The 57671-nt window shown below is 32.5% G+C and carries 54 protein-coding genes, 1 pseudogene and 1 riboswitch (1 of these 56 running past the window's edge); of the genes and pseudogenes, 30 read left to right on the plus strand and 25 right to left on the minus strand.

Going from position 1 to position 57671, the window contains the following annotated elements; translation table 11 throughout:
• Positions 1-23: 23 nt before the first annotated feature.
• Positions 24-944, minus strand: coding sequence for an AraC family transcriptional regulator (locus KA900_RS02180; RefSeq protein ID WP_115342159.1), 921 nt, complete (start codon positions 942-944; stop codon positions 24-26).
• 124 nt (positions 945-1068) lie between these two features.
• Here KA900_RS02180 and KA900_RS02185 point away from each other — a divergent pair, with 124 nt between their 5' ends.
• From KA900_RS02185 to KA900_RS02200, 4 genes are all read left to right on the plus strand, one after another.
• Positions 1069-1935 carry a sugar phosphate isomerase/epimerase family protein gene (locus KA900_RS02185; RefSeq protein WP_115342160.1) on the plus strand — a complete coding sequence of 289 codons (867 nt, stop codon included), beginning with the start codon at positions 1069-1071 and terminating at the stop codon, positions 1933-1935.
• Between the two features lie 85 nt (positions 1936-2020).
• Entirely contained in the window at positions 2021-2911 is an 891-nt protein-coding gene (locus KA900_RS02190; protein WP_115342161.1) for a sugar phosphate isomerase/epimerase family protein, read from the plus strand.
• Positions 2911-4065, plus strand: a complete 1155-nt coding sequence (locus KA900_RS02195; protein ID WP_115342162.1) for a Gfo/Idh/MocA family protein — start codon at positions 2911-2913, stop codon at positions 4063-4065. The genes KA900_RS02190 and KA900_RS02195 overlap by 1 nt, the downstream gene beginning before the upstream one ends.
• 18 nt (positions 4066-4083) lie before the next feature.
• Complete coding sequence (locus KA900_RS02200; RefSeq protein WP_096809749.1) at positions 4084-5091, plus strand: Gfo/Idh/MocA family protein; 1008 nt, start codon at positions 4084-4086, stop codon at positions 5089-5091.
• Between the two features lie 220 nt (positions 5092-5311).
• Here KA900_RS02200 and KA900_RS02205 read toward each other — a convergent pair whose 3' ends face one another.
• Complete coding sequence (locus tag KA900_RS02205; protein WP_096809751.1) at positions 5312-5512, minus strand: Mid2-like cell wall stress sensor domain protein; 201 nt, start codon at positions 5510-5512, stop codon at positions 5312-5314.
• 216 nt (positions 5513-5728) lie between these two features.
• Between KA900_RS02205 and KA900_RS02210 the strand changes: the two genes are divergently transcribed.
• The 5 genes from KA900_RS02210 (at position 5729) to brnQ3 (ending at position 11082) form a co-directional block, all read left to right on the plus strand.
• Entirely contained in the window at positions 5729-6538 is an 810-nt protein-coding gene (locus tag KA900_RS02210) for a VOC family protein (RefSeq protein ID WP_096809753.1), read from the plus strand.
• A 22-nt stretch (positions 6539-6560) separates the two neighbouring features.
• Positions 6561-6764, plus strand: a complete 204-nt coding sequence (locus tag KA900_RS02215) for a DUF6501 family protein (RefSeq protein WP_096809755.1) — start codon at positions 6561-6563, stop codon at positions 6762-6764.
• A gap of 159 nt (positions 6765-6923) precedes the next feature.
• Complete coding sequence (locus tag KA900_RS02220; RefSeq protein WP_096809759.1) at positions 6924-7715, plus strand: ATP-binding protein; 792 nt, start codon at positions 6924-6926, stop codon at positions 7713-7715.
• 12 nt (positions 7716-7727) lie between these two features.
• Positions 7728-9617 carry a vWA domain-containing protein gene (locus KA900_RS02225; protein ID WP_210139276.1) on the plus strand — a complete coding sequence of 630 codons (1890 nt, stop codon included), beginning with the start codon at positions 7728-7730 and terminating at the stop codon, positions 9615-9617.
• 121 nt (positions 9618-9738) lie between these two features.
• Entirely contained in the window at positions 9739-11082 is a 1344-nt protein-coding gene (gene brnQ3 / locus KA900_RS02230; protein ID WP_210139277.1) for a branched-chain amino acid-like transporter carrier protein BrnQ3, read from the plus strand.
• A gap of 207 nt (positions 11083-11289) precedes the next feature.
• Here the strand turns inward: brnQ3 and KA900_RS02235 are convergent, their stop codons facing one another.
• Genes KA900_RS02235 through KA900_RS02245 form a run of 3 tightly spaced genes read right to left on the minus strand, consistent with a single transcriptional unit; the run spans position 11290 to position 13364 of the window.
• Positions 11290-12423 (minus strand): toxic anion resistance protein, encoded by a 1134-nt coding sequence (locus KA900_RS02235; protein WP_210139278.1) that lies wholly within the window; start codon positions 12421-12423, stop codon positions 11290-11292.
• Positions 12424-12451: 28 nt separating this feature from the next.
• Positions 12452-13072 carry a 5-bromo-4-chloroindolyl phosphate hydrolysis family protein gene (locus KA900_RS02240; RefSeq protein ID WP_115342165.1) on the minus strand — a complete coding sequence of 207 codons (621 nt, stop codon included), beginning with the start codon at positions 13070-13072 and terminating at the stop codon, positions 12452-12454.
• Between the two features lie 22 nt (positions 13073-13094).
• A complete protein-coding gene (locus KA900_RS02245; protein WP_096809768.1) occupies positions 13095-13364 on the minus strand; it encodes an acylphosphatase in 270 nt (89 codons plus the stop codon).
• Between the two features lie 330 nt (positions 13365-13694).
• On the opposite strand from KA900_RS02245, the gene msaA reads away from it, so the two are divergent.
• The gene (gene msaA / locus KA900_RS02250) at positions 13695-14000 is read left to right on the plus strand and encodes a regulatory protein MsaA (RefSeq protein WP_096809771.1); all 306 of its coding nucleotides are present in this window, start codon (positions 13695-13697) and stop codon (positions 13998-14000) included.
• A gap of 184 nt (positions 14001-14184) precedes the next feature.
• On the plus strand, positions 14185-14385 hold the full coding sequence (gene cspA / locus KA900_RS02255) for a cold shock protein CspA (RefSeq protein ID WP_001831260.1): 201 nt from the start codon (positions 14185-14187) through the stop codon (positions 14383-14385).
• A gap of 228 nt (positions 14386-14613) precedes the next feature.
• Here cspA and lysA read toward each other — a convergent pair whose 3' ends face one another.
• The 10 genes from lysA to KA900_RS02305 all read right to left on the minus strand — a co-directional run bounded on the left by lysA (position 14614) and on the right by KA900_RS02305 (position 26244).
• Positions 14614-15879: a diaminopimelate decarboxylase gene (gene lysA / locus KA900_RS02260; RefSeq protein WP_096809772.1), complete on the minus strand. Its 1266-nt coding sequence runs from the start codon at positions 15877-15879 to the stop codon at positions 14614-14616.
• A gap of 3 nt (positions 15880-15882) precedes the next feature.
• The gene (locus tag KA900_RS02265) at positions 15883-16956 is read right to left on the minus strand and encodes an alanine racemase (RefSeq protein ID WP_096809774.1); all 1074 of its coding nucleotides are present in this window, start codon (positions 16954-16956) and stop codon (positions 15883-15885) included.
• Positions 16956-18110, minus strand: coding sequence for an amidohydrolase (locus KA900_RS02270; RefSeq protein ID WP_115342166.1), 1155 nt, complete (start codon positions 18108-18110; stop codon positions 16956-16958). The genes KA900_RS02265 and KA900_RS02270 overlap by 1 nt, the downstream gene beginning before the upstream one ends.
• Positions 18111-18325: 215 nt before the next feature.
• A complete protein-coding gene (gene dapD, locus KA900_RS02275) occupies positions 18326-19045 on the minus strand; it encodes a 2,3,4,5-tetrahydropyridine-2,6-dicarboxylate N-acetyltransferase (protein ID WP_103373469.1) in 720 nt (239 codons plus the stop codon).
• 22 nt (positions 19046-19067) lie between these two features.
• A complete protein-coding gene (dapB, locus tag KA900_RS02280) occupies positions 19068-19790 on the minus strand; it encodes a 4-hydroxy-tetrahydrodipicolinate reductase (RefSeq protein WP_115342167.1) in 723 nt (240 codons plus the stop codon).
• Positions 19787-20674 (minus strand): 4-hydroxy-tetrahydrodipicolinate synthase, encoded by an 888-nt coding sequence (gene dapA / locus KA900_RS02285; RefSeq protein WP_096809784.1) that lies wholly within the window; start codon positions 20672-20674, stop codon positions 19787-19789. The genes dapB and dapA overlap by 4 nt, the downstream gene beginning before the upstream one ends.
• A gap of 1 nt (position 20675) precedes the next feature.
• A complete protein-coding gene (locus tag KA900_RS02290; protein WP_096809786.1) occupies positions 20676-21665 on the minus strand; it encodes an aspartate-semialdehyde dehydrogenase in 990 nt (329 codons plus the stop codon).
• A gap of 54 nt (positions 21666-21719) precedes the next feature.
• On the minus strand, positions 21720-22922 hold the full coding sequence (locus KA900_RS02295; RefSeq protein ID WP_096809788.1) for an aspartate kinase: 1203 nt from the start codon (positions 22920-22922) through the stop codon (positions 21720-21722).
• 87 nt (positions 22923-23009) lie between these two features.
• A riboswitch (Lysine riboswitch) is annotated at positions 23010-23188 on the minus strand.
• A gap of 187 nt (positions 23189-23375) precedes the next feature.
• The gene (locus KA900_RS02300) at positions 23376-24206 is read right to left on the minus strand and encodes an aldo/keto reductase (protein ID WP_096809790.1); all 831 of its coding nucleotides are present in this window, start codon (positions 24204-24206) and stop codon (positions 23376-23378) included.
• Between the two features lie 433 nt (positions 24207-24639).
• Positions 24640-26244 carry an ABC-F family ATP-binding cassette domain-containing protein gene (locus KA900_RS02305; RefSeq protein WP_107643904.1) on the minus strand — a complete coding sequence of 535 codons (1605 nt, stop codon included), beginning with the start codon at positions 26242-26244 and terminating at the stop codon, positions 24640-24642.
• A 144-nt stretch (positions 26245-26388) separates the two neighbouring features.
• Here KA900_RS02305 and KA900_RS02310 point away from each other — a divergent pair, with 144 nt between their 5' ends.
• The 6 genes from KA900_RS02310 to phoU all read left to right on the plus strand — a co-directional run bounded on the left by KA900_RS02310 (position 26389) and on the right by phoU (position 32210).
• Positions 26389-27300, plus strand: a complete 912-nt coding sequence (locus KA900_RS02310) for a CvfB family protein (protein ID WP_103373434.1) — start codon at positions 26389-26391, stop codon at positions 27298-27300.
• Positions 27301-27602: 302 nt separating this feature from the next.
• Positions 27603-28547, plus strand: coding sequence for a PstS family phosphate ABC transporter substrate-binding protein (locus tag KA900_RS02315; protein WP_115342168.1), 945 nt, complete (start codon positions 27603-27605; stop codon positions 28545-28547).
• A gap of 196 nt (positions 28548-28743) precedes the next feature.
• Positions 28744-29673: a phosphate ABC transporter permease subunit PstC gene (gene pstC / locus KA900_RS02320; protein ID WP_096823805.1), complete on the plus strand. Its 930-nt coding sequence runs from the start codon at positions 28744-28746 to the stop codon at positions 29671-29673.
• Position 29674: 1 nt separating this feature from the next.
• Complete coding sequence (gene pstA / locus KA900_RS02325; RefSeq protein ID WP_103373433.1) at positions 29675-30586, plus strand: phosphate ABC transporter permease PstA; 912 nt, start codon at positions 29675-29677, stop codon at positions 30584-30586.
• 96 nt (positions 30587-30682) lie between these two features.
• Positions 30683-31558 carry a phosphate ABC transporter ATP-binding protein PstB gene (pstB, locus tag KA900_RS02330; protein ID WP_096809796.1) on the plus strand — a complete coding sequence of 292 codons (876 nt, stop codon included), beginning with the start codon at positions 30683-30685 and terminating at the stop codon, positions 31556-31558.
• Between the two features lie 7 nt (positions 31559-31565).
• The gene (gene phoU / locus KA900_RS02335; RefSeq protein WP_115342170.1) at positions 31566-32210 is read left to right on the plus strand and encodes a phosphate signaling complex protein PhoU; all 645 of its coding nucleotides are present in this window, start codon (positions 31566-31568) and stop codon (positions 32208-32210) included.
• A 118-nt stretch (positions 32211-32328) separates the two neighbouring features.
• Here phoU and pepF read toward each other — a convergent pair whose 3' ends face one another.
• Positions 32329-34137, minus strand: a complete 1809-nt coding sequence (pepF, locus tag KA900_RS02340) for an oligoendopeptidase F (protein ID WP_107643907.1) — start codon at positions 34135-34137, stop codon at positions 32329-32331.
• Positions 34138-34400: 263 nt separating this feature from the next.
• Here pepF and KA900_RS02345 point away from each other — a divergent pair, with 263 nt between their 5' ends.
• From KA900_RS02345 to KA900_RS02355, 3 genes are all read left to right on the plus strand, one after another.
• On the plus strand, positions 34401-34748 hold the full coding sequence (locus KA900_RS02345; RefSeq protein WP_103373431.1) for a hypothetical protein: 348 nt from the start codon (positions 34401-34403) through the stop codon (positions 34746-34748).
• 272 nt (positions 34749-35020) lie between these two features.
• Positions 35021-35770 (plus strand): MerR family transcriptional regulator, encoded by a 750-nt coding sequence (locus tag KA900_RS02350; protein ID WP_107643908.1) that lies wholly within the window; start codon positions 35021-35023, stop codon positions 35768-35770.
• 367 nt (positions 35771-36137) lie between these two features.
• The gene (locus tag KA900_RS02355; RefSeq protein ID WP_096809801.1) at positions 36138-37865 is read left to right on the plus strand and encodes a solute:sodium symporter family transporter; all 1728 of its coding nucleotides are present in this window, start codon (positions 36138-36140) and stop codon (positions 37863-37865) included.
• A gap of 244 nt (positions 37866-38109) precedes the next feature.
• Here KA900_RS02355 and KA900_RS02360 read toward each other — a convergent pair whose 3' ends face one another.
• Positions 38110-38817, minus strand: a complete 708-nt coding sequence (locus tag KA900_RS02360) for a peroxiredoxin (protein ID WP_096809803.1) — start codon at positions 38815-38817, stop codon at positions 38110-38112.
• A gap of 307 nt (positions 38818-39124) precedes the next feature.
• Between KA900_RS02360 and KA900_RS02365 the strand changes: the two genes are divergently transcribed.
• From KA900_RS02365 to KA900_RS02395, 7 genes and pseudogenes are all read left to right on the plus strand, one after another.
• Complete coding sequence (locus tag KA900_RS02365) at positions 39125-39562, plus strand: cytochrome P450 family protein (RefSeq protein WP_115342171.1); 438 nt, start codon at positions 39125-39127, stop codon at positions 39560-39562.
• Entirely contained in the window at positions 39525-39869 is a 345-nt protein-coding gene (locus tag KA900_RS02370; protein ID WP_115342172.1) for a cytochrome P450 family protein, read from the plus strand. Before KA900_RS02365 ends, KA900_RS02370 begins: the two co-directional genes overlap by 38 nt.
• A 21-nt stretch (positions 39870-39890) precedes the next feature.
• A complete protein-coding gene (locus KA900_RS02375) occupies positions 39891-40370 on the plus strand; it encodes a cytochrome P450 (RefSeq protein WP_115342173.1) in 480 nt (159 codons plus the stop codon).
• Between the two features lie 90 nt (positions 40371-40460).
• A complete protein-coding gene (locus KA900_RS02380) occupies positions 40461-41780 on the plus strand; it encodes an MFS transporter (RefSeq protein WP_096809809.1) in 1320 nt (439 codons plus the stop codon).
• 174 nt (positions 41781-41954) lie between these two features.
• A complete protein-coding gene (locus KA900_RS02385) occupies positions 41955-43382 on the plus strand; it encodes an aldehyde dehydrogenase family protein (protein WP_096809811.1) in 1428 nt (475 codons plus the stop codon).
• Positions 43383-43638: 256 nt separating this feature from the next.
• Positions 43639-44718, plus strand: a complete 1080-nt coding sequence (locus KA900_RS02390) for an aldo/keto reductase (RefSeq protein ID WP_115342174.1) — start codon at positions 43639-43641, stop codon at positions 44716-44718.
• Between the two features lie 182 nt (positions 44719-44900).
• Positions 44901-45337 (plus strand): annotated as a pseudogene (locus tag KA900_RS02395) (BCCT family transporter); the annotation flags it as partial.
• Between the two features lie 250 nt (positions 45338-45587).
• Here the strand turns inward: KA900_RS02395 and KA900_RS02400 are convergent.
• A complete protein-coding gene (locus KA900_RS02400; protein ID WP_107644507.1) occupies positions 45588-46688 on the minus strand; it encodes a 5,10-methylene-tetrahydrofolate dehydrogenase in 1101 nt (366 codons plus the stop codon).
• 20 nt (positions 46689-46708) lie between these two features.
• The gene (locus KA900_RS02405; protein WP_115342176.1) at positions 46709-47809 is read right to left on the minus strand and encodes a hypothetical protein; all 1101 of its coding nucleotides are present in this window, start codon (positions 47807-47809) and stop codon (positions 46709-46711) included.
• Positions 47810-47961: 152 nt separating this feature from the next.
• Here KA900_RS02405 and KA900_RS02410 point away from each other — a divergent pair, with 152 nt between their 5' ends.
• Both KA900_RS02410 and KA900_RS02415 read left to right on the plus strand, forming a co-directional pair.
• A complete protein-coding gene (locus tag KA900_RS02410) occupies positions 47962-48588 on the plus strand; it encodes a flavodoxin family protein (protein ID WP_182478050.1) in 627 nt (208 codons plus the stop codon).
• 305 nt (positions 48589-48893) lie between these two features.
• Positions 48894-50042, plus strand: coding sequence for an alcohol dehydrogenase catalytic domain-containing protein (locus tag KA900_RS02415; protein ID WP_115342178.1), 1149 nt, complete (start codon positions 48894-48896; stop codon positions 50040-50042).
• Positions 50043-50790: 748 nt separating this feature from the next.
• Here KA900_RS02415 and KA900_RS02420 read toward each other — a convergent pair.
• Both KA900_RS02420 and KA900_RS02425 read right to left on the minus strand, forming a co-directional pair.
• The gene (locus tag KA900_RS02420) at positions 50791-50970 is read right to left on the minus strand and encodes a hypothetical protein (protein ID WP_096809826.1); all 180 of its coding nucleotides are present in this window, start codon (positions 50968-50970) and stop codon (positions 50791-50793) included.
• A gap of 280 nt (positions 50971-51250) precedes the next feature.
• The gene (locus tag KA900_RS02425) at positions 51251-52447 is read right to left on the minus strand and encodes an SAM-dependent methyltransferase (protein ID WP_281064030.1); all 1197 of its coding nucleotides are present in this window, start codon (positions 52445-52447) and stop codon (positions 51251-51253) included.
• A 185-nt stretch (positions 52448-52632) separates the two neighbouring features.
• Here KA900_RS02425 and KA900_RS02430 point away from each other — a divergent pair, with 185 nt between their 5' ends.
• Entirely contained in the window at positions 52633-53154 is a 522-nt protein-coding gene (locus KA900_RS02430) for a DUF308 domain-containing protein (RefSeq protein ID WP_115342179.1), read from the plus strand.
• Positions 53155-53492: 338 nt separating this feature from the next.
• Here the strand turns inward: KA900_RS02430 and KA900_RS02435 are convergent, their stop codons facing one another.
• From KA900_RS02435 to trpA, 4 genes are all read right to left on the minus strand, one after another.
• On the minus strand, positions 53493-54752 hold the full coding sequence (locus tag KA900_RS02435) for an aminoacyltransferase (protein ID WP_096809830.1): 1260 nt from the start codon (positions 54750-54752) through the stop codon (positions 53493-53495).
• Positions 54753-54782: 30 nt separating this feature from the next.
• Entirely contained in the window at positions 54783-56045 is a 1263-nt protein-coding gene (locus KA900_RS02440) for an aminoacyltransferase (protein ID WP_096809831.1), read from the minus strand.
• Between the two features lie 419 nt (positions 56046-56464).
• Positions 56465-57124, minus strand: coding sequence for a type 1 glutamine amidotransferase domain-containing protein (locus tag KA900_RS02445; protein ID WP_096811215.1), 660 nt, complete (start codon positions 57122-57124; stop codon positions 56465-56467).
• Between the two features lie 127 nt (positions 57125-57251).
• Positions 57252-57671 carry the 3' portion of a tryptophan synthase subunit alpha gene (gene trpA / locus KA900_RS02450; protein ID WP_096809833.1) on the minus strand. It continues 309 nt past the right edge of the window, so only the last 420 of its 729 coding nucleotides appear in the window; the start codon falls outside the window, past its right edge; the stop codon is at positions 57252-57254.

Consider the following 57671-nt stretch of genomic DNA (forward strand, 5'->3'; position numbering starts at 1 on the left):
CACAATTATACGGACTTTATCCTTTACTTGCTCGTTTTATATATGTTTAATTGATTTTTCATTTTTTCACTATAACTATACTGCTGCAGATAGTCCCTTGGGCTGCAACCATAAGAATGTTTAAATCTTCTGTAAAAGTTAGAATAGTCTGTAAATCCACAGCATATTGCTACCTGTTGTGGATTCCCCCCATCTTTTAACATTCGTTGTGCGTTCTGTAAACGCAAATTCAATAAATACCGATAAGGTGGATAACCAACTAATTTAGTAAACTGTTGTGTGATTTTATGACGACTTACAAAAAATTTATTTTCAAGATGTTCCAGTGAAATTTCTTTATTATAATTCAATTCCATATAATCTAACACTTGTCTCACTAAATGAGTAGAAGGGTCATCAACATTATCAGATGTATGCTCATTTTCTATAGCAACTCTATTGAGGATAATTAAAAACTGTGTTAGCAACGATTTACCTGCTAAATTTTTGCCAAAAGCATCATTATCTTGCTCGTTGATTAAGCCCTGTAATAAATAATATAATTCTCTTTTCTGCGATTCAGATAATTGTAATAAATTTTTGAATTTCGAAGATCGTTTATTAAAACAAATACTTAAATCACAGTTCTCAACAGAAAGTTCATTTAATATATTTGCATCAAACCTTAATCCAATACGTTCAGCGTGGCCATCCATTTGTTCATCTAAACGATGAAATTCAAACGGTGGAATAATCAGCATCGACCCAACATCTAAATTAAATGATTCTCCTTCTATGGTATAGCGCATATTTCCAGATAATGAAAAAAATATTTCATAATGATCGTGATAATGTAATTCATTCCCAAAATGACCGTCACTAATTTTATGCCATGCAGCATATTCGCCATCAAATGGTAAAGATACCGTATCAAATTGATGCTCAAAATTCCCTCTATTTTTCATTTGAAATTCCTCCTACTCAAAAAACATACTTTTTTCCCTTATTTACAATGTTGTTAATTTTCACTCAAATTATAATTATATTATAGCATTTAAACATTAATATTTTTAAGAAGGAAGGATAAAAATGACAACAAATCAAATTGGCGTTCAAATGATGATGCTCAAACAAAAAGTACAAGAAGAAGGATTATACAATGTGTTAAAGAAAGTTAGCAATTTAGGCTATAATGCTGTAGAAATATCTCAAATTGAAATGAATACTCAGAATATTGAAGAAATGAGACAAGCTATAAATGATTTTGGCATGAATATAGCCGCAATGTCATGTGGCGTAGAGGATATCTCAGAAGATCAAAAATATCCTGGAGATACGTTGAAAAATGACTTTGATAAAATTGTAGCAGATTGTAAAGCTGTAGATTGTTCTATATTAAGAATTGGTATGCTTCCAATCAATTATATGGGGACAAAAGAAAGTACACTTGAATTCGCAGAAATATGTGATTCTTATGCGAAAAGATTAAAAGAAGAGGGCATTGATCTATATTATCATGCACATAATTTGGAATTTGTTCAATATGACGGCCAATTTATGCTTGATTTAATGCGAGACCATACACACTATTTAGGGTTTGAATTAGACGTGCATTGGATTTGGCGTGCAGGGTTAAACCCTATTGAAGTTATACCTAATTATGCAAACCGGATTCGTGCAATACATCTTAAAGATTACCGTATTGGTGAAATAGATATGTCTCAATATCCAGGAGAAGGAAATGAAAAGGTATATTATATGCTACATATGATTACTCAATTCGCTGAATTAGGACAAGGTACATTACCGCTTAAAGAGATTATTGAAGTCGGCCGTGAAAGTGGAAGCGAATATTTCTTTGTAGAGCAAGATGAACTATATGGCGCAGATCCATACGATTGTTTAACTATAAGTCGTGACCACTTAAATGACTTAGGTTATCAATCTTGGTTTTAAAACTTTCAACACAATTTAAAGTTAATTCGTACTTAACACTAACATTAATGTAAGCGCTAACAAACAAAAACAAGGAGTTGATTCCATGCTTGAAAATATAGCAATTTCAGGGTTTTCAGATGAGATATCATCAGATTTGAATACACAATTAAAAACGGTAAACAAGTTAGGGATGCATTATATATCATTAAGAGGTATAGATGATAAAAATATCAGTAAATATTCAGTAGATATGATAAAAAACGACGTATTACCACGCTTAAGTAAATGGGATATAGGTGTATCATCAATCGGTTCTCCTATTGGTAAAATTTATGTGGATGATGAGACAGAGTTTCAAGAGCAATTAGCACAACTGAAAACATTGTGTGAAATAAGCCAATTGCTCAATTGTCGATATATTAGAATCTTTAGCTTTTATATACCGAGAAATGAAGATTTCGATAAATACAAAGATAGTGTTATCGAAAAGTTAAAACAATTTGCGGAAATTGCAGAACAATACAACGTTATCCTGTTACATGAAAATGAAAAAGATATTTTCGGTGATATTGCGCGTCGATGCAAGCTTATTTTTGACGAAGTTGGCTCGACTCATTTCAAAGCCATATTTGATTTTGCAAATTTTGTACAATGTGGAGAAAATACACAAGCATGCTACGAATTACTGTCAGATTATATTGAATACATCCATATAAAAGATGCAGTATACAAAGATAATGTGAATGTATTATGTGGCACAGGAGATGGGCAAATAGAAAGTATTTTAACTCAAATATTTAAAGCTGGTTACAAAGGATTCTTAACGCTTGAACCTCATCTCGTTGTTTTTGATTCAATTAAAGATTTAGAATTAGAACATTCAACTGAAACAATTCAAAATTCTGTCGCAAAAGATGGGGCGGAAGGATATAAAATGCAATACGAAGCTTTATTACAAATATTAGCAAATATTAATAAAAAGGGGAATGTATAATGGAAAAAGTTCGTTTAGGTATCATTGGTTTTGGAGCACAAGGAAGTACTTACGCAGGATTTATAAACGAAGGTAAAATTCCACAATTAGAAATAGGGGCGATTTGTGATATTGATTCTGAAAAGCAAAATATAGTAGAAGAAAACTACCCAAATGTGCCTTTTTATGAAAATTATATTGATATGTTAGAAAGTGGAAGCATTGACGCTGTTGTTACTACTGTCCCTCACTATTTACACACAGAGATAGGTACAGAAGCTTTAGAAAGAGATATCCATGCACTTTTAGAAAAACCAGCTGATATATATGCTGAAAAAGTAAAAGAGGTTAGCGAATTAGCATCCTCAAAACCGCATTTAACATTTGGTATATTTTTTAATCAACGAACAAATCCGCTATATCAAAAAGTGAAAACACTGATTGATACTGGTGAAATAGGTAATATCCGACGTACTAATTGGATCATAACGACTTGGTGGCGCCCGCAAGCTTATTATGATCAAAGTTCATGGAGAGCTACATGGTCAGAAGAAGGTGGCGGTGTATTAGTAAACCAAGCTCCCCACCAAATAGACTTACTCCAATGGTTATGTGGTATGCCAAAATCTGTATTTTCAAATATTAAATATGGTTACCAACGCGAATTGAGTGTAGATGATGATGTTACTACCATTTTAGACTATGGTAATGGGGCAACCGGCGTATTTATTACATGCACCCATGATGTTATTGGTACAGACCGTTTAGAAATTACTGGCGATAAAGGAAAAATTTTAGTAGAAGATAGTAAAAAGATTACTTTAACGCGTTTAAAAGAATCCGAAACAGAAATGAATCAAAATATGACATGGCAAGAAGCATCTAAAATATTCCAAGGCAGTGGATTCGAAAATATTTACGACCAAGAAATATTTGAATTTGATAGTGTATGGGGTGAACAACATATAAATGTATTAGAAAATTTCGCTGCAAACATTAAGGATAATACACCATTGATTGCGCCAGGTAGCGATGGTATCAACGGCGTCAATTTAGTAAATGCCATTTATTTATCTAGTTGGACAGGTCAAGAAGTAGCCGTCCCCGTAGATCCTGAAGCGTTTAAAAATGCGTTACACGCTCAAATTCAAAACGAACAATCAGAACAAAGATAAACATATGGAGCTGGTATTATGTTAAAAATTGGAATAATAGGCTTAGGTGATATTTCAACTGTACACTTAAATGTGATTGAAGCTAATCCTCATGTCGAACTAACTGCTGCATGTGATATAGATACAACTTTACAAGTTAAAGTTCCAAATGCGCATTTCTACACAGATTTATATCAAATGTTAGAGCAAGAAAATTTAGATTGTGTACATATTTGTTTACCTCATTATTTGCATTTGCCTGTGACAACAGCTTGTGTAGAAAAAGGGATACATGTATTGCAAGAAAAGCCATTATCCCTCAACGCAAAAGAAGGTTTAGAATTAATACAATTAGAACAAAAAAATCCTGATACGAAAATATGTGTATGTTTTCAAAATCGATATAACGAGACTTTCCAAACTTTACAGAGAATTGTTCAAAGCAAAACGTATGGTGAGATAATCGGCATTAAAGGGTTAGTTACATGGTTTCGTCCTGAGTCTTATTATACTGACAAACCATGGCGAGGTAGTATGAAAACTGCTGGCGGGGGCGTATTGATTAATCAGGCGATACACACGTTGGATTTAATGCAATTACTCTGTGGCAAAGTTAAATCAATTAAAGGCAGCACATCACAATTATTGGATTATAATATAGAAGTGGAAGATACTGCTTCTGCTCACATTAAGTTTGAAAACAACGCAAACGGCATGTTTTTTGCTACCAATGCTAATGTCGGTAACTCAAGCATTGAACTCCAAGTTATTTTTGAAAATGAAAAATGCACTATTAAAGATAATATACTAACACGTGTAAATGAAGCAGGTTATAAAACTCAAATCATTGAAGATAAAAAAGCATCGGGTACAAAATCCTATTACGGACCAAGTCATGACACTTTAATTAATCAATTCTATGATTGTATTTTCGAGAATACGCAAAATTATATAAACGTTAAAGATGCATTACCGTCTATTGCAATCATCGATGCGATACAAAAATCTTCTCAAACAAATGAAACAATACAATTCGAAAGTGTATAAACGTTATATAAATAAAGATAAGCAAAAAGTGAGATAGAAGTTCTAATGAATTCTATCTCACTTTTTGTACAAAATTTAAACGACTAATGCGATTCAGTTAATACATCATAAAAACAAAAATAGAAATAAGCACTATAAATTTGTTCATTACTTCTATTTTTGTTAAATATACCGTATATAATAATTTAAAATGATGCACCGCTACTTCTATTAAATCTAACTATGCAATAAATACAAATAATTCAATGATTGCTAGAACTAAAAATACTAGGAAAACGACACCGTAAATATTATTTTTCTTAATACTTTCTTTACTTGCTTTTTGCTGTTTTGCTTTATTATTTATATTTGAAAAGAAAGTAATTCCAGAATACACTGCAATGAGCACTGTGATACCAAATAAAATCCATGTACCAACCATATTAAAACCTCCTTATTTGTAAAATAATATTATATTATTTGCGAATAAAAATAATAATTCCTAATATATATCCATATTAATACATTTCTTCTATTCCTCCAATGTCTAAAAATTACAATTTTGTAAATAGTTATGCAATCAAATACTTCATCATACAAATAAATCGCAAAATAAGTTATAATATATTGAAAAGATATGAATAAAGGGGTTAATATAATGAATGGTCTTAGAAGTGTTACTACAGGGACAAATGATTTAGTAAAAACCAAAGCATTATTTTCAGGTATACTTGGACTAAACGTGGCAAATAAAGGACAAGCCTTGCGTTTTGGTGATGCCGAATTAAATTCCGGTACACGTATACATTTTGTAGAAGTGCCGAACTATATTAACAGTAATAATCATATTGAAAACATTGGTTTAAGAGTACCCAGCGATGAAGGAATTGAAGAATATCAATCTATTTTAGAAAAAAACCAAATTACTCATGGGGAAACTACAGACTTAAATGGTCACAAGTGTTTCAATTTCCAAGACCAAAATAGTCAAACATTTAATATTTATTCCAATGAACATAATACAGGAACGCCATTAGGTATGCCTGCTTTTGAAAGTAATGTAAATCCGTTGCATCAAATACAAGGTCTAGGGCCAGTTATGATAAAAGTTAATGATTTCGCATTGACACAATCCATTCTGACAAAAGTCTTTGGTTTAGAACATTTTGCTGAATACGTATCTAGTGATAATGCTGAGTTCAATATGCAAGTATTTCGTATAGGAGATGGCGGTCTAGGTGGCGAGTTACATATCCATGCTTCACCAGATGAAATAAAAATGCCTGAACATGGTATATTAGAACAAATTGAATTTGGTACTGAATCTAAGTCTCAATTTCAACACACTATAGAACAACTTGAATCTATAGGGATTCCTTACCAAACGTTAGACCAAGATGGAGAAAGATCGGTACGTATTACTGAAAAAAGTGGTATCACCTTCATCTTAACGTTAGAAATTTCATAATAGTAAAGAGAGGATTTTATATATGTTACACGAAACTTGGAAAGATAATACACCAATCAAAAAAATAGAAGTTATTCATACAGACGCACAAAAATTCACTGTAGCTGATATGCTAACAGTAGGAAAACAATATGATGTAATAAACGAAACTGAAGAATACTATCAAATTGTCGATAATTCTGGTCTTGTTGGCGGCTATTTTAAAACTTATTTTAAAGAAGTTTAATTTAATGTGTTTCACATGTACTAAATATAGAACGAAACTTTAAATATGGATGATTTGAATAGGACTAGGGCGAAAATATAAACCGTTATTTAAGCCCCAGTCTATTTTTAATGATATAAATTTTGATGAATTATTTATTTTTAAAAGGAGTATTAAACCATGACAAATTCACAATATATAAACAGAGACGAAACTGTTTTTAATGATGCAAAATCATTAATGAGATTGAATAAAAACATTCTTTTGAAGGGACCAACAGGTTCAGGTAAGACAAAACTTGCCGAAACTTTAGGAGAAACGCTCAATCGTCCTATGCACCAAGTCAATTGTTCAGTAGATTTAGATGCAGAAAGTTTATTAGGATTTAAAACAATCCAAACAAATGAAAACGGCACACAGGAAATCGTATTTATTGATGGCCCAGTCATTAAAGCTATGAAAGAAGGACATATTCTATATATAGATGAAATAAATATGGCGAAACCAGAGACATTACCCATTTTAAACGGTGTGCTAGACTACCGTAGAAAATTAACAAACCCATTCACTGGAGAAGTCGTAAATGCAGCACCAGGATTTAATGTAATTGCTGCTATCAATGAAGGATATATCGGGACGTTACCAATGAATGAAGCACTCAAAAACCGTTTCGTAGTCATTCAAGTTGATTATATTGACGGTGATATTTTAAGTGATGTAATCAAAAATCAAAGTCAATTATCAGACGATGCTACTATACAAAATATTATTAAATTTAATGCAGATTTACGCACGATGACAAAGCAAGGACAGATTTCTGAGGAAGCGGCTAGTATTCGTGCTTTAATTGATTTAAGTGATTTAGCAACTGTGATGCCTATTGAACGTGCTATTAAACGAACAATTATTGATAAATTAGAAGATGAACGTGAACAACAAGCTATTTTAAACGCAGTTGAATTAAATTTTTAGTGAGGGATATTTATGAGCGATCGTTTTATATTATTTAATGATGAACAGCTAGATGCTAAACAAGTCATGATGCTTCAAGATTTAGCTCGATTATTGTTAAAAAATGAACAGACACAAGTTAAAATTCAAAAATTCCCATATTACGATCCAATCAATAATATGTTAATTACAAGTTCTTTTTGGTCCCATAGAAGTAAAGACATTGAAACTAACGGCCTTAAAACAGATGTAATGCTTGCTGCTTATGGTTACCAAATGATGGATGAATCTATTGTCAACGAAGTAATTCATAATCACACATTTAACCATCCTAAATTTTACCAACAGCTATTTAAATTATTAGAAGATAAACGTGTGTTAAATCAAATAGTTAAACTTCGTCCATCTACTCAATCTGCTATACAATTACGTAACCAAATCAGACTAAACTACACGCACACTCAAATTAATGTCTATAAGACAAAAGCAACATTTACAGATTTACTATTCTTATATTTGGAAACATCATTTTTAACAGAAAATTTTTACGACATACCTCAAATCAGCCCAGAAATAGATGACATTTTAACAAACATGTACCAATATCTACCCAATTTTTTCTATAACAATTCATCAGAAGATAATATGTATTTAGCTGAACGTATAATGTTCCAAATCGATGATATATTAAAAGAAGACATGTTAAACGAATATTATCATTTACCTAAAAAGGTATACGAATCTATCCATAATCTTAATTTTGAAGATTTAAAACGAACTGACGCGAGTAATACGGATAAAGCTTCTAATGAAAACCCCGAGGATGACGTCGTAAGTGAAGAAATTGAATCAAATTATCAAGATAGTTCGTCGCAAGGCGGTGCTTATTTAGAAATGGAACTACATGAAGGGGAAAATAGTGACGTCCTAGGAGATAATGATACAGCTCGAGAAGGTGATACGAGTGATGATATGACGGATATGCAAACTAAAAAAGGTAAAGGTTCGTCTAATCATATCGAAAGTGATGAAGGTGGTTCCGTAGGGAATAATTCTGCCTTTGTTTTAAAAGGCATTAATGAAAATGTAGAAATTAAATGGAATGTCCCAGATATTTTACCAGAATATAAAGATTTGTATAATAATGTTGAAAAAGAAGTCCAATTTGAGACAAAAGATTTAACACAAATCATAAAAAAAACAATAGATAGAGAATGCCAAGATGAACGTCGCAATTTAACTAAAGGGTGGCTCCAAAAAAACTTATTAAATTGGTTTATCGACGATCAATATAAACTTTTCTATAAAAAACAAGATTTAAGTCAAACCTTTGACGCCACGTTCACATTATTAGTTGACGCTTCAGCAAGTATGCAAGATAAAATGTCAGAAACAATTAAAGGCGTTGTATTATTTCACGAAACTTTGAAATCGTTAAATGTGAAACATGAAATTCTAGCTTTTAATGAAGATGCTTTTGACGCCGACGATTCAAAACAACCTAATATTATTGATGAAATTATTTCATATGACCATTCTATAATGACACAAGATGGTCCACGGATTATGGCATTAGAACCTCAAGATGACAATAGAGATGGTGTGGCTATTAGAATTGGGAGCGAAAGATTAATGCGTAGATCTCATAACCAACGCTTCTTAATTGTATTCTCAGATGGTGAACCATCTGCTTATAACTATAGTCAAGACGGGATACTCGACACTTATGAAGCTGTGGAAACCGCTCGTAAAATGGGTATTGAGGTGTTTAATGTATTTTTAAGCCAAGATCCTATTACTGAAGATATTGAAGAAACAATTCATAATATTTATGGAAACTATGCAATTTTCGTAGAAGGTGTAGAAAACCTACCGAGTCATCTTGCACCATTGCTTAAAAAATTATTATTAAAATCATTTTAAAACGTACTTTTTTTATTATATCGAACATAAATTTAAATATTCTGAATTTTATATAGACTACTTCTCATAAATCGTGATAGAATAGTAAATATTATTTTATAGGCAAGAAGGAGAACAATTTATGAATAAAAATACATGGATTATAGGGTTTACTTTGTTTGCTATGTTCTTTGGTGCTGGTAACCTTATATTCCCACCGAATTTAGGTTTAGATAGCGGTCAATATTTTTGGCCTGCAATTTTAGCATTTGCTTTAACGGGAATTGGTTTACCTCTATTAGGAGTAGTAGTTGGTGCTTTAGACAAACAAGGATATATCGGTTCTTTAAATAAAATTTCACCCAAATTTTCAGTAATATTTTTAATCATTATTTATTTGACGATAGGGCCACTTTTTGCGATACCTCGTACCGCATCAACGTCGTTTGAAATGACTATTACGCCGATTACTCATACAAATAGTGCATTAGCTCTATTGATATTTACAGTTATTTACTTTTTAATCGTATTATATTTATGTATTAATCCAAATAAAATGATTAACCGTATCGGTTCATTACTTACACCATTATTACTGATTACCATATTAGCAATGATTATTAAAGGATTTGTCGATTACGGTAGTAATGCACATAGTCAATCTGCTGAAGCTTTCACATCTAATTTTTCTGGGTTTTCTCAAGGATTTACAAATGGTTACTTAACTATGGATGCCATTGCAGCAATTGCCTTTTCTATGATTGTAGTTAATGCAGTCAAATCAACTGGTATCTCGCATGCTAACCAAATTTTCAAACAAACACTTTTAGCAGGTATTATCGCTGCAATTGCACTTATGTTTATTTATATTTCCTTAGGCTTTATAGGTAACCACATGGCAGTACCGCAAGAGAAAATAGCTAGTTTAACTGCGAATGATCAAAATATTGGTACTTATTTATTAACGACAATGGCTAGTACGGGATTTGGAACTTTTGGTAAATACTTATTAGGTATTATCGTCGCACTTGCATGTTTAACAACTGCCTGTGGGTTGATTGTATCTGTTTCAGAGTATTTCAATAGAATATTCCCAAAAATTTCATATAAACTTTATGTAATCATCTTTACGTTAATTAGTTTTATTTTAGCTAACCAAGGATTGAATTCAGTTATTACAATGTCTGTTCCTGTGTTAAGCATTGTATATCCAATTGCAATTACATCCGTGTTATTAATATTGATTGCACGTTTTGTACCAACAAAACCAATTGCGCAACAAATCCCTGTGGCAGTGGTGGCAATCGTTTCAATCTTAAGCGTTATTCACACACAAGGTTGGATTAACATAAATATTATTGATAGTTTACCATTAAAAGATTATTCATTAGAATGGTTCCCAATAGCTGTTATCACAACAATCATTGGCTATCTCGTATCTTTAATGCTTAAAAACCAACAAACAATAGTTTATGAAAAAGAATAGTTAAATCAAATAGGAGGCCGAGACAAAATAATGTCTTGGCCTCCTTTATAATACAAGCAGTAGAGGGGTTATTTAAAAATATTCTTATGCCAAGTTTTTGATAGAAATACTTTTTCTGAGGTATGTCTTAGAAAAAAGATAATCTCAATCTCGTTTTATTTGTAAGTTGTCTACATATTTATATCACGTTCATTTTTTACGTAATATTTATTTGTTGTTTTTCATATCAAGTAATTGGTTTTTCATTTCTGTTTCTAACTCATTTAACTCAGTTTCAGCTTGTTTGCGTTTGTTACGACCTTGTTCTTGAATTTGTAATGTTTGCTCAATCGTGTCAATAATATCTTGTTGTGTCGTTTTTAATGTTTCAATATCTACGACACCGCGCTCATTTTCTGTAGCTGTAGCAACAGCGTTTTGTTTTAATAACTCTGAATTTTTGAGTAATAAATCATTTGTTGTATCAGTAACTGCTTTTTGTGCTGAAACTGCATTACGTTGTCTCATAAGTGTTAAAGCAATCGACATCTGATTTTTCCATAATGGGATGCTTGTTAAAATTGAACTTTGAATCTTTTCAGCTAGTGCGTGGTTCACGTTTTGTATCATTCGAATTTGTGGTGCAGTTTGAATAGCAATTTGTCTTGATAATTGTAAATCATAAATACGTTTATCTAATCTATCAACGAACTGTTCCATATCTGATACTGCTTGAACATCCATTTGATTATTAGTTGATTCAGCTTGTGACCTTAGTTTAGGTACTCCTTCTTGTTGTAATAAATGTTGTTTTCTTTTAGCTGCTTCAATATATAGGGTTAATTCATCAAAGTAATCTTTATTTAAATTATATAATTCATCGAGCATCTCTATGTCTTTATTTAAATTATTTTTATGCTTATCTAATTCGATAGAGATACGATCAATTTGTGAACCTACTGATTGCATTTTAGAGAATATTTCATTAACCGAAGCTTTAGTGCGTCTAAAAATACGTTTTAACTTAGACTGATTTTCCGGATTTAATTCATCAGGATTAACAGATTTAAGCTTACTCATCAATCCATTTAATGATTCACCTACAGGCCCTACATCCGTTGTCTTCACTTCGTTTAAAATACGATGTGAAAATTGAGACATATTGGATTGTGCAGCTGTACCATAGTTTAATAAAGTATCATTATCCATTGGTTTTATTTGTTCACTCAATTTGTCAATTTTCTGCTGATCTTCTTGAGAGTATTGTTTTGTGCTGTTGATAATCTCTGATTCATTTGTTGTCTGTTCATCAATATATTTATCCAATGGATGCGAATTTAAAAAGTCTTGTTCTCTAACCATTTAATTCCTCTCCATTTCATCGTGTATATTATTTATGTCTTTTTTGTTCAATTTTGTTCAATTCCAGTTCTATATCTAATTGACTATAATCTTCTTCGTTGATTCTTTTTAAGTCTGCTACTAAAGTACGTTTAACTTCATCTAGAGTAATACGCGTTTGTGCTAACTTTTGTTTTTCTTCTTCAGACTTTTTTGGTGACTTTGATAATCTCGTATAGGCTTCAATTAAATTCAATGCATTATCGATATGAGAGTAAAAGAAACTCTCTACTTTGAAAAACGTTCGTGGCTGTTGTTTAACTGCATAATATATAGCTCGTGTGATCCGATATATTTCATTGACTTGCTTAAAATCTTTAATTGATCTTACATTAACAAAAGATTTTAAAATTCTTCTTATTTTATCTTGAGCGTTATTTAACTGACTATTGATAAAATGATAATCTCTACGTGATAAGCCAATTTCTTTTAAATATTTTCTAGAAGTTAAACGTTGAGTAGGGAAGTAGAACGCTACAAACGCTACCGCAGAAATAAGAAAATCAAAAATAAAATATACGTCTAATGCAAATACACTAGCAATCCATGCGATAACAGCTATTGGAAAAGCAATAATGGCCCCGTAAATACGCGAAATATTGTATCTCAAACTTCATCTTCCTTTATAATGTTTATAATGTTCTAAAATTTTTCCATGATGGGTTAGTTTCAATTTCTTCAATCTCATAATCTTCTATATGAGAAGCAGGTGAAGCACCCTCAATTACAGCATTGGTAAACGATGTTAACGAATTTTTATCGCCTTGGGCGTAAATGTCTACATAATCAGATACGTTTTGTACAGTACCTACAATATTATATTTTCTAGCTATCTTTTCAGTATAATAGCGAAAACCGACACCTTGCACTATACCAAATACTTTAATATGTTTGCATTGCATATAATCACCTCTTATTATCATTATACGAAATTTTAACTTACAAAACTAATATTTTTGTTTGGATAGTAATTGTCTATCGGCCAAAAGTATGAAACAGATAACTTGATTTTGTTCATGATACATTTAAAATATTATACATAGCTATTAATCAAATATAATAAGCATAACGACAATAAGACTTATTTTTTATATACAATACATATATGTAATGCGTGTGAACAAGTGAGTTCTAATAAAATAAATTTAATCATTCTAAAATAATGATGATACTATAAGTACCGTATACAATACTGGTATTTTTTAAGTTAAAGATGAAAGGGTGTAATTTACATGTGGACAGTTGCAAAGATTCGAGCTGATTATGAAGGCTGGTGGTTATTTAGTGACTGGACTGATCATATCGTCGAACAATATCATTTTGATAATTATGAAGAAATGTTAAGTTACTACCAATCAATAATAGGAAATAGTAAGCAGTTTTACGATAATTATTTAGTTGGCAAATACAATATTCATGCATTTTATAATAATTGTGAATTAGGTTTTTGTGAAGATTGTGATGAAGATTTACAGATTTTTTATAGTTATATTGTTTTAAATAATAATGAAGTTTATTATAAATTACCTATTATTTAAGAAATAGTTTTTTCACAATTGCATTGCATTTTTAGTTAAAATAGCTTATAATATGAGTCAAGCAATTGTTTTATTCCATATTGCAAAGAATATTGTAAAACAGATTTAGACTGTGAAATTGTATTTTTTGTAATATGCGAATAATGCATATTGAATGAATATTAGTCTTGGAGGTTTCACATTTATGAAACAAGGTACAGTAAAATGGTTTAACGCTGAAAAAGGATTCGGTTTTATCGAAGTTGAAGGAGAAAACGACGTATTCGTACACTTCTCAGCTATTAACCAAGAGGGTTACAAATCATTAGAAGAAGGTCAATCAGTTGAATTTGAAGTAGTTGAAGGCGACCGCGGTCCTCAAGCTGCAAACGTTGTAAAACTATAATATAGATTGCAATATTGACTTATCAAAGAACCTTGTTAAAGGTTCTTTTTTTTATAGCCTTCTTGCGATGAGCTAGGGGGCTTAATGTATGTCCTCTTCTATGAATAGCCGTTATATTTAATTACGGTGGCTTATTGTATACATAATACATATTATTTCATATCAGTATAAACTAAATGAAAAGTGGTTCCATCAACCTAAAGTAGGGGATAGAACCACTTTTTTAATTTATTTAGTATCATTTATAATTAATTGTCTTAAAGATTGACGTTTAATGACTTCTCTTGCTTTACTATCTTTCAAGAAGAATACTGAGGGCTTTTGCATTTGGTTATAATTTGAAGCCATTGAGTAGTGGTATGCACCTGTAGATAAGATAGCTAAATAATCCCCACGTTTTACTGTGCTAGGTAATTGGGCATCTTTAATAATAATATCTCCAGATTCACAAAGTTTACCTGCAATGGTTACAGTCTCATCTTTCGGGTCATTTCTATTAATTAACAAAGCTTCATACTGAGCATCGTATAACGCTGTACGAATATGGTCGCTCATACCACCATCTACAGACACATATTTATTAACATCGGGGATGTTTTTAATTGTACCTACTTCATATAGCGTTATACCTGCTTCACCAACAATAGATCTTCCTGGTTCGATTCCAATTTCTGGGAGTGGGTAGTCAAACTGCGTAGAAAATTGTTTAATAGCATCAGTAATCTCAGTTATACCGGTTTCAATAGGGAAACTTACATCTCCTTCAACATACTTAATGCTAAACCCTCCACCTAAGTTAATCAGTTCAACTTTTATATCATTTTCTTTCAACCATTGAATTACAATTTTAGCAGTTTCAATCATAGCTTCTGTACCTTCAATTTGTGAACCTACATGGAAATGGACACCTTTTAACTTCAAGTGTTTTGAGTTTATTACTTTTTCAACGCCTTGAATCGCTAAACCATGTTTGATTGATAAACCAAATTTACTATCTTCTTGCCCAGTTTGAATAAATTCATGTGTATGTGCTTCAACACCTGGGTTTAACCGTAATACTACATTTACTGTTTCACTTGCATATTTATCAATCAGTTCAATTTCTTCTAAAGCGTCAATCACAATATATCCTACTTTACTTTCTAACGCGTATTGAATTTCATGCTTTGTCTTATTATTACCATGAAAATGAATATGCTGGGGATCGAAACCAGCCTCTAAAGCTGTATATAACTCTCCCTCAGAAACTACATCAAGTTCAAGGCCTTCTTCTTGGACTAATTTCACCATTTGTAAACAAGTAAACGCTTTAGAAGCATATGAAATACTGTATTTTAAATTACTTTTTTGAAAGGCTTGATGAAATCGTTGCATTTGTGCCCTAATTTGATTTTCATCATAAACGATAGTGGGGGTGCCAAAACTCTGTGCTATTGTTTTAAGACTAGTGCCTCCCATTGTAAGCTCGCCATAACTATTATATTCTACTGCCATAATTTATCTATACTCCTTTATTAGTGAGTCATGATTCATTGCGCTTAACTGTTCAGAATTCGCGCCAACACCTTTAAACGTAAATTCATCAATGCGAATATCATTATTATATAATAATACTTCATCCTGTGCATGAACATGATGATCTACTTCAACAAACATATGACTCATCATCAGTGCACGAATGGGATAACGTTTGCCATTGATAAGCGCCTCATGTTTGGCCCTCGATTTAAGGATACCATCTCCATAGCCAATATCAACTACTGCTAATTGTGTATGATTGTGCGTAGCTTCAAATGCAAAGCTGTAACCACAATAATCACCTTCATTTACTTCACGTACTTGAATGACATTGCCTTTTACAGTCAAAGCTTGTTCAATGGATTTTTCATCAATTGTAGCATAAGGTCTTGAACCGTATAATGCTATACCCACACGAGCGTGTGTATGATTTTCAAAAACACCATGTTCTCTATAATAACTTGCACTATTTTGCGCATGTATCATATCAAATTGATAACCTTCATCTAACAAGTTTTTAACAACTGTTAACCACGCTTTACGTTCTATATCATATTCAGGCACGTCAAATTCATCTGCATAACCAAAATGCGTCCATAAACCTGTAATGTGCACTTTCTCATTACTTTTATCATTACGATGGTGAATGAGTACTTCTCTTATTTCATCAATGGTTTTCAAACCAGAGCGATGTAATAAATTTTCATATTCTAAATGAACTTCAATACCTTTTAAATCTTCTAAATGCTGATAATAAAATGCTAAAGATGGCAATGTCATTTGAATTTGGTTATCACGTACTTTATCAAATTCATATACAGCATTCATTAAAAATATAGTTGCGTTTGGCGCTAATTGTCGTATACGTATAGCTTCTCTTAAAGAAGTTGTACTAAACGTGTTGATGCCTGCTTCTAAAAATTGATTAACTGCAAATTCCAATCCATAATGATAAGCATTGTTTTTTACAACTGCCATAAGTTGATTATTTTGAATTACTTTTAGCGCATTATTATAAAATCTTTCAGTGTCTACAGACCAAATTGCTGTCATTATGCTTCCACCTCGCCATAAGATTTTAAAATAGCTTCATAATAATCTGCAATCTTAATCAACATATGTTCATTAAAGTTTAAATGAGCGGTATGCAACCCAGTTACATATCCTTTCGACACGTCTCGCACACCAACAAATACAAAATAACTTGGAGCAAGTTGACTATAAAAACTAAAATCTTCACCAAATAAATACGGTGTCGGTTTATCAATAATTGTAAAACCAGCATTTTCTAAGCCATGTTCAACATGCTTGCGTAGTTTTGGCGCATTATATGTAGGTGGATAGCCTTCTTCAAACTTCACTTCACAATCTACATTAAACAATAATTTGACACTTTCAGCAATCGTCTTCATTTGTTGTTTAACTGATTCTAAATCATTGATGTCATAAGTTCTTATCGTACCTTCTAAATATCCGTTACTTGGCACTGTATTGATCGCTTCTCCAGCTACAAAGTGTCCCATATGCACAATATTTCTTTTTAATCCATTTAAATGGAATTGCTGTATTTGACCGACTTGACTTAATACATGTTGTAAGGCTTCTCCAGCTGAATAACCTTGCTCTTTATCCGCTACGTGGCTAGACAGGCCAGTTAAGTAAAAGCGATATTCGGTCGCACTTGCCGTAATTTCTTCATCTCGAATTACAACATGGCCTTCGTCTTCAAACGGCATAACATGGATACCAAACACTGCTTCTATAGGGTAATTTTCAAACGCACCTGCACGAATTAAACGGTTTGCGCCGCCGCCGGTTTCTTCAGCTGGTTGGAAAATAAAAACGATATTTTGAGGCAATGTCCCTTGATCTGCCATAGCTTTACATCGTTTAACAAATAACATTAACACAGTTGTATGTCCATCATGGCCGCACGCGTGCATCACATTATCAGTTAAACTTCGATAGGGAACATCATTTTCTTCAAAAATAGGTAACGCATCTATATCTGCGCGATAAGCAATTGTATGTTTTCCATTACCTGGAAGGTATGCAATTAATCCCGTATCAAGAGGGCGCTTATACTCAACGCTAAGATTATCTAAAAATGCTGCGATATAGTCTGTCGTTTCAAATTCTTGTAGGCTTAATTCTGGATGTTGATGCAAATGACGTCTATGTGTTGTTACAAATTCTAACTCATTCATTAAAATCAAATCCTTCTAGTTTATTAATTTGTTTAAACATAAAACTAAATCAACGTCTAAACTTTTATGTATAAAAAAGAGGAGGTTAGACGAACATCATAAATTGATATATACATATAAATTAATGCGTCTATCAATCATTAGATGTTATTTCGTCATAAACCTCCTATATAAATATTTTAATTTCAGCTTCTATTTATCATTTAAATCAATTATTAATCATTTAATTTTCTTAAAGCTGAAACAATTTCACGTTTTGAATCTTCTACTTCACTTGTTTGTTTAATGACTTTAGCTGGTGTGCCTGCAACTACCGAACCAGCTGGTACTTCTTGGGTCACAATTGCACCGGCTGCAACGATTGATCCTTTACCAACACGAACACCTTCCAAAATAACTGCATTCGCACCGATAAGCACATCATCTTCAATTATAACTGGTGAGGCACTTGGTGGTTCAATTACACCAGCTAATACTGCACCAGCACCAACATGAACATTTTTACCAGTAGTAGCACGACCACCAAGTGTAGCATTCATATCTACCATAGTACCTTCGCCAACAACTGCGCCAATATTGATAGTCGCACCCATCATAATAACTGCACCATCTTCAATAATAGCTTGTTCACGGATAAATGCACCGGGTTCTATACGTGCATTCGTATTTGTTAAGTCTTTCAATGGGATAGCTGAGTTACGACGATCCATTTCAATTTCTAATTCATCAATACTCGATTGATTATTTTCATAAAACTGTTTCCAATCATCCGCTTCACAAAAGATAACCTTTGAATCAGAACCGCCAAAAACTTTAAAACTTTCAGGGAAGGTTACATTGTCAAACTGCCCATTCACATAAACTTTAAGGGGTGTCGATTTCTTTGCATCACTTATATATTGAATAATCTCTTCTGCCGTTAAATGTTGTACCATAATTTAATTCTCTCCTTAGTGATTATAAATTATCAAATGTGTAAAAATCATTTGATTTATGAATTAATTTTTCTGCTGCGCCTATTGATCCATTAGCAAATATATCTTTTGATTGAGCACGATGCGTGATTTCAATTGTTTCATCCGTTCCCGCAAATAAAACATCATGTTGCCCCACAATAGTTCCACCTCGGACCGAATGTATACCAATTTCATCTTGTGTACGTTTTGCATTTGTTTCATGTCTATCATACACAGGCGTCGTTTTATCGCGTAATGACTCGATCACATCGTATAATTTCACTAATGTGCCACTAGGTGCATCTACTTTCTTATTGTGGTGTGCTTCTGTAAGTTCAATGTCGAAATCTTGAAGTAGTGGGACAGCCGCTTCTAAAATTTTAGTTAGCGCATGGACACCGTAACTCATATTCGCACTGAAAAATACTGGCATTTTACTGCTAAGTTCTTTTAATTTTTCAACGATTTCCTCTTTTTCCCCGGTTGTTGCAATTACCAATGGTAGTTTAAATTCATCATCTAATAATGGTAACAATAACTCTGGATTTGAGAAATCAATTGCAACATCTGCATCCTTAGCGTCTGAAATACGTTCAAAAGTCGGGTAAGGATACGTTTTTGATGAATCACGTACAATTACACCTTCAACTTCATGTCCCTTTTCTTCGGCTAATCTGGCCACGCGTTGATTCATGGCACCATAACCTATTAAAATGATTTTCATGCTTGGTCACCTGCTTTAAATTGTTCATATGCTTGTTCTAATGTTTCACGCTCAGCATCTTGTAATTTCACTAGCGGAAGGCGTACTTCATAATTACCAAAACCTTCAACTGCAGTGAGGGCCTTAATTGGAATAGGGTTAACATCAATTGCTAAAGCGTCTAATAATGTTTGAATAGGGTGAAATTGTACTTCAATATCTTCTCCCTTTTGCTTAGCATTATATAATGATTGGAATGCGTTTGGTATTACATTTGAAGCTACTGAAATAACACCGTGACCACCTTTATCAAAATAGTCAACGACATTATCGTCATTTCCACTATATAAAGCAAAATGATTTAGATCTAAACGTTTTTTTAGTTCGTCCATATATTCAAAATCATTAGTAGCGTCTTTTAAGGCTACAATATATTCATTATCACTCAAAGTTTCAACCGTTTCAGGATTAATCGTCATATTTGTACGTGATGGTACATTATATAAAATGACTGGTAATTTCACTGCATTAGCAATAGTAGTAAAGTGTTCAATTAAACCGCGTTGATTCGTTTTATTATAGTATGGCGTGATAAGCATAATACCATCTGCACCAATTTCTCTAGCACGTACTGAAGCTTGTATAGACTTTTCAGTATTGTTTGTACCTGTACCAGCAATAACTGGTACTTGGCCATTTACATAATTCACAACTACTTCTAAGACTTGGTCTTTTTCTTCGTCTGTTAACGTTGGATTCTCAGCTGTAGTGCCATTAACCACAATACATTTTGCATCGTTTTCTAATAAATATTTTAAATGTCTTCTCAGTGCATTTAAGTCTATTTCATTATGTGTAAATGGTGTTGTTAAAGCGACACCTACACCTTCAAATATATGTCCCATATTATTTTACTCCTTTCAAGCTCATAACTTGGTCAAGCACTTGTACTGCATTTAAAGCCGCGCCTTTCAATAAGTTGTCAGAAGTACACCAAACATGGAAAGTATTGTCTAATGAATCGTCGCGACGAATTCTACCAACAAATATCTCATCTTTACCTGTAGAGTGAATCGCTAATGGGTATTCATTCTGTTCTGGATTATCAATAAGTACTACACGTTGATCATTTTCAAAGAGTTGTTGAATTGCTTGTACTGAAGCTTCTTTTTCTAGCGTAACGCTCATATGCACACTGTGACTATCTTGAACAGGCACACGGACGCAAGTCGCTGTTACTTTTAAATCATCATCTTTTAAAATTTTTCTTGTTTCATCAATCATTTTTTGTTCTTCTTTTGTATACCCGTCTTCAAGAAAAGTATCAATATGTGGTAACACATTATTATAAATAGGATGCGGATATGCTTCTGGTTCTTTACCATTTGCACCTTCAGATAAATCTTGTCTTCCTTTAACTCCTGAACCTGAAACTGCTTGATAAGTTGTATATGCTACGCGTTGTAATCCAAATGCTTCTTGTAATAATTTCAAAGGTACAACAGATTGAATCGTTGAACAGTTTGGATTTGCTATAATTTTTCTATTTAAGATTGGCTCATTAACTTCAGGTACAATTAAATCAATATCTTCTACCATTCTCCAATGACTAGAGTTATCAATAACAATTGCACCAGCTTTTTCAAAAATAGGGGAGAAATGCGCACTTGTACTACCACCAGCGCTCATTAACACATAATCATAATGTTCTGTTGCAGCTTCTTCTGTTAATTCTCTAACTGTATATGTGCTGCCTTGAAATTCAATTTTCTCACCAGCAGAACGCGCAGATGAAAATAGTACTAATTCATCAAATGAAATGCCTTTGCGATTGATTGTTTCTAACATTTTTCTTCCTACTAAACCAGTTGCGCCCGCGATTGCTAATTTTGTCATATCTCATACACTCCATTTTCATTATTTTATTAAAATTGATTATATTAAGAAAATTCAGATATCAAATGTTTCGTATAGTGCTTGAACGGCACGTTCACCATTTTCAGAATCTATAACACATGAAATACTAATTTCTGATGTTGTCGTTTGATAAAAGGTAATACCGTTTTCGATCAGTGTGATAAACGCTTTTGAAGCAACACCAGACATATCACGCATACCAGAACCAATTAATGAAAGTTTAACGTATGCTTCATTAATCTTGAAGTCTAACGCATTAAATTTTTCTTTTAATGATTCTAAAATACGTGTGATTTGAATTGCATCTGTGTCTTTAATCGTAAACGACATTTGCAATCCTTCCAAATTTATTATTTGAGAAATCATATCAACATTAACAGATTCATTCTCTAAATGATTAAATAAATCTGTTAATAGTCTGTTATCTGGCAGGGGATGGCTAATAGTAACGTGCATCATATGTGTATCTAAGGCAACACCCGTAACTGCTTTTTTTTCTAATAATTCTGCTTGTGACATAATCCATGTTCCTTTCACATTTGATAAAGTTCTTCCTAAATATAGGGGGATATTATAATTGTTTGCTAGTTCAACACTTCTTGTTTCAAGTACACCAGCACCTAAAGCACTCATTTCCATCATTTCTTCATACGAAACGTATTCAAGTCGCCTTGCGTCTCTGTAGACTCTAGGATCAGTAGCGTATACGCCGTCTACGTCTGTATATATTTCACAGGTTGTTTGATTACTAGCAGCTAAAGCGACAGCCGTGGTATCTGATCCCCCGCGACCTAATGTCGTTACTTCAAACTCATCATTGATACCTTGGAACCCTGCGATTACTAATACATCATTACTTTCAAAAGCATGTTCAAATGTGATGGGATCAATTTCTGCAATACGACTTTTTAAATGATGGCCAACTGTTTTAATACCAGCTTGGTAACCTGTCATCGCTTTAGCATTGACGCCAATATCATTTAATACCATTGATAAATATGATACGGTTTGCTGTTCACCAGTAGTTAGTAACAATGCGAGTTCTTGATCTTTTGGTGTAGTTGTAAGCGTTGAAACATTAGCCATGAGTTCATCAGTGGTTTTACCCATTGCGCTAACTACAACAATGAGTTGTTCACCATTTTCAACTCTCGTTTGTAACATTCCGGCTATATTTTTTATTTTTGTAAAATCACTTACCGAAGAACCTCCAAATTTCAAAACACTTCTTCCCAATTCTATATCCTCCTCATTTAATAGGGGAGAATCACAATGATATAAAAAAGAACAAGTCCGGAATGCGAACCTGTTCTATAATTTATATACAAGTGATGCACTCCATTATTTTAAAATAATGACAGACTCTTAGCTCTTAACCATAAAGTCCAACTTGTTATAAGCTGCTATTATAACTGTTTCGGCATCTCACCCTTTCAAAATTAGCTGCTAGCAGACAGGTTCTTCTAAAATTTACTAATGATTGATGCGCCTCATCAAAACTTATTTAATTTTTGTTTATGACTCATATTATACATACGGTTATATGTACTGTAAACCGCTTTTACAAAGTTTTTATAATTTACTGAAAAATTAAACTATTTTACACACGTTTTACTTTATAAGTGTAAATGTATCTATTTTTTAATATGAAGTTTTTATACGTTAATAATATAAAGATTAAGCAAAAACTTAAAATTCCTCATATACAGCAGGATCTTGGTCTTTACGTCTACCATCTTCTCGCGTAAGCGTATCTATTTTCTCTAAATCATCGCTATCTAAATAAAAATCAAAAATATCAATATTTTGAAATTGTCTGGCTACCGAGGTAGATTTTGGAATAGGGACCACGCCGTTTTGTATATGCCATTTTAATATAACCTGAGGTATGGTTTTATTATGTTTATCAGCAATTTCGGTAATCTTTTCATCATTGATAACATTCGACGCACGGCCCAACGGACTCCACGCTTGAGTGACAATGCCTTTTGATGCATTATACTTAACCATTTCTCGTTGATTGAAATAAGGATGTAACTCAATTTGATTTATGACTGGTAAAACGCCAGTTTCCTTTTCTAGTGTTTCAATATGTTCAGGTAAAAAGTTACAGACACCAATTGATTTGACTAAACCAGCTTTTTGGGCATCAATCATAGCTTGCCAAGCTTCAATATATTTACCTTGTTTCGGATTTGGCCAATGGATTAAATATAAATCCAAATACTCGACGCCCAAACGGTATATTGACTCCTGTATTGCAGTAAGCGAAGCATCATAATCTTGATAACGACCTGGTAATTTGGAAGTTATAATGATTTGATCTCGCGGTACATTACTCATTTCAATAGCCTTACCAACAGTGCCTTCATTTTCATAATTATATGCTGTATCTAATAAACGGTAACCTTGGTCTAACGCACTTACAATCGCATGCGCGCCTTGCATACCGTTCAGTTTATATGTACCGAAACCTATTTGAGGAATAATTTGCCCATCAAGCATATTTAACTGTTCCATTTATAAATACCTCCATCATTGTATAGTTATTTTGAATTATATAATTCAAAATAACTTATTCATAGTAATCAGCCTGAGCATAGAAGCTTATCTTGCATCATAAAACATAAAAGGGGAGGGTGTTTGCGTTTTTCCAAGCAGCGTTTATTGGCGCTCTCGTTAAGATGGATAGTAAAAATACAAAAAACAAGGATATTGCATAAGCACTATTAGGTTTAAGTCAATTACTTGAAGTAAGGACTATGTATAAGTGTTAGTAAATTCAAAAGAAGGCTTATAATGTCTAATCATCTTCATAAATTGAATGAAGTCGTAGCTCTCTGAAGCGTTGACGCTTTACAAGTTCAATTCAAATAGCTATTGCCAATATGATATTAAATAGGCTGAAATATCAATAGATATCTCAGCCTCTAATCTTTATAAACGCTATTTATTATTTACTTAAAACGCCTGTTTCTTGTAGATAAGCTTCATATGAGATTTCTTTAGACAATCCACCAGCAGGGTTTAAGTCAATCACACGGTTAGCAATTGTATTGATAAACTCAAAGTCATAAGATGTGAATATCATAGAACCTTTGAAATTTTTCAAACCATCATTTACCGCTGTAATACTTTCTAAGTCTAAGTGGTTAGTAGGCTCATCGAGCAATAACACGTTAGCACTTGATAACATCATTTTACTTAACATGCAGCGCACTTTTTCGCCACCTGATAAAACACTCGCTTTTTTCTTAACTTCTTCACCGCTAAATAACATGCGTCCTAAAAAGCCACGTAGGAATGTTTCAGTTTGTTCGTCTTCAGGCGCATATTGACGTAACCAGTCAACAAGATTCATGTCTACACCTTCGAAGTATTCAGAATTATCTTTAGGGAAATAACTACGTGAAGTCGTCACTCCCCATTTAACTGTACCTTCATCTGGTTCCATTTCACCAGCTAAGATTTTAAGCAACGTTGTTTTAGCAAATTCACTATCTCCAATTAATACGGCTTTATCATTAGGGTACATTGTAAATGAAATGTTATCTAACACTTTTACACCGTCAATTGTTTTCGACACATTCTCAACAAACAATAAATCATTACCAATTTCACGTTCCGGCGTAAATTTTACGTATGGATAACGACGTGAGGAAGGTTGAATATCATCTAGTTCAATTTTTTCTAATTGTTTTTTACGACTTGTTGCTTGTTTAGATTTAGATGCGTTCGCAGAGAAACGAGCAACGAAATCTTGCAATTCTTTAATTTTTTCTTCTTTTTTCTTGTTTTGTTCTTGAGCCATTCTCATAGCTAATTGACTTGATTGATACCAAAAATCATAGTTACCAACGTAAACTTTTATTTTTCCATAATCTAAGTCAGCAATATGCGTACACACATTATTTAAGAAGTGTCTATCGTGTGATACTACGATAACTGTATTTTCAAAGTTGATTAAGAAATCTTCTAACCAACTAATAGCTGGAATATCTAAACCGTTTGTAGGCTCATCAAGTAGAAGGACGTCTGGCTTACCAAATAAACTTTGGGCCAAAAGGACTTTTACTTTTTGATTGTTTTCTAATTCAGACATCTTTTTATCTTGTAAATCTGCAGAGACGCCTAAACCAGATAGCAGGGAGCCCGCGTCTGCTTCAGCGTTCCAACCATCCATTTCAGCAAATTCGCCTTCTAATTCCGCTGCTCTAATTCCGTCTTCATCACTGAAATCTGGTTTCATATAAATTTCATCTTTTTCTTTCATAACTTCGTATAAACGTTCATGACCTTTAATTACCACATCAATAACACGTTCATTTTCGTATGCAAAGTGATCCTGTTTTAAAATTGCTAAACGTTCATTTTTCCCCATAGAAACATGACCAGATTGCGCATCCAGTTCACCAGATAAAATTTTTAGAAACGTTGATTTCCCAGAACCGTTCGCTCCAATCAAACCATAACAATTGCCTTCTGTAAATTTAATATTTACATCTTCGAATAGTTTACGATCGCCAAATCGTAAACTCACATCAGTAACTTGTAACATGCATTTGCTCCTTTTTCGATAATCTAACGGACAAATTATAACACAATTATCCAGGAGTTTCGACCATTCTCAATGTGATGATGCTTGTTTCTTTATACCATGTTATAATAAATAAGAATAAATTTAAGTACGAAGGAGAACAGTATGGCCCAAGACGAGAAAAATATTGTAGGTTCCATAGAGTTTCTTGAAGTTATTGGATTAGAAGGATCTACTTACAAGTTACAAGGACCGAATAAAGAAGAAGTTAAACTCAATCAATCCGAAGTGAATGAAGAAGATGAATTAATCGTAGGCGAAGAATATAGTTTCTTTATTTATCCAAATAGATCAGGGGCATTATTTGCTACACAAAATATGCCTGATATTACCACTAGTAAATATGACTTTGTAAAAGTATTAAAAACAGATCGCGATGGTGCACATGTTGATGTCGGTTTGCCTAGAGAAGTATTAATACCTTGGATTGACCTGCCAAAAGTAAAAGATGTATGGCCCATTCAAGGTGACGAGGTGTTAGTAACGTTGCGTATTGACAGTGAAAATAATATGTTCGCACGTTTAGCAACAGAAACGATTGTAGAATCAATGTACACACCCGTATACAACGATGAAATGCAAAATAAAGTGATTGAAGCTCGACCATATAGAGTATTAAGAATTGGGAGTTTTTTACTTTCAAAAGATGGCTACAAAATATTCGTACACGAATCTGAACGTAAATCAGAACCGCGTTTGGGTGAAAACGTAGAAGTCCGAATCATTGGTCATAATGAAAAAGGCGAACTTAATGGATCATTTTTACCACTCGCACACGAGAGACTTGACGAAGATGGCCAACACATCTTTAACCTATTAGTTGAATATGAAGGAGAGCTGCCGTTTTGGGATAAATCAAGCCCTGAAGCAATAAAAGAAGTATTTAACATGAGTAAAGCTGCATTTAAACGCGCCATTGGCCATTTATATAAAAATCAAATTATTACAATTGAAACTGGTAAAATAGCATTAACTAAAAAAGGATGGAGCAGAGTCGAAGACGAGTTTTCTCTATAGTTAAAAAATAATATTTGAGCACTTTTTATATCTTCCCATATAACACAAATATTTGTGTTATATGGGATTTTTTCATATTACGAATTCTAATTAATTTATCACATGCAAGAATGCAGTTGCATTAATGTTTATAGGAAAAGCACTATTGATCATAAGAGGGTATGTAAATTTTGTAAATGAAGTCAATGAATTCTTAACATAACTTTTACACTAAATCCACTTGTATTTAACAAACAACCTGTAGTATTAGCAGTGTAATAAATACATATAACTTTTGGGTTATTTATTAGGAGGATGTTTCAATGAAAAAATGGCAATTATTTGGTACTACAGTAGTTGGTGCTTCACTTTTATTAGCTGCTTGTGGCGGTGGAAATAGCGGTTCAGGCGAAGAAGGCGGAGAAGTCAAAGGCGACGGTTCATCAACAGTAGGTCCAATCATTGAAAAATTAAATGAAAAGTTCGCAAAAGATAATTCAGATGTTACAGTTTCAAACGGTACTTCAGGAACTGGCGGCGGATTTGAAAAATTCATCGCAGGTAACACTGATTTCTCAAATGCGTCTAGACCTATAAAAGATGAAGAAAAGAAAAAATTAGACGACAAAGGTATTAAATATGATGAATTCAAAATTGCGCAAGATGGCGTAACAATCGCAGTCAATAAAGAAAATGACTTTGTAGACGAACTGACTAAAGAACAATTAAAAGACATTTACTCTGGTGAAGCTAAAACTTGGGAAGATGTAAACTCAGAGTGGCCAGACAAAGAAATTAAAGCATTTTCTCCTGACCAGTCTCACGGAACATATGATTTCTTTAGCGAAGAAATTATGGATAAAGGAGATATTAAAGCTGAGAAAAATGCTGATACAAACGTGATCGTTCAATCTGTGGAGAAAAACAACGAAGGTATCGGTTACTTTGGTTATAATTTCTATACACAAAATAAAGACAAACTAAAAGAAGTTAAAATCAAAGATGAAGACGATAATCTTACTGAGCCAACTAAGAAAACAATCCAAGATGGCTCATATGCATTAAGTAGACCACTTTACATCTACACAAACGAGAAAAAATTAAAAGATAATAAAGGATTCCAAGACTTCATGAAATTTATAATTGAAGATAAAGGTAAATCAGCTGAGAGTGCAGGATTTGTTGCATTACCTGATAAAGATTACAAAGATCAAGAAAGCAAGTTAAACGACATTATTGGTAAAGATAGCGACAAAAAAGAAGAATAAACTTATTAACAATTTTTAAGGTTGGGATTCAGAAAGTGGTGGACAAAGTGATAGCAACTGCATCATTTTGTCACTCACCTTCAAGTTCAATTCATCATATTTAATCATCTAGTGAAATGCCCCTGATGTTTAAGATGAAGAACAATCCTAACCTTTGTTTTAATATTGGGAGTCTATAAGAAAGAAGGGTATTAAAATGACTAATCAGAAAATCTCTGTTAGTGAAATGATTGCTCAAAATAACGCTAAGAAAAAAGGGATTAGCGATAAAATTGTGCCAATCATTTTAGGCATCATCGCTATTTTTTCAATATTAGCGACAGTTGGTATTATTGTCACATTATTAACTGAAACAATAACATTTTTTACACGCGTACCTATAACTGAATTTTTATTTACTAAAGATTGGAACCCATTCTCTTCAACGCCACAATATGGGATATGGGCATTAATCTTAGGCACACTTAAAATTACGGCTATTGCCACATTTGTTGCGGTACCAATCGGTTTAGGCGCAGCATTATATCTAAGTGAATATGCATCTACTAGGGTTAGAAAAATAATCAAACCTATTTTAGAAATCTTATCAGGAATTCCAACAATTGTATTTGGTTTCTTTGCACTTACATTTGTTACACCTGTACTAAGAAGTATCTTCCCTGAATTAGGCAGTTTCAACTCTGTCAGCCCTGGGATTGTAGTCGGTGTTATGATTATCCCTTTAATTTCTAGTATGAGTGAGGATGCGATGTCATCTGTTCCAAACAAAATGAGAGAAGGCGCACTTGGTTTAGGCGCAACAAAGTTTGAAGTTGCAATAAAAGTAGTCTTACCAGCAGCAACTTCAGGTATTATGGCATCTATTGTCTTAGCCATTTCTCGTGCAATAGGTGAAACAATGATTGTATCACTAGCCGCAGGTAGTACACCGACTTCTTCATTAGATTTAACCGGTTCAATTCAAACAATGACTGGATATATCGTACAAGTTGCTACAGGCGATGCTACATTCGGCTCAGATATTTATTACAGTATCTACGCTGTTGGTTTTACTTTATTCCTATTCACCCTCGTGATGAACTTAATCTCACAATGGATCACGAAACGCTTTAGAGAGGAGTATTAAAATGGCTGAGACAAAAACGAAAACACTTGTTAATCAACAGACAATTGAAAAGAAACTTTCTAGTCGATTAACTACAAATAAATTAAATAAATGGGCATTTTTCGCATGTACGATGATTGGTTTACTATTTTTAGCTGCGTTAATTATAGATACTTTAATTAAAGGTGCTGGTCATTTAACACCTTCATTTTTCACTAGCTTTTCATCTTCTACGCCATCAATGGCTGGCATAAAAGGTGCATTAATAGGGACGATATGGTTAATGGTTACAATTATTCCTATTTCAATTATTTTAGGCGTTGGCACAGCAATTTATTTAGAAGAATATGCTAAAGATAACGCTTTAACTAGTTTCATTAAAGTATGTATTTCAAATTTAGCTGGTGTGCCTTCTGTCGTATTTGGTTTATTAGGACTAACAATATTCGTTAGGGGCATGGGGATTGAGGCACTTGCTTTAAGTAATTCTGTATTAGCAGCAGCCTTAACCATGTCACTGCTTATATTGCCTGTTATTATCGTTGCGAGCCAAGAAGCAATTAGGTCTGTACCGAGTCCAGTTAGGGAAGCCTCATATGGTTTAGGTGGAAATAAATGGCAAACGATTCGTAGAGTCGTTTTACCAGCAGCAATTCCTGGTATTTTAACAGGTTTTATTTTGGCATTATCACGCGCATTAGGTGAAACAGCACCACTAATATTAATTGGTATACCAACTGTATTGTTAAGCTTACCATCCAGTGTTTTCGACCAATTCCAAGCGCTACCAATGGCAATCTATAATTGGGCTAAATTACCTCAAGATGAATTCCAAAATGTGGCATCTGCCGGTATTATTGTCCTACTTGTTATTCTATTATTAATGAATGCAATTGCAATTTTCTTAAGAAATAAATACAGCAAAAAATATTAAAGTTATTTCAAAATTCAATTTAAAGGTAATGACTATTTTTGGGGAAAGATTAATCATATTTAATTTATAAATAGTCAATAAAAGGAGTTTTTAATTATGGCTAAAGAAACAATTAAAAAAGAAAAATCAGAATTAGAAACACATGCAGCTCAAAATGCAACACCTATTACAACACTAGATACAGAGCTAAAAGCTAATAAAACACCTGATAGGGAGAAAAAAATTATTTATTCTACTAAAAATTTAGATTTATGGTATGGCGATAATCATGCTTTAAAAAATATTAACCTGGATATCTTAGAAAATAATGTAACTGCTATTATTGGCCCGTCAGGTTGTGGTAAATCAACTTATATTAAAACATTAAATAGGATGGTCGAACTCGTACCCTCTGTTAAAACAGCAGGTAAAATTATCTACCGTGATCAAAACATCTTTGACGATAAATATTCAGTTGAAAAATTGAGAACGAACGTCGGCATGGTATTCCAACAACCAAATCCTTTTCCAAAATCAATCTATGATAATATCACTTACGGACCAAAAATACACGGTATTAAAAACAAAAAAGTACTTGATGAAATCGTAGAAAAATCTTTACGTGGCGCGGCAATATGGGATGAATTAAAAGATCGGTTAGATACGAACGCTTATAGTTTATCAGGTGGGCAACAACAACGTGTTTGTATAGCACGTACTTTAGCCATCGAACCTGATGTAATATTAATGGATGAGCCAACTTCTGCGTTAGATCCAATTTCAACTTTAAAAGTAGAAGAACTCGTACAAGAGCTCAAAGAAAAATATTCAATTATTATTGTTACACACAATATGCAACAAGCAGCACGTGTTTCTGACAAAACAGCATTCTTCCTTAACGGTTATGTAAATGAATATGACGACACTGATAAAATCTTCTCTAATCCTTCTGATAAACAAACTGAAGATTATATCTCTGGACGCTTCGGGTAATCAATATATGGCGATTAGGCAAAAATACGAAGGTCAATTAAAGGCATTGATTAAGGATTTACGTCGACTTGGCCTCCGTGTATATTATAATATCGAATATGGATTAAAGTCGTTAAGCGAAGAAGATAGAAACTATGCACGACAAACTATAGCTAATGACAAAAATATTAACGCATTAGAAACCGACATAAATGAAAAAGTCATCATGTTGATTACGAAACAACAACCTATTGCGACTGATTTAAGATTGATGATGGCAGCTTTAAAAATCGCTTCTGATTTTGAACGTATTGGTGATAATGCAGCTAACATTGCAGAAATTAGGCTACGTGCTAAGATTATCGATCAGTTTGTACTGACAAGATTAAATACAATGGGCAAACTTGCATTACTTATGCTCAAAGACCTCGATGAGGCAATCAAAAAAGATGACGTTACGTTGATTAAAGAAATCATTGAAAGAGATAAAGACATTGATGATTTGTACAAACACATCGTTAATACAACGTATTTAATAGACAACGATCCTTTTGTCGCAGGACAAGCTCATTTAGCTGCCAGACATTTAGAGCGTATCGGTGACCACATCAGTAATATAGCAGAGAGTATTTTTTATTTTATAACAGGCAAACGCTATGAATCATACGATTAAACAAAAAAGCACAATGGCACGGATTAAGTAAGTTCCAATACTTTGTTTGGAAACCCACACTTAAAATCGTCATTGTGCTTTTTGTATATACTGTATCTTTTACATATATTAACAGTTGCTATTCAAATTCTATCTCATCCGTCAGTTGTTCCAAGTCGTCAACTAGCTTACCTATATAGCCAATTGTAGCTTTTAATGGCTGATCAGTGGTTATGTCAATGCCAGCTATTTGAGCTAATTCTACAGGTGATGTACTTCCACCAGCCTTCAATGTATTTAGCCAATCATCAACGGCAGGTTGACCTTCATTTTGGATACGTTGTGACATGACTGTACCAATCGTTAAGCCTGCTGAATAAGTATATGAATATAATCCCATATAGTAATGCGGCTGTCTCATCCATGTTAATTCTGCACCTTTAGTAAATTTAACACTATCTCCAAAGAATTGTGAATAAACGTCTAACATAATTTGGTTTAGCAATGGAGCAGTTAATGATTCGCCGTCATCCACTTTTTTATACACTTCACGTTGATACGCAGCTTCTAATAAATGTGTTACCATATTATGATAATATGTTCTAGAGACAATAGAACCAATAACCCATCGTTTAAATTTAGCGTCATTACTATTTTTGAATAGATAGTTAGCCATCAACATTTCGTTCATAGTTGAAGGTGCTTCTACAAAATACATTGATGGTTCTGACTCTAAATAATTTTGATGGCTTTGCGCTAATGTAAAATGCCCAGCGTGTCCTAATTCATGCGCTAAAACAAATGTTTCGGTCATTTTACCAGTCCATGAAATAAATACATATGAATGTGTAGTATATGGGCTTGCACAATAAGCGCCAGTATCTTTACCTTTATTTTGCGCAAAATCTATCCATCTATCTTGATAAGCTGTTTCAACCATTTTTAAATAATCTTTACCTAACACATTTAATGCACCATAAATATATTCTTTAGAATCTTCAATTGAAATATCTGGCTCATAATCAGGGTCTATAGATACTTTTAAATCTTCAAAATGCATGACCTCTAATCCGTGAACACGTTTAATTAATTTCGCATATTTTTGCATGATAGGTGCTAAATCACTCATAATCACATCAATTTGACGATCAAACATATCTCTAGTTACTTCTTGATCTTGCAATAAATAATCTATGACAGAATCATAACCACGTAAATCTGCTTCTATTTTTTCTTGTTGAACTTGCATATTATAAGTAGCAGCAGTGGTATGTTGATACTTATTCAACGCATCGCTAAATTTTTTAAAGCTAATTCTTCGGAATGCTTCATTGGGATGATCTTCATATTCATTCTCAAACGTGGCGTAATCTAATGGATATGTATGACCATTATGTTCAAACGACTCGAAGTCAATATCTAGCATTTTAGTGATACCATATAATTCAAAAGGACGTTCAAATACAGGTGATAAACTGGCTAATGTCTTTTCGACTTCTGGGCTAAGTTGATAAGCTTTTTTCTCTTTTAATTTTTGTAAAAAATGTGGATATTTTGATGTTGCAATATAATCATTTAAAACATCATTAGAAAGTATTAATATTTCTGACTCTACAAAAGATAATTCACTAGCAATTTTGCCGTAAGAATTTGAAAATTTAGAACTTAACGATTGTGCTTGTTCGTTCGTTGTATCTACACTTAATCTCAATTCAGCGTAATTAGCCATTCTATCTAATTGGATAAGTATGTTTGAATAGGCGTCTAACGCTTCCTCAATTGTGTCAGGTTGATTTAAACGATATACATAGGTTTCATTAAAGTTTTTCGCTAATGTAATCGTTTCGTTTAAAGTTTGATAAAAAGCTTCATCTGAATTAAATAAAGCTGTAATGTCCCAGGTCTTTTCAGAAGGGACTTCATTTCTAAATGGTAGTATTTCAGCCATTTAATCACTCCTCTTCATATACACTTAATTTAATATTAATTATACATGAAAGCACCTTAGAAAATACAATTGTTAGTTTATAAACAAACCGGAAGTATGTTAATGAATGTAACTGTATTTAAAACATTGACAATTGACGTGACTATGCCAATATTTTAATATAAAGTTATACTACTCAGGACTGAATATAAATAGGTTTTCTTTTAGTATAATTAGATTGTTATGATGACAATATATGTCGAATGATATGAGGAGCGCTATAAATGACGATTTTTGATTTGCCTAATTTTTTGTGGATTTCTTTAGTAGCTGTTGTAGTGGTTACATTATTCTGTACGCTTGTTTTGAATAAATGGTTTTCGGCAGCAATTTTAACATTTATTGTCTTGGCTATTGCTGCATTTTTAATACCTAATTTTGAAAATATTACATATGAACCGTTGTTAGGTTTTGCTGCGTTTATGGCAGTGTTAAGTTTAATTATGAGCTTTTTAATATGGTACTTTACACGTGACTTTAGGCGCAAACGTCGTGAAAAGAAAGCGATAAAAGAAATGCGTAAACGTGGTATTACGCCAGAAAACGATACAGAAGAATATAAAAGTAGATAATTTGTAAAAAGCTGGGGTACCAATTGTTATCTCAGCTTTAAGTATATATTAACGATAAGTGATCGAATTAATGTTTGGAATTATATCCTTTTTTTCGGTTGAAATGCTAACCGCTTATGAATCTCGCGAGATAGAAGCCTTTTAAAACTAAGATTTCTATCTCGCGTTTTACTATTTATTATTGAGAATGCTAATGAATAAAAAGAAAGCATTTCGTATTGACCTTAACGTTACGTAAGACATTATAGTTAAGCTATGAGGAGGTTAAGTAAATGGAAATGACAGTTAAAGGGCTGGCCGATTTAGTTGGTATTAGTGTGCGTACATTACATTACTACGACAGTATTAACTTATTAAATCCTACAAGCATATCTGAATCAGGTTATAGACTATATTCTGAGGGCGATTTAGATAAGCTACAACAAATCTTGTTTTTCAGAGAACTTGATTTTCCTTTAAAAAAGATTAAAACAATGCTCGATAATCCATCATTTGATCAGCAAGCAGCGTTAAAAATGCATAAAAAAATGCTAATAGAAAAAAGAAATGGTATTGACCAAATGATACAAACGATTGATCAAACATTACTACATCTGAAAGGAGAATTATCAATGACAAATGAAGAGAAATTTAAAGGCTTTGACTTTAATAAAACGAAATATGATAAAGAAGCACGTGAAAAATGGGGCGAGAAAATTGTAGATAAAGCTAATAATCGTATTAATTCTTGGTCAGTCAAAGAAAAAAATGCTAAATCGGAAGCAATGAACCAAATTTTTAAAAAGTTTTCAGAACTTAGAACACAATCGCCAGGGTCAAAAGAAGTACAAGCAAATGTACAAAAATGGTACAACTATTTAAATTCAAATATCGACTATAATTATACATTGGAAGTATTTAAAAGTTTAGGGGATATGTACGTGGCTGATGCGAGATTCACTAAAAATATCGACCAATTCGGCAAAGGCACTGCCCAATTGATTAAAGAAGCTATAGATATTTATGTAGAAAACTGTCAGTAATAAACAATTTCAAACCAAGTGTACAACCAAGACTTTAGACTGATAAAATAGCGTGCAGCGTTTGCGACAAAAACCAAGTTTTATCTTTAAATGTCATATTGGCTATAGACAACTTGAATCAAAACATAAAGTCCCGCTTCTCAATTGATTGAGTGAGTGGGACTTATATGTGCATTTGATTCAAGTGAGATGCTCCAATCCATTTATCTTTTTCTTGAAAATGTAAAACCAAATAACTAACAACATAGAATATATAAAGCAAACCCTTAAAAAGAGGCTGGTTAAAATATAATTATGTTATAAAGAAAGGCAAATGGTGAATATATAAATAACGATATGGCATTTATATATTAAAAAGGGGGATTTTATGAGTGGAACGCTATTTACGCTTTTTTCTTGCGCTGGGTTTATGGCATTAGTTGCTTGGTATGCTTATTACAAAACAAAAAATAAAGTTAATGATTCTACTGGTTATTTTTTGGCAGGTAGAACGTTAACAGGCAGTTTTATAGCTGGTTCATTAGTACTTACAAATTTATCTGCTGAGCAATTAATTGGGCTGAATGGACAAGCATATAACGCTAATTTAACTAATATGGCGTGGGAAGTGACAGCAGGTTTTTCAGTTATTATTTTATCACTTATACTTTTACCACGCTATTTGAAAGGAGCGTTTACTACACTTCCAGAATTTTTAAACGATCGTTTTGACCAAGGCACAAGACTGCTTGTTGTGATGCTATTTATGCTTGGTTATGGTCTAGTGACGATACCTTCTATTTTATATTCGGGTGCTATCGCTGTATTACAATTTTTTGATATACCTTCTATGTTAGGTATCACCTTTGAACAATCTATGTGGTTATCCGTTTGGGTAATAGGAATAATAGGATCTATGTATGCAATTTTTGGCGGCTTACGTGCAGTTGCTATTTCCGACACGATTAATGGCATTGGCTTACTTATCGTTGGGTTAATCGTGCCTATATTAGGATTCATCACGTTAGGAAGCGGGGATTTCTTAGTTGGTATAAAGACGGTCATTACAGACCACCCAGAAAAATTAAATTCGATTGGCTCGAAAGAAGACGGCGTCCCTTTTGGAACCATTTTCACGGGTATGATATTTGCAAACCTATTTTATTGGGGTACAAATCAATATGTCATTCAGCGAACGTTAGGGGCTAAAAATCTTGCTGAAGGTCAGAAAGGCGCTTTATTTACTGGTTTTTTGAAAATTTTAGTTCCATTTTTAATGATGGTGCCTGGTGTTATTGCATTTCATTTATACGGTTCTAATTTAAAAACCATGGACTTGGCGTATCCAACATTAATTAATGATGTTTTTCCTAAATTTTTAAATGGATTCTTTTTAGCAGTATTACTAGGTGCAGTATTTTCGAGTTTTAATTCACTATTAAACAGTGCTGCCACTATGTTTACTTATGACATTTACAAAGTTATTTTTAACAAAAAAGCTAATGATCAACAAATGATAAGGGTTAGCCAATGGTTCGGTATTACTTTATCATTGATTACATTCTTTATATCTCCACTTTTAATTTATGCACCTGATGGTTTATGGACAGTAATTAGAGAATTTACAGGTTTCTTTAATATACCAATTATTGCAATTGTGTTAATCGGTATATTTTCTAAACGCGTCCCTGCTATTGGGGCTAAAATAGTTATAATCTCTCATGTATTTATTTATTATTTTTTGATGTGGGGGATGCCAACTTTTCTTAATGTGACGCTTCCCATTAATTTCATTCATATTCAAGGCGCGCTTTTCCTAGCAGAAATTATATTTTTATTAGTTATGGGCAGATTCAAACCACTAAAACAACCCTTTGTTTTTATAAATAAGTCTAGGGTAGATCTTACGCCGTGGAAATATGCAACACCGGTTTCAATTTGTTTAGTAAGCACTATGATTTTTACTTTTACTTTATTTTCTAAAATCGGCTTAGCTATAGAAGATGGCATCGTATCCATCTGGTTTTGGCCTTTTACATTAGTGTTGGTAATCGCTACTTTGATAGCATCTTTAATTGCTGTGCAATCATGGAAAAGAAAATACTTAAGCAAATAAACCCAATTAAAATAAGACAATGTCTTATTTTGTAGTGAACATTTATGAGCATAACATGTAATTATAGTATTGATTACCATACATCTGCAAAATAGCATCTCTCTTAAGATTACAGCCTCAATCCATGTTCATGACAAGAAAGCAAATTGCTACAAAATATTGGCATAAAACGTGCCCCCAAAATTTCTTTAATTAGAAACCTTTTGGGGGCTGAATTTTGAAATTTATACGTTAGACACTTAAATTACTTATCTTGTAAAAAAGCATTATAAATACTTTTTGAATGATCGTCACTATCCTTTTCACAATAATACCAATTCTTGCACTCGTAATCTGGGTTCTCCATTCGGTTTTTAGCATCCTTAATAATACTTGGAGAGGGAGCTAATATTTTATCTCCTGTTTCCCAATTTGCAGGTGTAACATGTTCTGTTTTATCTGTTGTTTTTAAAGCTTTGATTACACGTAGTATTTCATTTATATTACGGCCTATAGTAGCCGGATAATCTATAACTGAACGTACCACAGAATCTTCATCAATAATAAAAATAACTCTTGAAGTTTCTGAACCGTTACTTTCTTTAGATAACATGCCGTAGTCTGTTGATATTTGTTTATTTAAATCAGCGATTAAAGGAAATTCTATTTGTGTATCGAAAGTTTCTTCTATACTATTTAACCACGCTACATGTGAAGTTATATTATCTACGCTAATACCCACAACTTCAACGTTCAGTTCTCTTAATTTTGAAGAAGCAACTTGTAAAGCTACAAATTCTGAAGTAGAAACCGGGTCAAAATCAGAAGGATGTGCAAATAGAATAAACCATTTACCCTTATAATCGTCTAAAGATATATTTCCTTGAGTCGAATTCGCGTTAAAATGAGGCGCTTGTTCACCAACATACGGCATACTGTTCATTTTTTGATAATCGTTCGTTTCAAAAGCCATTGATACCACCTCGTGTATTTATAAAGTTTTAATCAAAAGTGAATAATGTGAAACCTAGATTTAAACAAACTAAATTTCTACTTAAACTAAGGATGAGTGAGTAAACCATTTATTTTTTTCGTAATGAATTTAAAAAATTCTGAAATTCACTTTTTTACTTTTATTCCCAAGCATTATGTCATTAAACATTTAAAAAAATTAACGAAATAGATTTTCTAAATTAAAACGATAAAAAATTTATATTGCCGTGTGTCGCTGTTTTAAATTTACATATAAGGTAATAACAGATGTGGAAAGGGGATATAGAATGAAAAAGATACCTAAAGAGCACGGTTTAGATCACACTTTAAGTTTATTAAATGAAGGTTACTATTTTATAATTAATAGAAGCGAAAGACTAAATACGAATATATTTGAAACAAAATTGTTAGGCGAAAAAGTATATTGCCTAAGTGGAAGTAAAGGTGCAGAACTATTTTATGACAGCCACTTATTCAAAAGAAGTGATGCTGCGCCTATCAGAATCCAGAAAACACTTTTTGGGCAAGGTGGCGTTCAATGTCTCGATGGAGCAGCGCATCGCCAAAGAAAAAATATGTTTATGCGATTAATGAACGATAACGCGATGCAGGAAATAAGCACCTCAATTCATAAACACTGGAAAAAATATTTTAATCATATTTCAGAATCAGAAAACATTAATATGTATGAAGCTTCAAAAAGTTTTTTTACAAACAGCTTGTGAATGGACAGGAATCCCTTTAAAAGAAAATGAAATCGATAAAAGGGCTGAACAATTATCTAAATTATTCGAAAACGCGGCATCTGTCGGATTACAACATTGGAAAAGTAGAAGGGCGCGAACAAATGCAGAAACATGGATAAAAGATATAATTCATGACACTAGATTAGCTCGTTTAAACCCATGTAAAAACAGTGCTTTATATCAATTTACTTGGCACTTGGATATAAATAACGAACTACTTGAAGAAAAAGTAGTCGCTGTTGAAATTTTAAACTTATTAAGACCTATGATAGCTGTGTCTGTTTAGGTAACTAATATAGGGTTAGGGATGCATCAATTTCCTGAAGCAGCAAAACAATTACAAAATGGGGGTAATCAATATATAGAAATGTTCTTACAAGAAACAAGAAGATATTATCCGTTTTTCCCTTTCGCAGTAGCGAGAGTACAAAAAGATTTTGAATACGAAGGCTTTAAATTAAAAAAAGGCACGCTAACGCTTTTGGATTTATATGGAACAAACAGACATCCAAAAGACTGGTCTCAACCAGAAACGTTCCTACCAGAAAGATTCATTAATTGGAAACAAACACCATTTAATTTTATACCGCAAGTTGGAGGTAATTATGATTTTAGACATCGTTGTGCTGGAGAATTTGTCACAATGTCTATGATGAAAGCTACAATTCACTATCTAATTAAATATATTAGTTATGACGTACCCGAACAAAACTTTGATTTTAATTTTAATGATATTCCAGCTGTGCCTAGTGACGGTTTTACGATTAATAACATCCATTATTTATAAAACTTAATTAATTTTTAATAAACGGATACATTGACTTTTCGAAAACGATATATTAACACTACTACTTTAATTTGCAAAAGGAGGAGAACCATGGAAAATGCTCAAAACTCAGTCAAAACTTCAGAAGTAAGAAAAAAAGTAGTTGTAACATCTATGGGGAATGCAATTGAATGGTTTGATTTCGCATTATATGCGCAATTGGCAACTTATATTAGCCATAACTTTTTTGGAGATGTGGCAAGCCAAAATCAATTACTTTTTACTTTTGGAACATTTGCTATTGCTTTCTTAATGCGCCCAATCGGTTCACTCGTCTTTGGATACATTGGGGATAAACAAGGTAGAAAAGTAGTGTTAACCATTACAATTACGATTATGTCTGCCTCTACATTAGCCCTAGGTTTACTACCTACTTCGGATCAGATAGGGATATGGGCCCCTATACTCCTATTAGTGGTAAGGATGGCTCAATCCTTTTCTACAGGGGGCGAATATAGTGGCGCTATGACCTATATTGTTGAAAGTTCTCCAGATAAAAAAAGGGGACGACTTACGAGTGGACTTGAAATGGGGACTATGATAGGAAATGCTTTAGCCGCAATTACCGTAGCTACACTTTTATATTTTTTAACTACAAATCAAATAGAGACATGGGGTTGGAGAATTCCATTTTTACTAGCAGCGCCATTTGGCCTTGTAGTCGTTTACTTAAGATTTAAATTAGATGAAACACCATCGTTTAAAAATAAAACAGAGGACTCAGAAAATAACATTTTAAAAGCTTTTAAAGATTATAAAAAAGAAGCTGCCTTAATGGCTATAGGGGTTATATTTTTAAATGTAAATAATTTTATGTTCTTAACCTATTTACCTTCCTTTTTAAAAAGTAACATCGGCATAGATGCTCAATATTCTACGATTCTCAATGCAATAGCATTAATATTGATGCTGCCATTTATTTTTATGTTTGGTGTATTGAGCGATAAATTTGATAATAAAAAAGTGCTTACATTTGGGCTGTCTAGTTTCGTTTGTTTTTCAATACCCGCATTTCTTCTTATGGACACCGGCCACCATATCTTTGTCATTTTCTTAGGTATAATGCTACTTGCAATCATGTTATCTGTTTTTAATGGTGTTATGCCCTCTACATTGCCTGCAATCACGCATACAAATGTACGAATGAAATTCCTGTCTATTATATACAATCTTGGAACAGCTATATTCGGTGGGATTACGCCATTTATTTTATCAATACTAGGCAATTTAAAAAATGGCGCTTTAGCTCCAGCATTTTATTTAATATTTATTAATTTAATTGGATTAGTTGTTTTTGGTATTTACTTTAAAGCTACTTCTAATAAGCCTCTCAAGGGTTCTAACCCTAACATTGATATAGAAAAATCATAAACATTATTAAAATAGTAGCGTTATTAAACCGTATATCCCATGTTTAATTTATTAACAAAAAGGAATCCCCATTAATAAGACCAACAAGAATATAAACATTGCCGTAAACACTTAGCATTTAAGTTCAACATCCAAGATAGTGCATAATAAATTTTTAAGAGGATGTGTTGAAAGATGAGAATGCAAGTTAAGCAATATATAAATGGCGAGTGGATTGAAAGTACGAGTGGTGAAACCATCAACGTTATCAATCCAGCAACTGAAGAAAAAATGGGCGAAATTGCTAAAGGTAACAAGCAAGATGTAGATAAAGCAGTAGAAGCTGCACATAATGTTTATCTTAATTTCCGTCATACTTCAGTACAAGAACGTCAAGATTTATTGTCGAAAATTGTTGTAGAATATGAAAATCGTAAGGAAGACTTGATTGAAGCTATGACAGAAGAATTAGGCGCACCTGTCAAAGTATCAGAAAATGTACATTATCAAATGGGCTTGAATCATTTTGCTGCAGCAAGAGATGCACTAGATGACTTTGAATTCGAAGAACGACGTGGCGATAATTTAATCGTAAAAGAAGGTATTGGCGTAGCTGGATTGATTACACCTTGGAATTTCCCAACAAATCAAACTTCACTTAAACTCGCTGCAGCTTTTGCAGCTGGTTGTCCAGTTGTTTTAAAACCCTCTGAAGAAACACCATACGCAGCGATTATCCTAGCAGAAATATTTGAAAAAGTAGGCGTCCCTAAAGGCGTTTTCAATTTAGTAAATGGGGATGGCGAAGGAGTAGGCAATCCCTTAACGGAACATCCTAAAGTACGTATGATGTCATTTACTGGTTCAGGAGGCGTTGGCGCTAAAATTATGGAAAAAGCAAGCGAAGATTTTAAAAAAGTTTCGCTTGAATTGGGCGGAAAATCTCCTTATATTGTTTTAGCTGATGCTGATATAAAAAGCGCAGCAGAAGCAGCTGTGGGCAAAGTAGTAAATAATACAGGGCAAGAATGTACAGCTGGAAGTCGTACAATCATACCGAAATCTATGAAAGAACAATTCTTAGCAGCTGCAAAAGAAAAAATGTCAACGCTAAAAGTGGGTGACCCACAATCCGAAGAAACAGATTTAGGGCCACTGATCAACCAAAAACAATATGACGGTGTACAAAATTATATAGAAAAAGGAATCGATGAAGGTGCTTCTCTTATATATGGCGGCGCTGGAAAACCTGAACAACTTGAACAAGGTTACTTTGTAAAACCAACGATTTTTAGTGACGTCAATAATCAAATGACGATTGCCCAAGAAGAAATATTCGGCCCAGTAATGTCAGTGATCACTTACGAAAATTTAGAGGAAGCTATTAAAATCGGAAACGATACAAAATACGGACTAGCAGGATATGTATACGGTGAAGACAAAGAAACACTCCATAAGGTTGCTCGTTCAATTGAAGCAGGTATTATAGAAATTAACGAATCAGGCCAAGCTTATAATTTACCGTTCGGTGGCTATAAACATTCTGGTATAGGAAGAGAATGGGGAGATTATGGTATTGAAGAATTTTTAGAAGTTAAATCAATTGCTGGATATTATCAATAAATTGGTAGTACAAGAGGAAATTTAGAATGTAACATTTGCATGTACTTTTCAACTAGTTGCTTAAATATATAAATGTGTGGCTGTTTTCACACTTGAGAAGTGGGAACAGCCCCTTTATTTGTAATAAGGACTTTTGAAATATATGGTATTTGTAACGCTTATATTACTAAAAACTTATACATTCTTAGTTTTGTTTCAATCTAATTATAAACTAGAGTATCAAACGCCCATACAATTTATTCTAGGAGGCTAAATTATGGATTATACATTATTAGGCCATTCAGGGTTAACTGTTTCAAAATATGCTTTAGGCACAATTCCGTTCGCAGGTACAAATGGTTTCGAAAATGCTGGTGGCATGACCCAAGAAACCGCAAATTATATGGTAGATTATGCGTTAGAACAAGGTATTAACCAATTCGATACAGCTAATTTATATTCAAAAGGTGAGTCAGAAATTACTTTAGGAAAAACTATCCGAAATAAACGCGAAGAAATGATTATCAGTAGTAAAACTGGCGTACAATTATCAGAAAACCCTAATGATGGCGGGGCGACTCGTATTAATATTGAACATTCCATCGACAAAACATTAAAACGTTTGAATACCGATTATCTAGACTTATATTACGTACATTTATGGGATGGACAAGTCCCTGTGGAGGAAACTATCCAAGTGATGAATGACTTAATTAAAAAAGGAAAGATACGTTATTGGGGCGTTTCTAATTATAGTGGATGGGCATTAGCGAAAACCCACACGCTAGCGTCAGCCAACAATATGGCGCCACCGATTGCTCAACAAATTTACTATACTCCAGAAGCAAGAGAGGCAGAATATGAATTATTGCCTGCAGGCAAAGAGTTAGGCGTTGGCAATAGTATTTGGTCTCCTTTAGGTGAAGGCTTATTAACTGGAAAAATTAATAGAACTCAATCTGGAGAAGCTGGCACAAGACAAGGGGATGGTTGGCCAGAACCTTATATAAAAAATAAAGCATTATTTTATCAATTGATTAATGTCATGCAAGAAATTGCTTTGAACCATAACGTGTCTGTAGCACAAGTAACGCTTGCTTGGTTAAGAGATAGACCTAATGTAGATTCTATAGTCTTAGCCGCAAGAACTAAAGCGCAGTTAAAAGATAACATCGCGTCTTACCATCTACAACTAGCAAATAGTGAAATTGAAGCGATTAGCAATTTAACGACACCAGAACCGATTTATCCGTTATGGCATCGTGCGATGAACGCATACGATAAAGCTTCAGAAGCGGAAAAAATATATCTTAGTGAGTATAATAAACTTATGAACGACAAAAACAATTTATTGTAAGTTAAAAGCCAAGAAACTGGTACATTAAAATAGATAATAAAATTAACAATATCATAAATAATAAATAATGGTTAATAGTTAGGCTGTTTTCATAAATATCATATGAGAATAGCCACTTTTAATGTTTCAAGAGGTTCGTTAAAATTTCTGTATAACTATTAAAATGTATTATGTGTTTACGAATAATATGCTTTCTCTTCTTTACTGTTTTTGGCGCTTCAGCCATTTATTTACAAAATAACAACGTGGAAAACATAACTAGATTTGCTACCGAAACAGCAACGTTTGCTACCTTACAACATTATCCATTAGGCTTTATTTTAAGCATGCTCACATTGATTGTTATAGCTATATTCTTTATTACTTCAGCTGATTCAGCGACTTATGTTTTAAGAATGTTAACTACGAAAGGTTCTATCTCGCCACCTAGTTTTGTGAAGGTTCGTTGAGGGTGATTTTAGCCTTATTTTCTATCATCATGTTTTATACAGGTGTTATACAGTCTATACAAAATTTGCTAATCATTACTGCTTTAACTTTTTCTATCATTATTATATTAATGATTTGTTCTTTTTTTAAAGCTTTGCATGACTATCACAAATTAAAAAATGTATTTTGAAAATTATAAATCACACTTAAGATATATATTATTTTATAAAAAGATACATATGCGTAGTTGCACATGTATCTTTTTATTGTTTTACACTTGCGTATCAGTTTTAGTTCATATAAAACAACTATAAATTCCAATCATTATTATGCGAAATTTCAGTGTTTTCGTTTCTTTTTAATATGTTTCTCTTACCAAATTCAAGACTTCAAAATTCTGAAAGAAAACACCCTCGAAATATTATTTTTTAAGATAATGATCAACGTTTTTTTCTATTTCTTAAAACTCTATACCTATTTTTTTGTCGATAACCATATGTGCTTTCTAATACAAGTTTTTCATCAGATAACCCAATTCCAATAGCGCCGACAACTGTAGCTAAAGAAGAAGCAAACCATGCAATATCCAGATAACGTGTAAAACCTATACCTTCTTTAATGCCTAAAGTTTGCCCTAAGAAACTGGGTGGTAATAAAGTTACAGAAAGTAATAAAAATAAAAGGAACAAAATGAAATAAAATATTAAAATAGAACTCATTAAAGTTGATAACGTGGTTAAGTTATATAGTTTCCTAAATTTCTTTCTGTTTTTTTTAGATGGCACTTCCCATAAATTATGGGAAACAGTGATCCAAGCGAGCATTCCTAGAATGGAAGATACAGAAGCAAGTAACAGTCGCCATCCATTAAATAAATAACTTAATTGCCACATTGTAGTAAATGCCATACAAAAAGCACCTGTAGTAAAACCGATAGCTAGTACGCCGCTTAGTGTTTGTAGCATATTAAGTGGGTTATTAATAAATGTCATACCCGTAAGTATACGCATATAGCCCTTTATTTTAGAACCTAATATAAAACGTGTATGGAAGCTATCCGTTTCTTTAATTTTCAACCTTACACTTTTATAATTTCGGGGAAATATATTTATGAAAGAGGGGCTTCGTTTATTATTAGAATCATTATCACTTTCACTTATAGTTAAGGCCATTTTAATAATTAACTGTTTTATAACGTTCTTTTTAAGTTTCCATCCTAAAGAAGGGAGCGAAATTAAAATAACATCATTTTTTTCATTTATATCAGCGTTAACTACTTTGCCTTCATGAAATATTGGTAAGTCTGTGATTCCAATGGTAACGTCCCAAGCATTTTTTTTAGTATGCGCATTTATTTTTTGGAATATCTCATTAATAGATTCAGCAGATCCTGTTAAGGAATCAACGATGGTTTGAACCTGCCATTCTTCTGTGTTTTGACTTACTTCTTTTAAAGCACAAGGAATCATATCAATTAATGTGTTCACCTTTTTTTCGGCCTCTCCAGGTGAAACAACTAGGCCTAAAATTTTTTTATTCACTATGAACACCTCACTTTATATTATTTCTTATTTGAAGATTTGGCTCTATAGTATCTATTTAATTGTCTATAAGAATAAGTGATTTTTCTGATTTTTTCTTTTTTCTGCATTGTAGAACCGAAAGCACCCACTATCACGCCCAATGAAGTAATAAACCAACTTAACTTTAAATAATTGAGGACTGAATGCTCAGGGTTAGCTTTTCCCCACATAGTGAACAACGTTTCTGGTATAAAAAATACAATCATTAAAGTCAACATTATATATAATATTAAATAATTTGTAATGGTTACGACACTTAATGTTGTAAAAGTAGTGATATTGTATATAAATCTGTATTTACGCTTATTAGCTGAAGCTTTAGGTTCCCATAAATTATGGGTATACATTAACCAAACAACCATACCAATAATAGCTATAAGTGTAAGCATGATAAAACGAATTAAGGAGAAATTATCACTTAATTGCCAAGGTGTGGGAAAAATAGATATATAAGTACCAGTAGCAAACGATAAGGATAATATCTTTGTAAAAGAAGTTATCGCTTTCCATGGTTGGTTTAAATATGTCATCCCGCTAATAGTCTGCATTTTCCCAATCATTCTAGAATTTATAATATAGCGTTTGCTAACATGTTTTTTATTTTTAAAATCTAATTTATTAACCTTTGATAATAGGTTTGTTGTTATATGCATTTTTTTAATGTGCTGAGGATTATATTGTGCTGTTTTTGAAAGCAAATCATTGAGTATGTCTTTAATGATATTATGTGCCTTGCTTGTCATATTAATTGCACCTAGACTCGGGAGGAAAATAAGCGCAGAATTTTGGCTGATGTTCACGTCAGAGATAATCGTCTTCTTTTTTGAAAACCTAGGTAAATCTGTTAAACCTATTATATAATCCCAATTTTTCTCTTCTCTAATACGATTAATGATATGCATTGCTTTATTTATATGCTCAGAAGAATCAGTTATTGGGTCTTTTTTTATTTCAAACTTTAAATTTATATTCCAATTGTTTTCTTCTTTGATATTTGTAGATAATTTATTAACAATCTTAGACGTGATTTTTTCTGGCATCCCTGGTGAAGGGACTAAACCTACAACGATGGCATCCAATGTATCCCTCCTTTACTTTACGACTTCTTCAATCTATAAATTTTATATTCCCTTAATTGTTAGATAAAAACTGCGAAATAATTAATAGCATAATATATGTTGTCAATTTACAATTTTAGGGTAAACAAATCGTAATATAGAAAGGAGTTTATATGATGAAGTTAAATGCAATTATTTTAAACGGCTCTTTGAAACATGGAGATGAAGGTTCTAATACTGAAGCTTTAGCAAAAGAAGTTATTGAAATTTATCAAAAAGAGAATGTAAACAGCGAAATCATTCGTTTAAGTGACTATCACATTTCATATGGCATAGCTGATGATATGGGCGAAGGAGATGAATGGCCTGAAATTTTTAAAAAAATTGCAAATGCGGATATTTTGATTATTGGAACACCTTTATGGTTAGGAGAAAAAAGTAGTGTTGCTACATTAGCGATTGAACGGTTATATGGCAGTAGCAGTTTAACAAATGAGCAAGGTCAATCAATTTTCTATAATAAAGTAGGCGGCGCCGTAGTTACAGGTAATGAAGATGGCGCTAAACATGCAGCAACTTCCATATTATATTCGCTATCTCACATCGGGTTTACTATACCACCGAACGTCGATGCATATTGGGTAGGCGAAGCTGGTCCAGGCCCTTCATATATGGATATTGATTACGAAAATGACTTCACAAAAAAACATGTAGAAATGTTAGCATATAATACCATTCATTTAGCTAAAATTTTCAAGGAAAACCCTATACCGAACAAAGGTAATCTATTAAATGACTAAAAGCAAAATTTGAAATCATTTTATAAACGTAACAAATAAGGTTCTTGGGCAACATCCTTCTACAAACTACCACGCTAACGATGACACTTGCCTAAGTGCTCAATTTAAAATTGTTTATTAAAATTAGCAAAACGTATTTTCAAAACTAAATCGAACGGTAATAAAGAAGACATTATAACGAAGACAACTCTTATTATCGTAGTAACCAACCAATCTATAATAAACAAAAGTAACCTAAAGTTTATTTATTACAATATAAGGGAAAAATTTATGTGACACAGTAAAAATTAGAAAGAGGTGGCAATATGAAAGCAGTTACTTTTCAAGGACAAAAACAGATGGAAGTAAGACAAGTCAAAGATCCTAGCATTGAGGCAACTACAGATGCAATCATTAAAGTTACAGCATCCGGTATTTGTGGATCGGATTTGCATTTGTATCACCAAGGTGATTTAATGATGGATCCAGGATTTGTTATAGGGCATGAACCTATGGGCATCGTTGAAGAAGTGGGTAAAGACATTAAAAAACTTAAAAAGGGCGATCGCGTTGTCATACCATTTAATATCGGTTGTGGAGATTGTTATTATTGTAACCATGATATGGAATCTCAATGTGACAATTCAAATCAAGATCCAATAAACTGGAAAATGGATAATGGCGGTTTGTTTGGTTTTGGTAGTATGCACGGCAATCACTGGGGAGGCCAAGCCGAATATCTTAGAGTGCCATATGCAGACTTTTCTTCTTTCGTAGTACCTGATAATGATAAAAAAGATGAAGAAGTACTTTTTTTATCTGACGTAGTGCCAACTGCATATTGGAGTGTAGAACATGCTGGTGTTAAATCAGGTGATACTGTAGTTATACTCGGTTGTGGACCGATTGGTTTAATGGCCCAAAAATTCTCTAAAATGAAGGGGGCTAAACGCGTAATCGGTATAGATAATGTAACGCATAGACTGCAACACGCGAAACAATATAATCAAGTTGAAGTTTACAATTTCGACGAAGAAAAAGAAATCGGAAAATTACTTCGTGAAACAACGCAAGGCGGCGCAGATGTCGTTATTGATTGTGTAGGCATGGACGGTCAAGTAAAAGAATCTGAACGTAATTTAAGTTCAAATTCAGCGCAACGTGGAACGATAAGTCCAATTGATACGGCGGCTGAAGCAGTAAGGAAATTTGGCACAATTCAATTAACAGGTATATATGCCAGCCCAGCAGACGATTTTCCGTTAAATTTAATATTTAACCGTAACGTTCAAGTAAAAACAGGCCAAGCGCCAGTCATCCATCTCATGCCAAAACTATATGACATGATTCAAGATGGCACTTTTGACCCAACTGATATTATTACGCATACGATGCCTTTAGATGAAGCAGCTGAGGCTTATGAAATATTTGACCAGAAAAAGGATAACAATATTAAAGTCGTGTTAAAACCTTAAATACGCTACAGCAAATCTATCATAACAATATTTTGAACAACAAACACTATAGAGCCTTATCTAAAACTCAAGAGAAATGTTATAACAATTCAAATAGTAAACACAAAAATCTCCACGTAAATCAGATATTTATTAATGGAGATTTTTTTATGAGGAATTCAATTATATATTTAAAACTAAAATAAAAAAAGCAATCATTGTAGTCATATAGTAATTTAACTTAAAATTCAACATAATAAAATGACTCATATTATCTGATTAGCTTATAGAGATAGACATCAAATAATCTAATCAGATAAACTAGTATTCAAAAAGTGATATAAAACTTTAAGTAATTAAGTATCACAAAGTGGAGAAGCATCTCAAATCGTAAATACAACTATAAACCTAACTTTAATATAACTTCCTATAATATATATTATGTAAACTAAAATATGAAAATAAATATAGTAATTGAATGATATGTCTTTAACGATACGTTTCATCAAGTTACTATACGTGTATACGTTATTCAATTGTAATTTAAACTTTAAGTACATACGTTTATATATAGCCATCGTTATCTATTGAATATCAATTTAGTTTTAAATATTTCATATCATAAACTTTATATTGACTAAGCAATTTAAATACGCTTAAATTGCTTAGTCAATATATATACTTATAAGTATGCCAATACATCTTAATTAAACTGATAAACTGACGTTATAATCTAAACAAGCAATAAGTTGCTATATACTAATTATAATTATTTACTTAAATTAATTGATAGTTTATTAAGTACAGCGCTTTGTCTATAAAGTGAACTATCTATAAAAATGTCTGTGATCTTATCTATTGCAGTTAAATCATTTACAATAGCATGAATATCAACACACGGTAATACAATTTGATGCTCAAATATAGGAACGTCAGCGTCATAAATCATTAAAAATAGTGCATTCGTAGTAAAATGGCTGCTATAAGTTTACAAATGACAGTTTTTGCTATAAAAATATATAATATTTTAGTCTTTAACTGATGGTTTTGAAATAGTATATTAAACTATAAAGTTTACATAACATAAATAAAGTAAACTAATAAAATATTAAGTCTACTTCTTATAGCAATAAATCGCGCTTTGTGCACATATTTCACGTATTTTCATCAAAAAACCCAAAGAACCGAGACATTGTACATATCCCGGTTCTTTGATGAATGGCTATTTATTACTCATCCTCTTGGTATAAATAATCTCTTGTCATCGGTAAATCATTGTTTACACCTTTTGTAATCAAGAATTGATGTAAATCCGACACACCATAAGTGAAGTTTGCAGCACATGCATTTAAATATAAACGCCACATTCGAATAAATCGTTCATCAAATTGATCACGAACTTTATCTATATTAGATTCAAAGTTTTCTACCCAATGACGTAACGTTAATGTATAGTGTCTTCTTAGGCTTTCCACATCAACAATTCTTAAATTATTTTGTGACATATGGTCAATTAATTCTCTAATCGATGGAATTGCGCCTCCTGGGAAGATATATTTAGTAAGGAACTCATTACCTTCTACTTCCTCCAGGCCGGTAATACAATGCAACAGGGCTACTCCAGCCTCTTTTAATAACTTGTGTGTATTATCCATAAATGTTGGGATATTCTCATGACCGACGTGTTCCAGCATACCTACGCTCACAATGCGATCAAAGGTTATATTTTCATTCATAAGGTCTCTATAATCCATCAATTTCACATCTACTTGCCCTACTAATCCTTCAGCTTCAACACGTTCTAATGTTTTTCTATATTGCTCTTCACTTAGTGTGATTCCCAATGATCGAACATTATATTGCTTTGCAGCTTCAATGATGAGATGTCCCCATCCTGAACCAATATCTAACAGACGTTGCCCTGGCTGTAAATTCAATTTTTTTAGTATATGGTTCATTTTATTGACTTGTGCTTCGTACAATGAATCATGTTCTGATTTAAAATATGCACATGAATAGTTCATAGTAGGATCTAACCAAAGACGATAAAAATCATTGCCTATATCGTAATGAAACGAAGCATTTTCTTTAGATGTTTGTTTGTTATTCCCTTTTTTAGTTGATTTGCTTAATTTTTTCTTAGGTTGATTTATAAAACTACTTTGTTTAGAAAATATCGTTTCCATTACATATTCTAAATGACCTTCTACTTCAATATCTTTATCCATATAACCTTCAGCTAAGGCAATCATAGGATTTTCTTTTAAAGATTTTCGATTTAATGGTTTATTAAAAGTCAAACGGAATTTCGAAATTCCGTCATTATAATGGATTGTTGAACCATCCCAAAACGTCACATCAAACGGCTCCGTTGATAAATTTTTCAATAACTTTTTGTATATCACTTTTTTAATTGACATAGCCATTGATTAAACACTCCTATACATACTTTCTAATAACATACTATATATATAGATTGAACTTAAATAGAGATTAAATCAAATATTACAATTTAGCTTTCTATAAACAATTAACATAATAATATTATTGAAAATAAACGTGTTGAAGGCTATGGTTTGGGGTAAATATTACTTAGAATGGGGTGAAATAGATGTATCCAAAAACAGGCATCAAATGGTCTAGCTTATTAATTGGCGTTTTTTTCTTAATTATTGGTGTATTTATCGTTAGTTTTCCAGAAGAAAATTTATTTGCTATTACTTGGTTGATTGGTATTTTATTTATTATTAATGGTTTTATTGAAATATTTATCAGACGTGTTATGAAACAAGCGACTCAAAATGGTTCCAATATACTTATTGTATTGGGCATTATTAATATTATCATCGGTGTACTTATATTATTTAATGTAGTAACAAGCACGACATTTATCGTTTATTTATTCGCGATTTGGTTTATTATTAACGCACTTTTTAATATGTTTACTGTGACACCAGCAGAAAAATCAAATAGAAGTTTCCATAGTTTATCTATCATTTTAAATATTATAGAAATCATATTTGGGGTTATTTTACTATTCAACCCTCTTATAGCAGCTGTTATCATTGCTATATTTATGAGTGCTGTTTTCTTTATTATTGGCATAACTTATATTATAGACGCCTTACATTAATAAGTTTCAATATATATTAAATATTGAAATATTTCTTTTAGTAATTTAACAATCAAAGAAGCATATTCCTGAAATATAAGGAATATGCTTCTTTGATATATTTTTAATTTTATATTATAAAATTATTTTTTACTATTCTGTTAATAGAATGAATTGATATTGCAAATGATATGCGTTGTACTTTATACTAAAAATGTGGAAGACAACTAGAATTTACATTACATGATAATCCACTCAAAGTTCACTGTTATATGAAGTGTGTGTCTTTATATAACCGACTTTTGAACATAAGAAAGCATACTGGATTGGGGCTTATATTTACCAGTATGCTTTCTTTTTTATTTTTTGATTTTTTTTCTAATATTATTCAATGTATTAAATAACCAATATTTAGATTTCTTAATCGGTTTATAAAAATCACCAATTAATTCTTCTATTTGTACTCCAAAACCACGTTTAAATCGATATACGCCATAATCTTCACTATTTTCAGTAAAATCACCTGATAAACCGTAGAAGTTGTAACGGCCGTATCCATGATCAAAACAATAATTAATCATATGCCAATGCATCATATAAGGGCCCATATATTGGTTATATTTTTCAGATGAACCACCTGAAAAATAATTCACTTCATAAGCATTAGCAAAATACACGCCTGCCGCAAGATTTAAAATAGAACCGTCTGTTAACCTTAACTCACTGGCATGTAACAATTCTTTTTTGTCATGCTCAATTTGTTTATCTATTTCAGCAATTTTTTTTAGTTGTTTATCTGATTTATTTTCTTTTTGCATCATTTGATCTCTGCGTGCTTCTTTATCATTAATACTTTCTTGTGTATTAATGATATATTCGTCTAAATCTATATAGGCTAAAGGAAGTAATGCTTTGTCTCCATAATTGTCTATAAAATTATAGAAATATTCATCCGTTTTAGATACAAACCCAGCCCGCTCTTCTGTTTCACGGTAAAGCGATAAAAAGAGATCAAATTCATCTTTTTCTAAAAATCTTACTTTTACCCCAAAATTAATTGCCTTATTAATATTACGCTTTCTTTGACTATCAAATTGTTTTTTTAGTGATGCTGGCGTTTGGCCATCCAAATTCAAAACGCCCATCCATCTTACTTGACTTGATGTATCATATTCAGTTGTAAATCCATGGTGTGTATAGCCATGAGACTTAAATAAATTAACAAGCGCATCACTTTTTTCATGATTGGGTAATGGATTAACGTCTTTATCATAGATTTGATATATCCAATATGGATCCATTTTTACATACAAACAGTTTTGTTTTTGAAGATAAGTATCTAATTCCCGTAAATAGAAGTCCACTAAGCCTAAGTCTTTATAATCCATTACTGGACCTCGATTTGAATAATATACATAGCTACCCATCGTTGGAATTTTAGAGAAAAGACTAGCAGCAATCACTTGATTATCATCATCTTTTAAGCCCAATAAAACAACTTGAAAACCATCTTCTTCTCTAGTAGCTATATTTTCCTTTACTTGAAAATAATGACTCTCTAATGCTGGGTTTTGTACAAAATTGTCATATTCTTTGACAGTTAACTCTGTAAATTTCATTATAGCTAGTTCCTTTCTAAATTATATTGCTTATTTCTTTTTATCTTTTAGCGTTTTTAATGTTGTATAAATTTTGTACATTGGTTTATTTATTGGCTTGATAAAGTCTCCAACATATTCAACGACGTTGGCGTTAAAGCCTTTTTTAAATTTAACAACACCTGCATCTTCAGCATCTTCTGAAAAATCTCCACTAATCCCATAAAAATTATATCTATCAATATGATGATCAATAGCATAATTTATCATTTTCCACTGTATCGCATAACTCCCTGCAAAATGCCTAAACTCATTAGATGTGCCTCCAGCATAATAAACTACTTCGTACGGGTTAACGATAAAGAACGCCGCAGAAATTGGTAATTCATTACCATGCGTTTCTTGTAATGCTTTCGCTTCATCAATTTTTTGTTGATTTGCAATGAGTTGTTTTTCTAAATTTTCTTTTTTATTATATGCTTTTTTATTTTCAGGGCGTTTTTCAATATCTTTAAGCGCTTTATTTATATCTTTGCTGAGCACTTCACGTTCAGATTTTAATTCTTCAATATATTCATCAAAATCCATATAAGCCAATGGAACTAAGACGCGACCTTTGTAGTATTTCAACCTATTGTAATAGAAGCTATCCTCTCTATCGTCAAAATCTTTCGTTTCTGAGGTATCCTCCATAAATGAACGGAAAATAGGTAATTCATCTTCATTTAAAAATCTTACTTTTACGCCGTTTTTTTGAACTTTTTTCGTATTACGTTTACGCAAACTATCCATATTATTGAGAACATCTTTTGCAGTTTTATCTTTTAAGTCTAATACCGAATGGAATCTAATTTGAATAATTGGATCAAAACCAGTTAAAAAACCTTGATGTTTATAACCAAGTTGTTTCATTTTATCAAAGAGCCAATCATGGCCTGCATTTTCTAATACTTCTCCATCATGATTACGGTACTGGTATGCAACATACGGGTCTACTCTTAAATATAACGCGTTGTGTTTTTTAACATATTTTGATAGTTCATTGAAAAAATAATGGACTAGTTCCTTATTTTCAAAATCAATAACTGGCCCACGATTAGTGTAAAAGTATTTGAATAATTTCATTACTGGTACAGCAGTTAATAAACAAGCTGCAACCACTTCGTTGTTGTTATCTTTTACACCTACTAAGTGTGTTTCAGTACCTTCTGCAATTTTCAGCTCATAATTTCCAACCATTTGTGTAAAATGACTGTTTGGCATATGATCAACAAATGCCCCAAACTCTTTAGCAGTTAAATTCGTAAATTTCATTTTATATACTCCTATTTGTCTATAGTTCTTTTTTCGAGTTTAAACTTCAATCTTGATTATTATACAATATTCATTTACAAAACTAAATCGATACCCTAGATATATTTGCTAAATGCTACAATTAGGTTTTAATCTATGTATTTTATATTATAGCACTATATTTATTTTAACAAAGAATACTCATTTAAACACAAATCTAAATTGAATAATAAGCATGTTCTATAAAAGACATAGATATAAATATATTTTCCTAAAATTATAGATTTTGTGCTTGTAAAAATGATTAGAGCAATAAAATAATAAGCTGATGTAAGCCTTTTTTCGAACTTGCTTCACTACTTGCGATAATAAAGAAGGATCTGGGATATTTCACTATATCCCAGATCCTTCATAAAATTATATATAATTTATCTTCTATATTAATTTAAAGCATCTCTTAGTGCTTTACCTATTGCTACGCTTGATTGAGGATTTTGACCAGTAATGAATTGATTATCTGTTTCAATATGCTCTGTAAAGTCTTCATTTGTTATAAATTGAGCACCTTGTTGTTCTAATGCTGTTTGTGTTAGGAAAGGCACTTTATCCTCTAGACCCATCGCACGTTCTTCATTATCTGTGAATGACGTTAAAGTAACGCCTTCTACTAGGTACTTGCCATTTTTATCTTTTGCACCTACAAAGGCACTTGGACCATGGCACACAGAGGAAATGAACTTGCCTTCATTTTTGAAGTCAGATAAGATATTAGCTAATCTTTGGTTGTGCGCAAAATCGAATACCGTACCGTGGCCACCCGGTAGATAGACTGCATCATATTCTATAACATTAACTTCATCTATGCTCGGCACATTTTTAATTTTTTCTACAAATTGCGCATATTTATTCAACTCGTCGTTTTGAGTTGAATTTGGATCTAAAGGAATTTCTCCTCCCTCAATTGAAACTATATCAACTTGTATACCATCTTCCGTTAGAATATGATAAGGTTCACTGGCCTCTTCTAACCATAAACCTGTTGGTGTGCCATCTTCATACTGTGCTCTACTTGTTATAATGAATAAAACTTTTTTACTCAACATAGTCACCTCTTCATTCGTTTGACTCTTTATTTGAATTAAATTGAATTCAATTTAACCATCTATAATTGATTTCTATTACAATTAATACCCGTCTCATACGAACTTCACACATCTAATATGTTTTTTATTTATCTAACGCTTTTCTGATAGAATTTAGATAATTTACTGTTTGTTGGTTCTGATCGCGATCAAATCGTTTAACAATTTCGCTGCCAATAACTGCACCATCTGCTACTTCAACAATATCTTCTACATGGTCAGGTGTACGAATACCAAATCCTGCAACTACTGGTACGTTTGCTTTTAATTTGATATTGTTTATTCTTTGTTTTAAGTCCGGATGAAACTTACCATTTTCACCTGTAGTAGCGTTCATAGTAACTGTATAGATAAACCCTTCGGCATTTGCAACAATTTGATTGATACGTTCTTCTGAAGTAGTCATAGCGATTAGAGGGATAAGGTTCACTTTCCGGTTGGGGTGCCTGTCTTTTAATTGTTGTACAAGCTCATGTGGTAAATCAGGTATGATTAAACCATATAC

Source organism: Staphylococcus sp. GDY8P120P (assembly GCF_017892065.1).
GTDB classification, from domain to species: domain Bacteria; phylum Bacillota; class Bacilli; order Staphylococcales; family Staphylococcaceae; genus Staphylococcus; species Staphylococcus nepalensis.

Excerpts from the sequence above, each read along its gene's own strand:
- KA900_RS02180 (WP_115342159.1), bottom strand. The coding sequence starts at position 944 with ATGAAAAATAGAGGGAATTTTGAGCATCAATTTGATACGGTATCTTTA.
- KA900_RS02185 (WP_115342160.1), top strand. The coding sequence starts at position 1,069 with ATGACAACAAATCAAATTGGCGTTCAAATGATGATGCTCAAACAAAAA.
- KA900_RS02190 (WP_115342161.1), top strand. The coding sequence starts at position 2,021 with ATGCTTGAAAATATAGCAATTTCAGGGTTTTCAGATGAGATATCATCA.
- KA900_RS02195 (WP_115342162.1), top strand. The coding sequence starts at position 2,911 with ATGGAAAAAGTTCGTTTAGGTATCATTGGTTTTGGAGCACAAGGAAGT.
- KA900_RS02200 (WP_096809749.1), top strand. The coding sequence starts at position 4,084 with ATGTTAAAAATTGGAATAATAGGCTTAGGTGATATTTCAACTGTACAC.
- KA900_RS02205 (WP_096809751.1), bottom strand. The coding sequence starts at position 5,512 with ATGGTTGGTACATGGATTTTATTTGGTATCACAGTGCTCATTGCAGTG.
- KA900_RS02210 (WP_096809753.1), top strand. The coding sequence starts at position 5,729 with ATGAATGGTCTTAGAAGTGTTACTACAGGGACAAATGATTTAGTAAAA.
- KA900_RS02215 (WP_096809755.1), top strand. The coding sequence starts at position 6,561 with ATGTTACACGAAACTTGGAAAGATAATACACCAATCAAAAAAATAGAA.
- KA900_RS02220 (WP_096809759.1), top strand. The coding sequence starts at position 6,924 with ATGACAAATTCACAATATATAAACAGAGACGAAACTGTTTTTAATGAT.
- KA900_RS02225 (WP_210139276.1), top strand. The coding sequence starts at position 7,728 with ATGAGCGATCGTTTTATATTATTTAATGATGAACAGCTAGATGCTAAA.
- brnQ3 (WP_210139277.1), top strand. The coding sequence starts at position 9,739 with ATGAATAAAAATACATGGATTATAGGGTTTACTTTGTTTGCTATGTTC.
- KA900_RS02235 (WP_210139278.1), bottom strand. The coding sequence starts at position 12,423 with ATGGTTAGAGAACAAGACTTTTTAAATTCGCATCCATTGGATAAATAT.
- KA900_RS02245 (WP_096809768.1), bottom strand. The coding sequence starts at position 13,364 with ATGCAATGCAAACATATTAAAGTATTTGGTATAGTGCAAGGTGTCGGT.
- msaA (WP_096809771.1), top strand. The coding sequence starts at position 13,695 with ATGTGGACAGTTGCAAAGATTCGAGCTGATTATGAAGGCTGGTGGTTA.
- cspA (WP_001831260.1), top strand. The coding sequence starts at position 14,185 with ATGAAACAAGGTACAGTAAAATGGTTTAACGCTGAAAAAGGATTCGGT.
- lysA (WP_096809772.1), bottom strand. The coding sequence starts at position 15,879 with ATGGCAGTAGAATATAATAGTTATGGCGAGCTTACAATGGGAGGCACT.
- KA900_RS02265 (WP_096809774.1), bottom strand. The coding sequence starts at position 16,956 with ATGACAGCAATTTGGTCTGTAGACACTGAAAGATTTTATAATAATGCG.
- KA900_RS02270 (WP_115342166.1), bottom strand. The coding sequence starts at position 18,110 with ATGAATGAGTTAGAATTTGTAACAACACATAGACGTCATTTGCATCAA.
- dapD (WP_103373469.1), bottom strand. The coding sequence starts at position 19,045 with ATGGTACAACATTTAACGGCAGAAGAGATTATTCAATATATAAGTGAT.
- dapB (WP_115342167.1), bottom strand. The coding sequence starts at position 19,790 with ATGAAAATCATTTTAATAGGTTATGGTGCCATGAATCAACGCGTGGCC.
- dapA (WP_096809784.1), bottom strand. The coding sequence starts at position 20,674 with ATGGGACATATATTTGAAGGTGTAGGTGTCGCTTTAACAACACCATTT.
- KA900_RS02290 (WP_096809786.1), bottom strand. The coding sequence starts at position 21,665 with ATGACAAAATTAGCAATCGCGGGCGCAACTGGTTTAGTAGGAAGAAAA.
- KA900_RS02300 (WP_096809790.1), bottom strand. The coding sequence starts at position 24,206 with ATGGAACAGTTAAATATGCTTGATGGGCAAATTATTCCTCAAATAGGT.
- KA900_RS02305 (WP_107643904.1), bottom strand. The coding sequence starts at position 26,244 with ATGTTACAAGTTACTGATGTGAGTTTACGATTTGGCGATCGTAAACTA.
- KA900_RS02310 (WP_103373434.1), top strand. The coding sequence starts at position 26,389 with ATGGCCCAAGACGAGAAAAATATTGTAGGTTCCATAGAGTTTCTTGAA.
- KA900_RS02315 (WP_115342168.1), top strand. The coding sequence starts at position 27,603 with ATGAAAAAATGGCAATTATTTGGTACTACAGTAGTTGGTGCTTCACTT.
- pstC (WP_096823805.1), top strand. The coding sequence starts at position 28,744 with ATGACTAATCAGAAAATCTCTGTTAGTGAAATGATTGCTCAAAATAAC.
- pstA (WP_103373433.1), top strand. The coding sequence starts at position 29,675 with ATGGCTGAGACAAAAACGAAAACACTTGTTAATCAACAGACAATTGAA.
- pstB (WP_096809796.1), top strand. The coding sequence starts at position 30,683 with ATGGCTAAAGAAACAATTAAAAAAGAAAAATCAGAATTAGAAACACAT.
- phoU (WP_115342170.1), top strand. The coding sequence starts at position 31,566 with ATGGCGATTAGGCAAAAATACGAAGGTCAATTAAAGGCATTGATTAAG.
- pepF (WP_107643907.1), bottom strand. The coding sequence starts at position 34,137 with ATGGCTGAAATACTACCATTTAGAAATGAAGTCCCTTCTGAAAAGACC.
- KA900_RS02345 (WP_103373431.1), top strand. The coding sequence starts at position 34,401 with ATGACGATTTTTGATTTGCCTAATTTTTTGTGGATTTCTTTAGTAGCT.
- KA900_RS02350 (WP_107643908.1), top strand. The coding sequence starts at position 35,021 with ATGGAAATGACAGTTAAAGGGCTGGCCGATTTAGTTGGTATTAGTGTG.
- KA900_RS02355 (WP_096809801.1), top strand. The coding sequence starts at position 36,138 with ATGAGTGGAACGCTATTTACGCTTTTTTCTTGCGCTGGGTTTATGGCA.
- KA900_RS02360 (WP_096809803.1), bottom strand. The coding sequence starts at position 38,817 with ATGGCTTTTGAAACGAACGATTATCAAAAAATGAACAGTATGCCGTAT.
- KA900_RS02365 (WP_115342171.1), top strand. The coding sequence starts at position 39,125 with ATGAAAAAGATACCTAAAGAGCACGGTTTAGATCACACTTTAAGTTTA.
- KA900_RS02370 (WP_115342172.1), top strand. The coding sequence starts at position 39,525 with ATGAAGCTTCAAAAAGTTTTTTTACAAACAGCTTGTGAATGGACAGGA.
- KA900_RS02375 (WP_115342173.1), top strand. The coding sequence starts at position 39,891 with ATGCATCAATTTCCTGAAGCAGCAAAACAATTACAAAATGGGGGTAAT.
- KA900_RS02380 (WP_096809809.1), top strand. The coding sequence starts at position 40,461 with ATGGAAAATGCTCAAAACTCAGTCAAAACTTCAGAAGTAAGAAAAAAA.
- KA900_RS02385 (WP_096809811.1), top strand. The coding sequence starts at position 41,955 with ATGAGAATGCAAGTTAAGCAATATATAAATGGCGAGTGGATTGAAAGT.
- KA900_RS02390 (WP_115342174.1), top strand. The coding sequence starts at position 43,639 with ATGGATTATACATTATTAGGCCATTCAGGGTTAACTGTTTCAAAATAT.
- KA900_RS02410 (WP_182478050.1), top strand. The coding sequence starts at position 47,962 with ATGATGAAGTTAAATGCAATTATTTTAAACGGCTCTTTGAAACATGGA.
- KA900_RS02415 (WP_115342178.1), top strand. The coding sequence starts at position 48,894 with ATGAAAGCAGTTACTTTTCAAGGACAAAAACAGATGGAAGTAAGACAA.
- KA900_RS02420 (WP_096809826.1), bottom strand. The coding sequence starts at position 50,970 with ATGATTTATGACGCTGACGTTCCTATATTTGAGCATCAAATTGTATTA.
- KA900_RS02425 (WP_281064030.1), bottom strand. The coding sequence starts at position 52,447 with ATGGCTATGTCAATTAAAAAAGTGATATACAAAAAGTTATTGAAAAAT.
- KA900_RS02430 (WP_115342179.1), top strand. The coding sequence starts at position 52,633 with ATGTATCCAAAAACAGGCATCAAATGGTCTAGCTTATTAATTGGCGTT.
- KA900_RS02435 (WP_096809830.1), bottom strand. The coding sequence starts at position 54,752 with ATGAAATTTACAGAGTTAACTGTCAAAGAATATGACAATTTTGTACAA.
- KA900_RS02440 (WP_096809831.1), bottom strand. The coding sequence starts at position 56,045 with ATGAAATTTACGAATTTAACTGCTAAAGAGTTTGGGGCATTTGTTGAT.